Origin of the sequence: Streptococcus sp. ACS2, from assembly GCF_000525585.1 — a bacterium.
GTDB lineage: Bacteria > Bacillota > Bacilli > Lactobacillales > Streptococcaceae > Streptococcus.
Genome location: NZ_JALT01000025.1, coordinates 1 through 55,921, shown reverse-complemented (window position 1 = coordinate 55,921; position 55,921 = coordinate 1). Strand labels below are relative to the sequence as shown.

Below are 55,921 nucleotides of genomic sequence, written 5' to 3'. Positions count from 1 at the left end.
AAGTTCGCGCCATTTGTTTATATTTTGGAAGGGTAGCGAAGAGGCTAAACGCGGCGGACTGTAAATCCGCTCCTTCGGGTTCGGGGGTTCGAATCCCTCCCCTTCCATAGTTACGGGCATAGTTTAAAGGTAGAACTAAGGTCTCCAAAACCTTCAGTGTGGGTTCAATTCCTACTGCCCGTGTTAGTAAAGTGGCGAATGTGGTGAAGTGGTTAACACATCAGATTGTGGCTCTGACATTCGGGGGTTCGATTCCCCTCATTCGCCTATATTTTTGGGGTATAGCCAAGCGGTAAGGCAAGGGACTTTGACTCCCTCATGCGTTGGTTCGAATCCAGCTACCCCAGTTATACTTTGCCGGCGTGGCGGAATTGGCAGACGCGCTGGACTCAAAATCCAGTGTCCGCAAGGACGTGCCGGTTCGACCCCGGCCGCCGGTATAGTATTAAAGACAAGGTTTTCGGACCTTGTCTTTTTTTCTCTGTTTTTGTTGAGTTACCAATTTTTTCCATTTTAAAATAAATCGTCAAGTTTATTAGCCAATGTTTTCTGTTTGCTAGGGTACAAATGAGAATAAGTATCAATTGTTGTTGTAATAGATGCGTGTCCTAATCTTTCTTTGACAACAAGGTAATCCTCTCCTTGATTTATTAGTAATGATGCATGAGAGTGTCTCAAATCATGAATTCTTATTTTCTTTAAATCTTTATCCCTTTCTAGTATTTGCTTAAACTTCTTATCAATCATATTTTTTGTAATTGTTATTGGTGTGCTCTGTATTATTTGTAGTTCATCTGTTTTTTTCGTAAATTCCTCAAGTTTTTCTTTTTGTTTTACTTTCCAATCTTTTAGCATTTCTGCTAATTTCTGATTTATTGTTATATTTCTAGTTCCTGATCGTGTTTTTGTTGTATTAATGTAGCTTGTATTATTGACAAAGTATACCGTTTTGGTAACGTAAATCGTATTTGTTAAAAGATTTATATCATTCCAGTTCAATGCGAGGATTTCTCCCATTCTCATCCCAGTAAAGAAAGCAATTACGAAAAACAGGTCATAGCTTATTTCATCATCTCGAATAAGTTCTCTAAATCTCGTGAATTCTTCTATACTCCAAAATGTGATATTAGGCTTCCTAATTGGTAATTTTCTCAGATTCTCAACAGGATTTTTATCAATGAGGGATTTTCTTATACCAGTATCAAAAATTTTTTTAAGTAGAATTATAATTTTATTAATTGTATTATAACTTAATGTTTCATTTTCATTTTGTTTTTTAGGTTTTGTTTTTAGGTATTCACGAAACTCGAATATATGGTCATACGTTAATTTATTTAAATTTGTATCTTTAAAATAAGGCTTAATATGACGCTCATAATTGTTTCTTTGTGTACTTGTATAGCTTATTTTTCTGCCATTTTTCAGATCATCTTCTTCAAGTAAGTCGAATAACATATCTGTTGTCACTACAAAGTCAAATTGTTTTTCTTTCAATTCTACAACTCGAATATGTTGTTCTAGCTCTAGGGCTTCCTTTTTAGATTTTAATCCTTTCCGAATGATACGTATTCTTTTTTGTGTGACTGGGTGGAATCCATTAGAAACATCAACGGTCCATTTACCACTTTTAGTTTTACGAATAGTCATTCATTAGGCTTCTTTCTGGAGTTCAATTCCTAATAGTTCTTCTGCGACACTGGCTGGAATTGTACCAATCCGTTTGTTATCGTAGATGTTAAAACCACGATTCACTAATAGTAATTTGCCGGTATGGATAATCTTTCTTGCAGTTCCTGGAGCAAATCCAAGTTCGATAAGGTCATCTTTTGTTACAGTTTTAATCATGTGATCTCCTTTTCTAATTAGATTAAGTAAGGGGAGGATTAACTCCCCTGTATTTTACTTATTTTTGTTTTACATCTACTAAATGGATAGCATCCGCCTTGTAATACATTGTAGAACTAATCATAGTAGCTTGTAAATTGTCAAATGTAACTGGTACCTCGTCCATTGCCTGAATATAGTCATTATCGACTAAAGCTTCTGGATTGTCTACTGAGACTTGGGTTGATTTCTTTTTGAATTGTCCATCCTTGATTGTTACATTGTATTTCCAACCAATGATTTTATCGGTATTAAAACGTCTTTCGCTACCATCTCGGTTTTTGATAATTTCTCCGTTTGCATCTGCTCGGACTTCCGTTTCAAATTTTGGAATAACTTCATCCAATTCAAATTTTGTTCCAATGTTATTAAAATTCCAGTCATTTTGTGAAAGCATTTTTGCCATAGTTAATTTCTCCTTTTGATATTTTCTTTGATTGTAGGGATTAAATCTTCTCTTTTAAAGAGAATTACCCTTTCTATTAATCCACTTGCTAAATCTGGTGGATATTCCATATTGTTGAGTTCGAGATAGTTAGCTTTCTCATACTCATGCAGTAAGTTATTGTCGTATAGAAACTTATACGCTTTTAGAATAGCTCCAGAACCTTTATAGGTAAACCATTCTAATTTTTGTTCTAGTTCTGTTTTTGGTTTTGAAATAATGATAGAGACAGGTTTTGAGTGACCTAAAAACTTTTCCCAAGATCTCAAAGGTTTTGAGAAGTGACTATCACTATAGAACCTCACTTTTTCCTTGAGATATCCCTTGGTAAAGTTGAGAAGGTCTATTTCTGAATGCAACCATTCTTGAATGAAGTAGTGAGCTTTTTCTTTCCTAAGTTCTAACTCAGTTCTTATCCAATTTTCTATATACCGCTTGCTGATACCGAGTTTCTCAGCTCGTTCTAAGCGTTTATCGTAAATTCTAAGTCTTTCATCATCATTGGGCTTTCTCAAATATAAGGTCTGGCCGATTGTTTCATCTCCGTAGGTATTGTAGTAGGTGCTTTTTCCATATATAAAGCGTTTCTTCTGACAAATCTTTAGAAGCTGATTAGGAGTGAAATAGGGTGTTTCATTAAAATCATCTATTGCAATATCAATTCGTCTTACTGAAAATTGATTGTAATTGTAGTAGAGGTTGTCCAGAAACTGTATTTCGGACAGACTATTTGGATCTAATACCATATCTCTATAGAACTCGAGTGCCTGTCCTGACATGACAAGCATGTAGGACGACTCTTTCGCTCCATAGTAGATACGGATATTCCCATAATGAAGCTGGCTATCATAGTTATAGTATTTAAGGCTCCCTTTATTCTCAATAAATAGGTCATAGTCAAGAAATAGAATGTCTTCGATTATTTCTCTTGACGAAAATTCAGTCTTATCAAACTGAATTTGAATCCAGTCAAATACAGAACGTAAGTGTTCATTTTTTGCCATAAATTTTGATTCAACTTTTTGCCTAATTTTGCCACCCTTAAAATTTCTGAAACCCTTGGAAATACTGAATTCTTTCGATGGTACACCTAACTTGCAGAGGGTGGTGTTACTACACACCCTATCGGTCAAAAATGGTCCGTCCGCATCTACGCTCATTTTCGGCTTTCTGCCTCATGGCTCAGCCGAAAACTCGCTATTAGCCGAACCTATTTTTTGACCTCTTCTGAACAAACCCTAGTAAGCCGGTTTGCATCGACTCTTCAATATCTTGGATTTTCTTTTTTAGACTGGCATTCTCATTTTTTATCAGTCGTATTTCTCGCTTAAATTCCTGTTTTAAGGCGCTCAGTTCATCATAGAGCTCATCTATTACTTGGTTTAGGGATTCGTGCTCATTATCTGCTAGACTCCCAAATACGGCTTGTATAGCCTCTTTTAGACCTATTTCAAGTTTTAGGTTAGCTAACTTTTGAAATTGTCTAAGGTCTTCGTTTGTAAAGTCATAGGCAACTGTATAACTTAATTGATGAGTTCTGGGATTTCTACTGATAGGAATTTTAATTTTTTTAAATTCCTTGCCACTTATCTCTTTAATCAGTTGAATCCAATTTTTAAGAGTAGAGGTAGAGTTTAGGCCAGAAATTTGATTGACTAACTCTTTATTGGTCATCTTTTTGTGAAACCTCCGAAATTTTCTTGTGCAACTGAAGAGTTTTCTGTGGTATAATTGTTACATAATATGTTTTGATCTTGGAACGAACGGCACATTTGTTTCAAGATTTTTTTATTTTGTCGAATCTTACCTCCTTTATTAAAATTTTTTAAATCGAACTATTAGTCACATATGCTTTTACCTCCTTTTATGATATAATATTCTCAATGGAATATTTAATCTCAAAATAAATATTCCTTATGGAATAATTCTATTTTATACCGTTTAGAATATTTTGTCAAGACCAAATATACAGAATCGAATATTAAAGAGGAAACAATGTTTAATAATAATTCTTTTGGAGATCGTCTTAAGGAACTGAGAAAGGGTAAGAAATTAACTCAGGTACAAGTTTCCGAGATGATTGATGTACAACAAGGTACTTATTCTCGTTGGGAAAACGGAACTTTAGAGCCTAGTTTAGAAGCCGTTGTCAAATTAGCAAAATTATTTGATACCACGACAGATTATTTATTAGGAAAAACGATTTACAGTACTCTAGATGTTGTCCCACATCCAATCACTAGAATTGATTTGAAGAAGCTAAAAGAGTTTAATAAAACTGAACTAGATGATCTGAAATTTGCAATTGTCATGAATGGAATTAAAAACCATTCTACTCTACCTAAGTATTTGGATGAGCTAGTCTCTGAAAATAATTTAGATGAAGAAGAGCAAGAAATATTGCAGACTCTTTTTAAAGAGGTTTCTGATTATTTTAATGCAGATTGATGGTTTGTTATATTTTTAGTTTCACTTATGGAACTATGTTAGTCTAAGTTGCTAGTATTTTAAAAAGACAAGGTGCTTCATCCTTGTCTTTTTCATTTTAGTATTGCTTTTGTTTCAATGTCAATAAGTGTGTTCTTTTTGAATCAATAACTATTTCAATTTATCTATCTCGAAATATATAAAATCCCTTTGTAATACTATAAAAAATAACTAACAAAGAAATAACTATAAGACTCGGTTGCCAAAAACCCGATATATCTACTACATTTTGGCCTAAAAGTTGGCCAATAAAGCTAACTAAAATTAAAATAATTAAATTGAAAATTACTGATACTAATAAAATTAACACCGAATGTATTATTGCCTCGCCTATACGTATTTTAAAAAGTTGTGATCTTGACACTCCCAGTGTCTTTAACTGTTTAATGTCTTCAATATCTTTATTAGAAGATAAAATTGTAAGAGAAATAGAACTAGTAATAATCAGAATAATTGGAGCAGACAGATAAGCAATAAAGGAAGCTCTTGCTTCGAGTACACCGTTTGCTTTATTCATGAATGAATACATATTTTGGGTGTAAAGAATAAACCCAGAAATGAGAGTTACTCCCATGCTCATTGAAGTTTGTATACTTTTTAAATAACTAGGATTGGATAGTAGATTCCAAAAGCCTGTATTGATTACATAATTTTCAGTTGGAAATATCCTCATTAAAAATTTTATTAGAAACACTTGAATTGATGGAGATAGTGATTGAATAATAAGGATGTGAATAATTAATAAAAATAATATTATGCTTGACTGTGTTGAAATTATTTCTTTATTTCTGCTAAAACTTGCTGAAACAATCAAACCTATACATAGTAACCATAGGATTAAACGAACAGAGATGTTAACAAAACCAGTTACTGTAACTTTTCTTTTTTTCTTTTTTGGTTTTAATATTGATGATATTTTAAGTATACGACTTGAATAAAAGTAAGCCCCTATCCCGACAATTGTTGGGACTATGAAAACACTCAATAAAATTGATTGAATGTTGGCTGTAATAACTAAATCAGGTAACTCATCTCTTCCTAATAAATTTTGTAAAAATTTGTAGTAACTATCCGCCATGATAAATGAAAGTATTGTACCAATACTACTAACAATCACTGCCATTAAATAAAACTGTCCAGATACTAATAAAGATAGCTGAGTTCTGCTTGCGCCTAGGGTAGCCCATAATTGGTAATCCTTTTTAAAGATATCTATTAGCAGTCTTATATTATTTGAAATAAGGAAAAATAGAGTAGTCCCGCCAAAAACTATTAGCATTTGAAAAAGTTGTGAAGCGTTAATATTAGCAGTCTTTATTGCACTAGCAATACCAAATAAAGATGTTCCAACAATCAGGCTAGATACAAATAGTAATGGTATTGTTCCTAACCATTGTCTTTTTGAGTACTGAAATTGGTAAATGATTAATTTTAGCATAATAAATCCTCCTCAAATTAATCTTTACTAGTTTCAAGTGCTTGGTAGAGCTCATCAGCTGAAGGTTTAATAATTTGTCGAGATATTTTTCCGTCTTTTAAAATGAGTGCTCTGTCAGTTTTTGAAGCCAACTCAATATCATGAGTGACCATAAGAACACATTTTCCTTGACTCGCTAAATTACGAAGTGTTTCAAAAATAAGTTTTCTTGAGACGCTGTCCAGAGCTCCTGTTGGCTCATCAGCAAAAATAATTTTACTATCAGCTATTATTGCACGAGTAATAGCCACTTTTTGCTGTTCTCCACCTGATAAGGTAGCAACTAATGATGATAGTTCTGCTTTAAAATTCAAACTATCCAACATTTTTTTTACTTTATTGCTATCAACACTCTTTCCTGAGAGTCTCAGAGGAAGTGTAACATTTTCTAGTACAGGTAGAGCGGGTACCAGATTATAGTTTTGAAAAATAATTGCAATATCTTGCCTTCTAAATTTAGCAAGCTTCCCTTCTTTTAAGGTATATGGATTTATACCATTGATAACAACTTCGCCACTTGTTGGTTCAGATAAACTTGATAAGCAACTTAGCAAAGTAGACTTTCCAGAACCACTGACACCAAGTATTGATATAAATTCCCCATAATTGACAGATAAAGAAACATCTTTCAAAATAGAGACAGTTTTGTCTTGCCCTAACAAAAATTCTTTTGAAAGGTTTGAGACTTTAACAGCTACATTATTAACCATAATAAATCCTCCTGATTCCAGTGTCATCTTTGATTTAATTATATAAATTGGAATTCTATTAATATCAAGTAAGTAACTTATGAAACGTATTTTTAATGGATAAAATTTCTTTTTTATCTGGATCTCGAATAAAGGCCTTTAGCGAACTAAGGATTTTTTCTATTACTATAATAGTATCATAAACGAGGCTTAGTTGAAAGCGTAATCACAACTCTATTAAGAGGTACAGCTATTCTATACAAAATTTAAACATAAAACTTAGGTATACTTAATAAATGAGAATTAAAGTTAGCTATAACGAAGATAGTAGCATATGTAAAAACTTTTTGATACAATAGAGTTACCAAAAAGTTACAAAAATTTGAAAAATGAGTCTATTTTGCAAGATTCAAAAGTCCTAAAACGCTATTAAATCAAGGTTGTAAGATTTAAATAATGTAGTGATGTAACTCAAAATCCAGTGTCCGCAAGGACGTGCCGGTTCGACCCCGGCCGCCGGTATAAGTTACACTCCTTAAGGAGTGTTTTTTTGTCTATAGGAGTTTAATTTTTATGTCTGATAAATTTCAGCTTCTCTTAAAACAAATTCGTTTTCCTGAGGAACACGATGCTTTTAAAGAAATTAAAGATGGTTCTATCGAAACAGTAAAACTATTTAAATCAAAACGGCTGTGGTTTTTTGTTTTTTCTTTTCGTAGTGTTCTTTCTTATGAGTCTTTTGTGCTTTTTGATAGTTTACTTCATTCTTCCTTCAATTCTTTAGGTGCCAAAGCTTCTTTTGAGATTCGTTTACTTTCTACTTCTTGCGATGATTCTTTACTTGGAGATTATTTTTCATATGCCTTGGATAATTTAAAAGTTTCTCACTTTTCTATTTATTCTTTATTCTCAAATCTAAAGGTTGAAATTTCAAATAATAGTATTTGTGTTAAGGCTCCAGCGCATATTATTAAAGAAAACTTACAGGATAGATTTATTTCTTTGATTTCTAAATCTCTTTCTCAAGTTGGTTTATCTGACGTATCAATTTCTGTTCTTGAAGATAAGGAAGCGTCATCTTCTATAGAAGAGGCTTATGAAACAAACAAGGTTTCTTTACAAGAACAAGCTGAATCTCAGGCAAGACAGGCTCTTCAATCTATTCTTGAGAGTGCTCCAGCACCGAGTCCTGTGAATGAACCGGCCCAAAATTTTGCTGAGAAGCAAAGTCAACGTCAAGCTAGTTTTGATAAGGCAGAAATAACGCCAATGGTTGATATTAATTCTGAAGAGAATCGTGTTGTTTTTGAAGGATATATTTTTGATGTAGAGCAACGTGAAACTAAGACGGGTCGAATTATTATTAATTTCAAGGTAACTGATTATACCTCTAGTTTTGCAATGCAGCGCTGGGTTAAAGATAGTGATGAGCTTGCTAAGTTCGATATGATAAAAAAGGGGAACTGGGTAAGAGTTCGCGGTCGTATTGAGAATAATCCTTTCACTCATAGTCTGACAATGAATGTACAAGATATCAAAGAGATTTCGCACACACCTCGCAAGGATTTGATGCCTGAGGGACAAAAGCGTGTAGAATTTCATGCACATACTAACATGTCGACTATGGATGCCATGCCAACTGTGGAAGAGCTTATTGATACTGCTGCTTCTTGGGGGCATCCAGCTGTTGCTATAACTGATCACGCTAATGTTCAGAGTTTTCCTCATGGCTACCATAGGGCTAAGAAAGCTGGTATTAAAGCTATTTTTGGTCTTGAAGCCAATCTTGTTGAGGATAAAGTTCCTATTGTTTATAATTCCCAGAATTTGGAATTAAAAGAAGCTACTTATGTTGTATTTGACGTTGAGACAACGGGCTTGTCTGCTGTTCATAATGATTTGATTCAGATTGCGGCATCAAAAATGCATAAAGGTAATATTATTGAGCAATTTGATGAATTTATAGACCCTGGGCATCCTCTTTCTGCTTTTACTACTGAGTTGACAGGTATTACTGATAATCATGTAAAAGGTGCTAAACCTTTAGTCCAAGTTTTACAGGAGTTTCAAGAATTCTGTCAAGGAACTGTGCTAGTAGCCCATAATGCGACCTTTGACGTTGGGTTTATGAATGCCAATTATGAAAGACATCAGTTACCAACAATTTCACAACCAGTTATTGATACTTTAGAATTTGCACGAAATCTTTATCCTGAGTATAAGCGTCATGGTTTGGGTCCTTTGACGAAGCGGTTTGGTGTGGCTTTGGATCACCACCACATGGCCAATTATGATGCGGAAGCAACGGGCCGTTTGTTGTTTATCTTCATAAAAGATGTGTTTGATAAGCACGGTTTGACTAATTTGGAACAGTTGAACACGGATTTGGTTTCTGAAGATTCGTATAAAAAGTCTCGTGTTAAACATGCGACGCTGTATGTTCAGAATCAAACTGGCTTGAAGAATATCTTTAAGTTGGTAAGTTTATCAAATGTCTCATACTTTGAGGGGGTAGCACGTATTCCTCGTACGGTCTTAGATGAGTATCGTGAGGGAATCATTGTAGGTTCTGCTTGTGCTGATGGTGAGGTTTTTGATACGCTTCTGTCTCATGGTATTGACAAGGCAGTTGAAGTTGCTAAATATTATGACTTTATTGAAGTTATGCCACCAGCGATTTATGCACCATTGATTGCGAAGGACTTAATTAAGGATGAGGTGGCTATAGAACAACTGATTCGAGATTTGATTGAAGTCGCTAGTCGTCTGGACAAGCCTGTGCTTGCTACAGGAAATGTACATTATATCAATCCTGAGGATGCGATTTATCGTGAAATCATTGTTCGTGCTTTGGGACAAGGAGCAATGATTAATAGGCCAATCGGTAAGGGAGAAAATGCGAAACCTGCTCCTTTACCTGAAGCGCATTTTAGAACAACGAATGAGATGCTAGATGACTTTGCCTTTTTGGGAAAAGACTTAGCCTATGAAATTGTTGTAACTAATACGCAGGCTATGGCAGACCAAATTGAAGAGGTCGAGGTTGTCAAAAAAGACTTGTACACACCTTTCATTGATCGTGCGGAAGAACAGGTTGCAGAGATGACATATGCTAGAGCGTTTGAGCTCTATGGTAATCCTTTGCCTGATATTATTGATTTGCGAATTGAGAAAGAGTTGTCCTCAATTCTTGGTAATGGTTTTGCCGTAATTTACCTGGCTTCGCAGATGCTGGTTAACCGTTCAAATGAACGTGGGTACCTAGTTGGTTCGCGTGGATCTGTCGGTTCTAGTTTTGTTGCGACGATGATTGGAATTACTGAGGTTAATCCGATGCCGCCACACTATTTATGTCCTAAATGTCAACACTCAGAGTTCATTACAGATGGTTCTTATGGATCTGGCTTCGATTTGCCTGATAAGGAGTGTTCAGAATGTGGAACAGAGTATAAAAAAGATGGTCAGGATATTCCTTTCGAGACTTTCCTAGGTTTTGATGGGGATAAGGTTCCGGATATCGATTTGAACTTTTCCGGTGATGATCAACCATCAGCCCACTTGGATGTTCGTGATATTTTTGGAGAGCAATATGCTTTTCGTGCTGGAACAGTAGGTACTGTTGCAGATCGGACGGCTTATGGTTTTGTCAAAGGTTACGAACGTGACTACAATAAGTTTTACCGTGATGCCGAGGTCGATCGTCTGGCCATGGGTGCCGCTGGGGTTAAGCGAAACACAGGTCAGCACCCGGGTGGTATCGTTGTTATTCCAAATTATATGGATGTCTATGATTTCACACCTGTTCAATATCCGGCTGATGATGTAACGGCTGCCTGGCAGACGACTCACTTTAATTTCCACGATATCGATGAGAACGTATTGAAGCTTGATATTCTGGGACATGATGATCCGACTATGATTCGTAAGTTGCAGGATTTATCGGGAATTGATCCCAAAGATATTCGAGCAGATGATCCAGATGTGATGAAACTTTTTTCAGGGACTGAAATTTTGGGGGTTACACCTGAACAGATTGGGACACCAACGGGAATGTTAGGAATCCCTGAGTTTGGGACTAACTTTGTTCGTGGTATGGTCGACGAGACGCATCCGACGACCTTTGCGGAACTCTTACAGTTATCTGGTTTGTCTCATGGTACAGACGTTTGGTTGGGTAATGCACAAGATTTGATCAAGGAAGGTATTGCCACTCTGAAAACTGTTATCGGTTGTCGTGACGATATCATGGTATACCTAATGCATGCGGGATTAGATCCTAAGATGGCCTTCACCATTATGGAACGTGTGCGTAAGGGAATGTGGTTGAAAATTTCTGAAGAAGAGCGAAATGGCTATATTCAAGCCATGCGTGAAAATAATGTTCCAGACTGGTATATTGAATCTTGTGGTAAAATCAAATACATGTTCCCTAAAGCCCATGCGGCAGCCTACGTTATGATGGCCCTGCGTGTAGCTTATTTCAAAGTGCACCATCCTATTTATTACTATTGTGCCTACTTTTCAATTCGAGCTAAAGCATTCGAGCTTAAAACGATGTCTGCGGGTCTTGATGCTGTTAAAGCTCGAATGGAAGATATTAAGGAGAAGCGCCAACGAAATGAAGCGACTAATGTTGAAAATGACTTATTTACGACGCTTGAGATTGTTAATGAAATGTTAGAACGTGGCTTTACCTTTGGCCAGTTAGATCTTTATAAGAGTCAGGCAACTGAATTCCTGATTGAAGGAGATACCTTGATTCCACCGTTTATTGCACTTGAAGGTTTGGGTGAGAACGTTGCTAAGCAAGTGGTTGCTGCGCGTGAAGAAGGTGAGTTCCTTTCCAAAACAGAATTGCGTAAACGAGGAGGTCTATCATCAACCTTGGTTGAAAAATTGGATGAAATGGGAATCCTAGGAAATATGCCAGAAGATAATCAATTAAGTCTTTTTGATGATTTCTTTTAATAGCTAAAGAGAATCGTCATCAACTTTGAGAGAATGGAGTCAGTCTCCGTTCTCTTTTTGTTTAGGGGTCTGCATGTGATGCTAAAAAGCCAAAGCTGAGAAGAAACCTTTTTCTTCGTCTTATGGTATACTGATAGAAAATTATAGTTTCAAGGAGTTAATCATGGTTTTACCAAATTTTAAAGAAAATCTTGAGAAATATGCTAAATTACTGGTTGCTAATGGGATTAATGTGCAACCTGGTCACACAGTGGCCTTGAGCATTGGTGTAGAACAAGCAGAGCTAGCTCACCTCTTAGTAAAAGAAGCCTATGCTTTAGGAGCAGCTGAGGTAATCGTTCAATGGTCAGATGATATTATTAATCGCGAGCGCTTCTTGCATGCTGATATGAACCGCATCGAAGAGGTTCCTGCCTATAAAAAAGCTGAGATGGAATATTTGTTGGCCAAAAAGGCAAGTCGCTTAGGTGTTCGTTCATCAGATCCAGGTGCCCTTAATGGTGTAGCTCCTGAACGTTTATCTGCCCATGCTAAAGCTACTGGAGTGGCCTTTAAACCTATGCAGGTGGCAACTCAGTCTAATAAGGTTAGTTGGACTGTAGCTGCTGCAGCTGGTAAGGAATGGGCTAAGAAGGTCTTTCCCGATGCTTCGAGTGATGAGGAAGCTGTAGATTTACTTTGGGACCAAATTTTCAAGACCTGTCGTGTTTATGAAGAGGATCCTGTACGTGCTTGGAAGGAACATGCTGAACGTTTGGATGCTAAAGCACGCCTACTCAATGAGGCACAATTCTCAGCCTTGCATTACCAAGCACCTGGAACAGATTTGACTCTAGGATTGCCTAAAAATCACGTTTGGGAGTCTGCAGGTGCTATCAATGCGCAAGGTGAAGGCTTCCTTCCTAATATGCCAACAGAAGAAGTCTTTACGGCACCAGATTTTCGTCGTGCAGATGGCTATGTCTCAAGTACAAAGCCTCTAAGTTACAATGGCAATATTATTGAGGGAATCAAGGTAACCTTCAAAGACGGTGAAATTGTAGATATCACAGCGGACCAGGGCGATGAGGTGATGAAGAATCTCGTCTTCAACAATAATGGAGCGCGTGCTCTAGGTGAATGTGCTTTGGTTCCAGATCCAAGTCCGATTTCACAGTCAGGCATCACTTTCTTTAACACTCTTTTTGATGAGAATGCATCCAACCACCTAGCTATTGGAGCAGCCTATGCTACCAGTGTTGAGGGAGGGGCAGACATGACAGAAGAGGAGCTTAAGGAAGCTGGTCTTAATCGTTCTGATGTACACGTAGACTTTATGATTGGTTCAAATCAAATGGATATTGATGGTATCCGCCAAGATGGTAGTCGTGTACCGATCTTCCGAAATGGGGATTGGGTAATCTAAGTATGATGGAGAATTTATCATGATTGGAAGTATGATAGTTGGTTTTCTAATTGGCCTTATTGCCTCTGCTATATCAAATAGGGGTGAACATATGGGCTGTATTGGTAAGACCTTTGTTGGATGGCTAGGTGCTTTTGTTGGTCAGCTTCTTTTTGGAAATTGGGGACCGATGCTAGCAGATACTGCTATCGTTCCTTCAGTACTAGGTGCTGTTATCTTATTAGCCCTTTTTTGGAATCGTAATAGTTAGAAATGAAAGAGTTCTGAGGTATTGGTTAGATATCTAAGGACTCTTTTTTCTTATTTTTTCATTTTCATATACCACTTTTAGAAAAACTGTGGTAGAGTAATAAAAACAGCATCTATTTGGAAAGGACTAGAAATGAGTGACTTAGATAAAAACATGGCTGTAAAAAGTATGGTAGTTATGCGTAAGGCTTTTCGTACCATCGATGCCAAGGTTTCTGAGACTTTTAAAGAATTTAATTTGACACCAACTCAATTTGGAGTCATGGACGTGCTTAATGCTAAAGGACGTATGAAAATTGGCGAATTAATTGACCGCATGCTTGCCACCTCCGGGAATATGACTGTTGTCATTAAAAATATGGAGAAAAAAGGTTGGTTGACGCGAGAAGCCTGCCAAACAGATAAGCGTGCTTTCGAGGTTGATTTGACGGATGAGGGCCGTCGTATTATTCAAGCAGCAATCCCGCCACATCAGCGAGCTATTGAGGAGACTTTTTCCGTTCTGACACCTGAAGAGCAGGCACAGTTGGTAGAGCTCCTGAAAAAATTTAAGAATGTCTGAGCATATTTCTTTATATTTCTAATGGAATTATATATATTACTATGTAGTAGTAAATATTAATTATTAGAAATACAAAGGAAACGTATCATGAAAAACATTCTATTTATCGTTGGATCTCTTCGCAAGGGATCATTTAACCACCAATTAGCAGAAGAAGCTGAGAAAATGCTAGCTGGTAAAGCTAATGTTTCTTATCTTGACTATAGTCAAGTACCTGTTTTTAATCAGGATTTAGAAAGTCCAGTTCTTCCAGTTTTGGCAGAAGTTCGAGAACAGGTCTTGGCAGCAGACGCAATTTGGATTTTCTCTCCGGTTTATAATTTCTCAATTCCTGGACCAGTGAAAAATTTGCTTGACTGGTTGAGCCGTGCCCTTGACCTATCAGATCCTTCAGGGCCATCAGCTCTTCAAGATAAGATTGTAACCGTATCATCAGTTGCTAATGGTGGCCACAATCAACTTTTTGATGTCTACAAAGACCTGTTACCATTTATCCGTACCCAAGTGGTTGGCGACTTTACAGCGACACGTGTAAATGATACAGCCTGGGCGGATGGGAAATTCCTAGCAACTGAAGAAGTTCTTGAAAGCCTTCAGAATCAAGCGGAAGCTTTGATTGAAGCGATTAAATAAGAATAATGAATACCCGAGGTTTCTAGCTTCGGGTATTTTTATATGAAATAATGAAAAAAGACACCCTAAGGTGTCTTCGTATTATGAAGGCGGTAGACGGATTTGAACCGACGATCAAGCTTTTGCAGAGCCGTGCCTTACCACTTGGCTATACCGCCATAACAGATACCATTCTATCGAAAAAAAAAAGATTCGTCAAGTCTCTTTCATCAAATTGATTGGTTGATTGTTCAAACTGCCTATTTACAAGAAACATAAAGAGGTTGAAAGACATTCAACCTCTTTATATTAATTATAACTGTTGTAGATAGATTACTAACACGTAAGTGTTGATTATTGTCTAATCAAGTAATCAAAGGCTCCAATAGCAGCCGTAGCACCAGACCCCATGGAGATAATAATTTGCTTGTAGGCGCTGTCAGTACAGTCACCTGCGGCAAAAATACCAGGGATATTTGTTGAACCAAATTTATCAACGATAATTTCTTGGCGTTCATTGAGTTCAATACCACTGTCTTTGAGCCAAGCAGTACTTGGTACAAGACCAATTTGGACAAAGACACCTTCAAGATCAAGATGTTTTTCTTCGTTTGTATCACGCTCAACGTAACTCAAACCAGTCACATGATCTTGACCAAGAATTTCTTTGGTTGCAACGTTCTTAAGAATGGTTAGATTATCAGTTTTAGCAGCTCGTTCTTGTAAGACTTGATCTGCCTTTAATTCAGGCAAGAACTCTAAGACTGTAACGTGTTTAGTAATACCCGCTAAATCCAAAGCTGCTTCCAAACCTGAGTTACCACCACCGATAACAGCAACATCTTTCCCTTCAAATAGAGGACCATCGCAGTGTGGACAGTAAGTAACTCCTTTATTGCGGAATTCATCTTCACCAGGAACGTTGATATTACGCCATTTGGCTCCTAGTGCTAGGATAGCAGTTTTAGCCTGTAGAACGGCACCGTTAGCTAGTGTGACTTCAATGAGTTCTTTCTTCTCAATGCCAGTAGCTAATTGACTTTTGATGATATCAACATTGTAAGATTTTGTATGCTCTTCAACTTGGGCCATTAACTTAGGACCTTCTGTATATAGCGTACCAATCATGTTCTCAATGCCGACTGTCTCGATAACTTGTCCACCAAAGGTTTCTGCTAAAAGCCCAGTTTTAAGCCCTTTACGAGCAGCGTAAATTGCAGCACTGTTTCCAGCAGGACCACCACCAATAACCAAAACATCATAGACACCTTTATCAGCGAAAGCCTCAGCTTCAAGTGGTCCGTCCAACTTTTCTACAAGCTGTTCAATGGTTGCACGACCAGAAGTAAATTCTTCTTGGTCTTTGTAAACCGTAGGAACAGACATGATACCTTTGGCTTTGACCTCATCTTGATACATACCACCTTCAATCATGGTGTGGGTGATATTGGGGTTTAAAACAGCCATTATATTAAAGGCTTGAACAACGTCTGGACAATTGTGACAGGTTAGTGAAACATAAGTTTCTAAATCGATGGTTTTATCAATCTTCTTGATACGTTCGATAATATCCTCATCAACTTTAGGTGGACGACCAGAAACTTGCAAGAGAGCTAAAATGAAAGATGTGAATTCGTGGCCCATTGGTAAGCCTGAGAAAATAACACGACTTTTTTGCCCTTTTTGTGCAATACCAAAACTAGGTTGACGTTTTAAATGTGTTGATTCAAGACTAATGCGGTCAGACATAGCAACAATCTCGTCTAGAAATTCTTTTACTTTACGAGAATTATCATCATCCCCTAAATCTGTTTGTAATACAATATCAGATTCTAGTAAATTTAAATACTGCGCTAATTGTGTCTTGATTTCTTTATCTAAGACCATGGATACCCCCTGGTTGTTAAATTTTACCTACAAGATCTAAGCTAGGAGTAAGTGTTTCAGCTCCTTCTTTCCATTTGGCTGGACAAACTTCACCTGGATGTTGACGAATATATTGAGCAGCACGGACTTTATCAACAAGAGTACTTGCATCGCGTCCAATACCATCAGCGTTAATTTCCATCATTTGGATAACACCATCTGGATCAATAATGAATGTACCACGTTGTGCGAGACCATCTTGTCCAAGAACATCAAAACCTTGTGAGATGTGGTGTGAAGGATCCCCAATCATAGGATAAGTAATAGTTCCAACAACATCTGAGTCATCATGCCAAGCTTTGTGAACAAAGTGAGTATCGGTAGAGACAGAGTAAACCTCTACACCAAGAGATTTAAGAGCTTCATATTGTTCTTGAAGGTCGCCGAGTTCAGTTGGGCAGACAAATGAAAAATCTGCAGGATAGAAGCAGAAGACCGCCCATTTACCTTTAACATCTTCATCTGTAACAGTAATGAATTCCCCGTTGTGATAAGCCTGTGCTGAAAATTCAATAATTTCTTTTCCGACTAATGACAAAATAATGTCCTCCTCTATTTTTGATAGCCTAATTATAAACAAAATACTCATCAACCTCAAAGAAAACGATTGCAATTTTAATAAGAGGGAGATTTTTCTAATGGTCAGACTGATTTTAGAGCTTGTCAAATGTCACTTTTTTTGATAAACTACTATAGTTGCGTAAAGTGACAAATACTCATTCTAAGCCGATTGTGGTCTTGTTGCCGCAGGGTGGGACTGCAAGTCTAAAGCTTAGAAGAGGAAAAAACAATTTTTAAGGAGAAATACTCATGGCAGTAATTTCAATGAAACAACTTCTTGAGGCTGGTGTTCACTTCGGTCACCAAACTCGTCGCTGGAATCCTAAGATGGCTAAGTACATCTTCACAGAACGTAACGGAATCCACGTTATCGACTTGCAACAAACTGTAAAAATGGCTGATACAGCTTACGAATTCGTTCGTGAAGCAGCAGCTAACGATGCAGTAATCTTGTTCGTTGGTACTAAAAAACAAGCAGCTGAAGCAGTAGCTGAAGAAGCAACTCGTGCTGGTCAATACTACATCAACCACCGTTGGTTGGGTGGTACTCTTACAAACTGGGATACTATCCAAAAACGTATCGCTCGTTTGAAAGAAATCAAACAAATGGAAGCTGATGGAACTTTCGAAGTTCTTCCTAAGAAAGAAGTTGCACTTCTTAACAAACAACGTGCACGTCTTGAAAAATTCTTGGGTGGTATCGAAGATATGCCTCGCATTCCAGATGTAATCTACATCGTTGACCCACACAAAGAACAAATCGCTGTTAAAGAAGCTAAAAAACTTGGTATCCCAGTTGTAGCGATGGTTGATACAAACGCTGATCCAGATGAGATCGATGTAATCATCCCAGCTAACGATGACGCTATCCGTGCCGTTAAATTGATCACTTCAAAAATGGCTGATGCTATCATCGAAGGTAACCAAGGTGAAGATGCTTCTGCAGATTTCCAAGAAGCAGCTGCAGCTGATTCAATCGAAGAAATCGTTGAAGTTGTCGAAGGTGACAACAACTAATCTTTAAGATTGGTTTGGGCTCGATGCCCACTAAAGATACGACAAACACCTAAGGGGCGGGGCTCAGCCCTGCCCCTTAGTTTGATAAAATAAATTTGGAGAAAAACAAAATGGCAGAAATTACAGCTAAACTTGTTAAAGAATTGCGTGAAAAATCTGGTGCTGGTGTCATGGACGCTAAAAAAGCATTGGTTGAAGTTGAAGGTGATATCGAAAAAGCGATTGAATTGCTTCGCGAAAAAGGTATGGCTAAAGCAGCTAAGAAAGCTGACCGTGTTGCAGCTGAAGGTTTGACTGGTGTTTACGTTAACGGTAACGTTGCAGCAGTTGTTGAAGTTAATGCTGAAACTGACTTCGTTGCGAAGAACGCTCAATTCGTTGAGTTGGTAAACGAAACAGCTAAAGTAATTGCTGAAGGTAAACCAGCTAACAACGAAGAAGCACTTGCATTGACTATGCCTTCAGGTGAAACTCTTGAAGCTGCATACGTAACTGCTACAGCTACTATCGGTGAAAAGATTTCATTCCGTCGTTTTGCAGTTGTTGAGAAAACTGATGCACAACACTTCGGAGCTTACCAACACAACGGTGGACGTATCGGTGTTGTTTCAGTTATCGAAGGTGGAGATGACGCTCTTGCAAAACAAATCTCAATGCACATCGCAGCGATGAAACCAACTGTTCTTTCATACACTGAATTGGACGAACAATTTGTCAAAGATGAATTGGCACAACTTAACCACGCTATCGATCAAGATAACGAAAGCCGTGCTATGGTTAACAAACCAGCTCTTCCACACCTTAAATATGGTTCTAAAGCTCAATTGACTGATGCTGTTCTTGCTCAAGCTGAAGAAGATATCAAAGCTGAGTTGGCTGCTGAAGGTAAACCAGAAAAAATCTGGGATAAAATTATCCCAGGTAAAATGGACCGCTTCTTGCTTGACAACACTAAAGTTGACCAAGCATACACACTTCTTGCTCAAGTTTACATCATGGACGACAGCAAAACAGTTGAAGCTTACCTTGAATCAGTAAATGCTTCAGTAGTAGAATTCGTTCGCTTTGAAGTTGGTGAAGGTATCGAAAAAGCATCTAACGACTTTGAATCAGAAGTTGCAGCTACAATGGCAGCAGCTCTTAACAACTAATTCTAGTTGCTAGATAAAAAGAAAAGAAGTTACGTGAATGAATCGTAACTTCTTTTTTGTTGCTATTAAAAAAACGTCTGAGCATGCCCCAGACGTTGAAAAAAGTAATTAATGAGCGAAGGTATTTACACCAAGTAGAAGAGAGAGTGTTCCCATGATGATACCTGCAAGGATAACCCCAAGCATAACAGCAATAACACTGCGTTTAAAGTCCCAATCTAGGATAGATGCTGCTAGGGTACCAGTCCAAGCTCCTGTTCCTGGAAGCGGAATTCCCACAAAAAGTAGAAGGGCCCAGAAGACACCCTTATCTCCAGCAGCTTTTTCAAGTTTTTGGCCACCACTGTGACCTTTTTTAAGACACCAGGTAAAGAAGCCACCAATTAGAGGTTTATCTGCCCCCCATTCGAGGACACGGCGGGCGAAGAAGAAGATAATTGGAACTGGAATCATGTTCCCAATGACACAAAGAATTAGGGCTTGCCACCAAGGGATACCTGAGGCGATAGCAACAGGAACGGCTCCACGGAGCTCAACTAAAGGAATCATAGAGATTAAGAGTGCAATGATGTATTTCATGAGTAACCTTTCATAGGGAAATAAATAAGAGATATGAACTTATCAAGAGTGATAAGACTAATACTACTGCGAAAGTGCTAAAAAGTACTTATTGGATTAGGTGGGTCTCAGCCTGTTAAAGTGGATAGAAAATTTGAATCAAACACCTTAAGTTACCTAATATTTTAGTCTTATTTATTGTATCTTATATGGTCTCTAATGACAACTTTAAAAAGTTTTTTGAAGGTATAGTTTCCCATGTGCTGACATTTTTGGTATAATAATAGTCAGTTATAGTCAAATTAGACTGGAGGAATTAAGATGGCAAGAAATACATCAGATAGTATAGAAGAATATATTAAAGAATTGCTGGGCCAGTCTGGAATTGCTGAGATTCAACGCTCGAACTTAGCAGATACTTTTCAAGTTGTACCGAGTCAGATTAATTATGTTATTAAGACCCGCTTTACAGAAAGTCGTGGTTATATTGTTGAGAGTAAGCGTGGAGGTGGCGGTTATATTCGTATCGTCAAAGTCAGATTCTCTGATAAGCACCACATGATTAATGATTTGCTTCAGAACTTAGCGGATCAGCTCAGCGAGCAGGTATTTACAGACTTGATCCAGTTGCTTTTTGATGAAAAAATCATCACAGAACGTGAAGGAAATTTGATTTTAGCAACTGCTAGTGATGATATTTTAGGCGCAGATGCGGCTGCTATTCGTTCGCGTATTCTACGCTCGCTATTACTTAGATTGGATAGAAAAGGAAATTAGATGACGACATATTCAAGAAAAATGCAGGCCATTTTCCATCGTGCGCAGCTTGAGGCAGAGCGTTTTGGAAGTCCTTTTCTGGAGACTTGGCATGTGCTTCTGGCTATGGTTGAGGTTCCAGGATCTGTAGCCTACCTAACATTTACTGATTTTGAGGACCGTATTCGTGCGGAAGAGATTGAGACAGCCGCTGTACTAGCGATGGAGAAAAGTCCAAAAGACTTGTCTGAATCAGATATTATCGATTTACGTGCACAGTCACATGCTTTAGAGGCTATGTTGCAAGAGGCAGAGGGAATTGCTGGTGTGACTGGTGCTGTAGAGGTAGGGTCTGAACATGTATTGATGGCCTTTCTCCTTCATAAAGATTTGATGGTTTGTCGTCTCCTTGAAGTTGCTGGTTTTCAATATAAGGATGACAGCGATAAGCCTCGCATTATCGATTTACGACGTTCTTTGGAGCGTTATGCAGGTCTTAGTAAGCAAGATTTGAAGGCCATTCATGACCTTCGTAAGCCTAAAAAATCAAAGACATCAGGAAATTTTGCTAATATGATGCAGCCTCCTCAATCTTCTACTGGGGAGTTGGCAGATTATACCAAGGACTTAACGGCAGTGGCCGAGTCAGGTGCTCTTGATCCTGTTATTGGACGTGAGAAAGAGATTTCACGCATGATTCAGGTTTTGAGTCGTAAAACGAAGAATAACCCAGTTCTTGTAGGTGAAGCAGGTGTTGGTAAGACGGCACTTGCGCTTGGCTTGGCACAGCGTATTGCTTCAGGCGAAGTACCTTTTGAGTTGGCTGATATGCGTATCTTAGAGCTTGATATGATGAGTGTGGTTGCAGGAACACGTTTCCGTGGCGATTTCGAAGAGCGTATGAATCAAATCATTGATGAGATTGAAGCTGATGGAAAAATCATTCTCTTTATTGACGAATTGCATACGATTATTGGTTCTGGTTCAGGTATTGATAGTACCTTAGATGCGGCAAATATTTTGAAACCTGCTCTAGCACGTGGAACTCTTCATATGGTTGGAGCAACAACTCAAGCTGAGTACCAGAAGCATATTGAAAAAGATGCAGCTCTTTCTCGTCGTTTTGCTAAGATTACAATTGAGGAGCCAAGTGTAGCTGAGGCGATTGATATTCTAAAAGGCCTACGTTCGTCTTATGAAGACTATCATCGTGTAACGATTACTGATGAAGCGGTTGAGACAGCGGTCAAGGCGGCGCATCGTTATTTGACGAGTAAAAACTTACCTGACTCTGCCATTGACCTTTTAGATGAAGCGAGTGCAACTGTTCAAGGTCGTATTAAAAAAGAAGCCAAACGTGAGATAACGCCCTTGGATGAAGCGCTTCTATCTGGTGATATGAAGTCTGCTGTTAAACAATATAAGGCTAGCCAAAAAGCAAAATTACCAAAACCTGCCTTGGTAGATGCGGATCAGATTATGCAAACCCTTAGTCGTCTATCAGGTATCCCTGTTGAGAAGATGACTCAGGCAGATAGCAAGCGTTATTTGAATCTGGAAGCAGAGCTTCACAAACGTGTTATTGGTCAAGACGAAGCAGTTTCAGCGATTAGTCGTGCTATTCGTCGTAACCAGTCAGGTATTCGTACTGGAAAACGTCCGATCGGTTCCTTCATGTTCCTTGGGCCTACTGGTGTTGGTAAGACAGAATTGGCCAAGGCATTGGCGGAAGTTCTCTTTGATGATGAGTCAGCTTTGCTTCGCTTTGACATGTCAGAATACATGGAAAAATTTGCGGCTAGCCGACTTAACGGTGCTCCTCCAGGTTATGTTGGCTATGATGAGGGCGGTGAGTTAACAGAAAAAGTTCGTAATAAGCCTTACTCAGTTCTTCTCTTTGACGAGGTGGAAAAGGCTCACCCAGATATTTTCAATATTCTCTTACAGGTTTTGGATGACGGTGTCTTGACGGATAGTCGAGGTCGTAAAGTTGACTTCTCAAATACCATTATCATTATGACTTCGAACTTGGGAGCGACTGCTCTTCGTGATGATAAGACCGTTGGTTTTGGAGTCCAAGACATTTCTCATAATCACCAAGCTATGCAGTCACGTATCATGGAAGAACTTAAGAAGGCCTACCGCCCAGAGTTTATCAACCGTATTGATGAGAAGGTTGTTTTCCATAGTCTAGAGGAAGAGCAACTTCGTGAGATTGTCAAGATTATGGTGAAACCGTTGGTATCAGCTTTGGCTGAAAAAGGGATTGACTTGAAATTCCAACCAGCTGCCCTTAAGCATTTAGCTAAAGATGGCTATGATGTTGAGATGGGTGCTCGTCCATTACGTCGTACGATTCAAACTCAAGTGGAGGACAAGTTATCTGAGCTCTTACTAGGTGGCCAAGTGGTTAGTGGACAAACCCTTAAGATCGGCTGCTCGAAAGATAAATTAACCTTTACAGTAGTGTAAAAATCAAACAAAAAGACAGATTACAGGTGTAGTTTGTCTTTTTTGTGTCAATAGGAGTCAAGATAGAGTCAATCTTTCTGTAAAGTTGGGGTAAAAGAAAAAGCCGAGCAAAGCTCGACTGTAATGATTAGAGTTTTTCGTTGACAAAGTTGACAAAGTGATTCCACCAGACCTTGAGGAAGAAGCTTTTCTTAACTTCTTTACCAGCAACCAGTTCTATGCTAGGCATACCTTGGTCAGGTAAGTAACCTTCTCCTACAAGTGACTTATCTTCAAAGGTAGCCGTTCCAACCTTGTCACTTGAGCTGACAGGGGCTTGAACTTGATTGGTAGTGACTTTAATATGTTTACTATTGTTAGCATCTATTTTTTGGATGATATTAAAGTCAGACTTAGCAACAGCAGTGACTTGCTTAGATTTACCATCAATAACATGGGCTTGACTTTTACCGATGGCTTGTCCTTTTTTGGCAATGGTCTTGCTTTCCCAATGATAGACAACGTAGTTAAGTAGGTCATTTGTTGCAGTGAAACGGGCGTAGTCATCAGTATCGGTATTATCAGCATTCATAATGACTGTGATAATGCTCATGCCACTTTCATTTGAGTGGGCCACGAAGGAAGCACCGGCTAAATCAGTGGTTCCCGTTTTTAGGCCATCCACCCCTTTACGGTAACTAGGTTGTCCCTTAAGCATATAGTTGAAGGTTTTAAGTTTGTTGACACCATCAAAATCAGCTTCAGTTTTTTTAGTGATGTCGAGAATTTCAGGATATTCTTTCACCACGTGTTGTGCAATGATAGCAACATCTTTAGCACTCATGGTATTTTCTTCGTCTGATTTAGAGCCTGGATAGATATTGTCACCTAAGTAAGAATTATTGAGACCAGAGGCATTGACAATCTTGGCATCAGTGATACCCCAATCTTTAAGTTGGGCTTTCATCATGTCGACAAACTTACTTTCGGTTCCTCCGATTTCCTCGGCTAGAGCAATAGATGCACTGTTGGCACTGGAAATAAGAGTTGCGTCAAGAAGTTGTTTGACAGTGTATTTGCGGGCGTCTAGTGGAATATTAGATACTCCGGCACTGACAGTTAGTTCAAATGGGTAGTCAGAAATGTCAACTTTGCTGTTCCATTTGAGGTCTCCCTGGTCTACCGCTTTATAAACCATATAGGCTGTTAGAAGCTTGGTAATAGAGCCAATCCCCGTAGAGGTGGTTGCATCTTTTTCGTATAAAATTTTGCCAGTATTAGCTTCGACAGCGATGGCATGTTTGGCTGCGGCATCATATCCTTTTTTCTTATCTGCTGCAAAAGCAGGGGCTACGCTTCCCAGACAGAGTAAGAAGGTCATCATAAGCGTAATCAGTTTTTTCATGGTTTGTTCCTTCATGTGTTTTGAATATTTATTATACCACATTTTGAGAGGAACATAAGGTGTAGAGAAGGGGCGTTTACTAACAGGACTAATTTTGAAGGCAAGATAAAACTACCTTTGGATATCTAAAAGGTAGTTTTGTGTTTACTTATTTCCTGTAAAGAAATTAACGATATGGTTCCACCAAACTTTTAAGAAGAAACTTTTCTTGATAGATTGGTTGGCTGTTACCGAAATTTGAGGCGGATCAGAGATGTAACCTGTTCCTACGAGATTCTTATCATCAAAGGTTGCTGTTCCAATAGTGTCACCTTTTTTGATAGGTGCTGTTATGGTTTTTGCTTTGATTTTAACAGCATCATTTTTGCTGTTTATTTTTTGAATGACTGTAAGGTCTGACTCGAGCTTAGCAGAGATGGTTTGACGGTCTCCATCGGCTACCTTAATATCATTTTTCTTGACGATTTGTCCTTTGGTGTTGAGGGTTTTGATTTCCCAGTTTTGAGTCACATAATCTAGCAACTCATTTGTGGCTGTGAATCGAGCAGCTTCATCCTCTCCGCCATTGTCCGCATTCATAACAACTGTAATCAAACTCATGCCATTTTCATTGGAGTGGGCTACAAAGGATGCCCCTGCAAGTTCGGTTGTTCCCGTCTTGAGTCCATCAACGCCTTCACGGTAGTTGTCTTGCCCCTCCAACATGTAGTTGTGCGTCGTTAATTTGTTGTCACCTTCGAAGTCAGTTTCGGTTTGCTTGGTGATTTCAAGTACCTGAGGATAGTCTTTGATGAGGTGGTCCGCAATAATTGCAACATCTAGGGCGCTCATTGTATTCTCGTCATCTGGTTTTGAGCCAGGATAGCGGTTATCCCCAAGGTATTTATTGTTTAGGCCAGAAGCGTTAAATAATTTAGCATCTGTAATGCCCCACTCTTTAAGTTGGGCTGTCATAGTGTCAACAAATGCACTCTCTGATCCTGAGATTTTTTCAGCTAGAGCAATAGCAGCACTGTTAGCGCTAGAAATGAGGGTGGCATCTAGGAGCTGTTTAACAGTGTATTTTCGGGAATCTAGTGGGACATTTGAAACTTCTGAATCAACGGTTAAGTTGAAAGGATAGTCTGAAATATCTACTTCAGTGTCCCAGGTAATTTTTCCTTGGTCAACTGCTTTATAGACCATGTAGGCTGTTAGGATTTTAGTCATTGAAGCCACACCATCAGGAGTAGTGGCGTCCTTTTCATAGAGGACTTTCCCTGTAGTTGCTTCGATAGCAATCGCATGTTTAGCGGAAACATTGAAGTTATCTGTCTGTTCTTGTGCTAGAGCAGGTGTTGCTAGGCCTAGTAAGATTAAGGCAATCATAATGATGTGTTGTAATTTTTTCATAGTCATTCCTTTGTCTCTCATAAGTGTTTATTATATCACAAAACGACTTAAATATCTGAGAGAAAGGGAGACTTGGGTGCTAACTTATGCTGGAGCTCTGCCATTTTTGACTATATTATGGTAAAATGAAAGTTATATCAAATGAATGACATAAAGTTGACCGGTTCGTTTTTGTAAGGGCCGGTCATGGATAAAAAGAGGGATCAAACATGGCTAAACAAACTTTTGAGATGACCTTTGCAGGACGCCCGCTTGTCGTTGAAGTTGGGCAGGTAGCCAAGCAGGCTAATGGTGCTGTCGTCGTGCGTTATGGAGATACAACTGTATTATCAACAGCTGTTATGTCTAAAAAGATGGCAACGGCAGATTTCTTTCCTTTACAGGTTAATTACGAGGAAAAAATGTATGCAGCTGGCAAGTTCCCGGGGGGCTTTAACAAGCGTGAGGGTCGCCCTTCAACAGATGCCACTTTGACTGCTCGCCTCATTGATCGTCCTATTCGTCCTATGTTTGCGGAGGGCTTTCGTAACGAAGTTCAGGTCATTAACACGGTCCTCTCTTATGATGAGAATGCTAGTGCTCCGATGGCGGCTATGTTTGGGAGTTCTTTAGCCCTTTCTATCTCTGATATTCCTTTCAATGGTCCAATTGCTGGGGTTCAAGTGGCCTATGCTGCAGAAGATTTCATCATCAACCCAAGTGCAGCGGATAAGGAAGTTTCACTTTTAGATTTGACAGTGGCAGGTACCAAGGAAGCTATCAATATGGTAGAGTCAGGTGCTCAGGAATTGTCTGAGGATATTATGTTGCAAGCACTCTTGAAGGGACATGAGGCTATTCAAGAGTTGGTTGATTTCCAAAATTATATCGTTGCAGCTGTTGGTAAGGAAAAGGCTGAGGTTGAACTTCTACAAGTTGATGCTGATTTAAAAGTCGAAATCGAAACAGCTTATTATGATCAATTAGCTAAGGCTGTTCAGGTGGAAGAAAAACTGGCGCGTGAAGCAGCAACCCAGGCTGTAAAAGAAGAGGTCCTCGCCTCTTATCAAGAACGCTTTGCAGAAGATGAAGATAAGGAAACTATTCTGCGTGATGTAGCAGAAATCCTTGAGCAGATGGAACATGCTGAAGTGCGCCGTTTGATTACAGAAGACAAGGTTCGTCCAGATGGCCGTCGTGTGGATGAAATCCGTCCTTTGGACGCAGAGATTGACTTTCTTCCTAAGGTTCATGGTTCAGGTCTCTTTACACGTGGTCAAACTCAAGCCTTGTCAGTTTTGACTTTGGCACCTATGAGTGATACACAACTTGTTGATGGTTTGGATCCAGAGTATAAGAAACGTTTCCTTCACCACTATAATTTCCCTCAGTATTCAGTGGGTGAGACAGGGCGTTATGGTGCACCAGGACGACGTGAAATAGGTCACGGAGCCTTAGGTGAACGTGCCCTTGCTCAGGTTCTTCCAAGTGTTGAAGAGTTCCCTTATGCTATCCGTTTGGTAGCAGAAGTCTTGGAGTCAAATGGTTCTTCCTCACAAGCCTCTATTTGTGCAGGAACCTTGGCTCTTATGGCTGGTGGTGTACCGATTAAGGCGCCTGTTGCAGGGATAGCCATGGGGCTTATCTCAGATGGTACTAACTACACTGTCCTGACTGATATTCAAGGTTTAGAAGACCATTTTGGAGATATGGACTTTAAAGTAGCTGGTACACGTCAAGGAATTACAGCTCTTCAGATGGATATTAAGATTTCAGGCATTACACCTGCCATTCTCGAAGAGGCTTTGGCTCAAGCCAAGGTAGCTCGTTTTGAGATTCTTGACGTTATTGAGTCAGCAATCGCTGAGCCACGTCCAGAATTGGCACCAACAGCGCCTAAGATTGACAGTATTCAGATTCCTGTTGACAAGATTAAGGTTGTCATCGGTAAAGGTGGCGAAACGATTGACAAGATTATCGCTGAGACTGGTGTCACTATCGATATCGATGAAGAAGGTCTTGTTCAGATTTTCTCTAGTGATCAGGATGCCATTAACCGTGCTAAAGCTATCATCTCCGATCTTGTACGTGAAGCTAAGGTTGGAGAGGTTTACACTGTACCAGTTGTGCGTATTGAAAAGTTCGGTGCCTTTGTTCACCTCTTTAATAAGACAGATGCTCTTGTCCACATCTCAGAACTAGCTTGGGAACGCACTGAGCGTGTCGAAGATGTGGTTAAGGTTGGGGATATGGTAACTGTTAAAATTATCAAGATCGATGAAAAAGGACGTATCGATGCCTCAATCAAGACCTTGCTCCCTAAGCCTGAAAAGATTGAGGACGTGGAAAATAAAGGAGAGCATCGTCACCGCCGTCGTTCTCATCACAAACCACGCCACCATAATGAAAATGGTGAAGTACCGAAAAATCCTGATAAATCAGAAACGAAAGAACAGATAGAAGAATGACAGAAAATCAAGAATTGCAAGCTTTTGATGAAACTCTAAAAGAATTTTTAAAGGAACCAGACCACTTTTTGACCAATTTGGCTTTGGATAATCACTTACAACGTACTCCCGTCTTGGCTGCCCAAGACCTCTACGCAGTTGAAGTGGAAGGCAAGAAGGTTGTTCCTGTCTTCACTAGTGAACAGGACTTACAATCTTTCAAAGCTACTCAAGAGAGTGCTCGAGAACAGACTTGGATAGAACGTTCAAGCTTAGATATCCTAACACAACTGGTTCAGGCAGAGCTTTTTGGTATTGCTTTCAATTTAAAAGAGGATGGTGATTTCTCAAATACCACTCTGTTTGCAAGCAGTGAACTTATCCAGTTTATCAACTATTTCACTCAGACGCTCAATAACCTTTTGGGTGAGGAAAATCAAAAGGCGGATCCTGAAGATAAGATTTATCTTGTCCCAGCCTTCATTCACAAACGCGAGGAAGATGGTCAGGATGACCGTCTCTTTGCGACCATGTCGAATGCAGAGGGACAGAGTTATGTGCCTGTGTTTACGAACTTAACGAGCTTTGCAAAATGGTACGGTAACGAAACTTTTGGCCTACCTTTCCGTAAGGCTAAAGGGACGATTTTACAATGGCCACTGTCAGAAATTTACCAGCCTTCAACAGGTGAAAATGAGTTGGATAAGGTTCAAGGTATTGTCATCAATCCGTTTGATGAGCAGCCTGAGTTAGTCGACTGGTCTTATTTTGAAGGGGATAGCGAGTAGACCTAGTGTTCACAGCTCTTCACTTTAAAGAATAGTAGGGCCACAACAAACAATAATAGCAATAATGATGTAAGGAGTGACCTAAATGGGTTGGTGGAAAGAAAGTATTGATATAGTAAAGAAAAATGACCCAGCAGCTCGGACGAGTCTGGAGGTTCTTTTAACCTACCCTGGATTAAAAGCCTTGGCTGCTCATCGTATCTCACATTTTCTCTGGCGCCACCATTGTCGACTCTTAGCGCGTATGCATAGTCAGTTTTGGCGCTTCTGGACTCAAATCGAGATTCACCCAGGGGCTCAGATTGCTGAAGGTGTTTTCATTGACCATGGCTCAGGCCTTGTCATTGGTGAGACAGCTGTTGTGGAGAAGGGTGCTATGCTTTACCACGGTGTCACTTTAGGTGGTACTGGTAAAGATGTCGGAAAACGTCACCCAACCGTTCGTGAGGGTGCCTTGGTTTCAGCCCATGCTCAGGTCATAGGCCCTATTGAGATTGGAAAGAACTCTAAGGTCGGTGCGGCAGCTGTGGTTGTTGCGGATGTCCCAGAAGATGTTACAGTCGTTGGTGTTCCTGCTAAGGTTGTGCGTGTTCATGGTCAAAAGGACGAAGAAGTTATCCACGATATTGAAGAAGGACGTGAATACTATAGCGAAAAACTAGAAGACCTTCTAAAAGCAGCTAGCTTCCACTCATCACGCCTATAAGGAAAGGAAACGATGAAACTCTTTAGTTCAAAGGTGACTCGATTGACGGTCGTGGGCCCTCTTGCCCTTGTTTACATTGCTTTACATAGAGCAGACTATAGCATGGCAGCCTTGTGGTTTTGCATTGCTCTTTTATGGGGTGGTCTTGTTTTTAAGCAACGTCACAAGTAATACTTGAGTTATGAAAAATTTATTCAAAAACAATCCTTTTTTGGTCTTCTATATAGTTGGGAGTTTCCTTTCAGCTATGTCTCTCTTGGCTCAAGGTCAGCTAGTTGCGGCTATATGGATTATCATTCTTGTGATACTCTTGTGTTTATACCTAAACCATATCAAGGATAAAAAATAGTTTCCAGTTAATTGAAAGGAATCTCTAGTGATTAAAATTTATGATACGATGACGCGTTCGCTCCGTGATTTTGTACCTTTGACAGAAAATGTTGTCAATATGTATGTCTGCGGACCAACAGTTTACAATTATATTCATATCGGAAATGCCCGTTCAGCAGTAGCTTTTGATACTATTCGTCGTTATTTTGAGTATTGTGGCTACACAGTCAACTATATTTCTAACTTTACGGATGTAGATGATAAGATCATCAAGGCAGCCAATGAAGCTGGTATTTCAACTAAAGAATTGTCGGATAAGTTTATCGCAGCTTTTATGGAAGATACTGCACAGCTTGGCATTAAACCAGCGACACAAAATCCTCGTGTTATTAACTACATGGATGAAATCATTGCATTTGTGTCAACCTTGGTTGACAAAGGATTCGCCTATGTCTCTGAAGGTGATGTTTACTTCCGAGTAGCTAAGTCAAACAACTATGCTAAATTAGCTAACAAGACTTTGGAAGATCTTGAAATTGGTGCAAGCGGACGTACGGATGCTGAAACAGAACGTAAGGAGAATCCTCTGGATTTTGCCCTTTGGAAAGCTGCCAAAGAGGGAGAAGTTTCTTGGGACAGCCCGTGGGGACCTGGTCGTCCTGGTTGGCACATCGAATGTTCAGTTATGGCGACTGAAATCCTTGGAGATACCATTGACATCCATGGTGGAGGGGCAGACCTTGAGTTTCCACACCATACCAATGAAATTGCTCAATCAGAAGCCAAAACTGGCAAGACCTTCGCCAACTACTGGATGCACAACGGTTTTGTCAATGTGGACAATGAGAAAATGTCAAAATCCTTAGGTAACTTTGTAACGGTTCATGATATGCTTAAGACAGTCGATGGTCAAGTGCTTCGCTTCTTCCTAGCAACACAACAGTACCGTAAGCCAATTAACTTTACTGAAAAAGCTATTCATGATGCTGAAGTCAATCTTAAGTATTTGAAAAACACCCACAGTCTTCCCTTGACAGATCAGGTGAATCAAGATGAGTTGCAAACTTATCTTGAAGCCTTCCAAGAAGCTATGGATGATGACTTTAATACAGCGAATGGTGTGACTGTTCTGTTTGACATGGCCAAATGGATTAATTCAGGCAATTATGACCAAACCGTTAAGGATGCTTTTGAAAAAATGCTCCAAGTCTTCGGTATTGTTTTCGAAGAAGAAGTTCTTGATGAAGATATCGAAAAACTCATTGAAGAGCGTCAAGCAGCGCGGGCCAACAAAGACTTTGCGACAGCAGACCGCATTCGCGATGAATTAGTTGCTCAAGGTATCAAACTTCTTGATACCAAGGATGGTGTGAGGTGGACACGTGACTAAACACCTTGATGTCAACCTTATTAATGGTATTGCTCTCGCTTTTGAGGGAGATGCTGTTTATTCCTTGTACATTCGCCGTCACCTGATTTTTCAAGGTCAGACCAAGCCAAATCAATTGCACCGTCTAGCTACACGCTATGTGTCGGCAAAGGCGCAAGCTAGTCTCATTGAAAAAATGCTAGAGCAAGAGCTTTTGACTGAAAAAGAGCTAGATATCTATAAACGAGGTCGTAATGCGAATAGCCATACCAAGGCTAAAAATACAGATGTCATTACCTACAAAATGTCAACAGGCTTCGAAGCAGTCATGGGCTATCTTCATATGACCGAGGATATTGCTCGCTTAGAGGAACTTATTGATTGGTGTATTGACGAAGTTGAAAAAGAAATCTAAAAATTCTGCCGAGAGCAGGATTTTTTGTTATTTAAAGGCTATAAAAATTGTGACAATTAGTTGAAGCTTCAAAATTTAGATTATTTGATAATCAAAGTAATTCAGCGATTTGACAATAAAAATTAAGATGAAACTAATATTTAGTACCTTGAAAATGAGAAAGTTAAGGGATGTCTAACACGTGTAAAACCCCGATATTATAGCTTTTTTAATAAAACTAATTTGACAGAAAGTAAAAAAAAAGTCTATAATATTAATAAATGAGGCCATCTAAAAATGAGGAGGTGAATGGAAATAGCTAAGAAAAAAGTTTTCTATACAACTTTTGCTGCTTTGATTTTATCTAGCTTTACGCTTCAAACAGGTAAAGCAGATGAAGTTCAGGTAAAATCTGATGAAGCTAAAATAGATTATGTTAATAGTGAGGCACCGACTCCAGTTGCTCCTCAAGCTGATCTTTCATCGGTAGGAGCTAAGGCAGAGCCAGCGAGTCAAGTAAGTTCAGTAGTGACCTCAACGTCACTGATGGTTGTCTCTTCAAGTGAGACAGATGAGGGGCTTCTTGAGGTACATTCTCAAGTTAATATCGTGGAGACTAGCGTTTCTACGACTTCATCTCATTCAGAAGAGGCTCGTGCCCAAGCTTTTGGTGAGGATCGATCAGTAGCGGCGTCTGAACGAGGAGATGCAAACTCAACATCTGATTCTGAACAAGCAAAACCAAATATTGTGCTTACTTATGATAAGTCTCGTGAGGCTACAGCGACTGCAGAGTCTCAAGCTGTAACTTCAATGTATAAGAGTGAAAGCACACTATATACATCCGAACTTGCTGGAAATACACATGATGTTATTGAAAAATCAGAGTATTCTTCACTGGATTCTCATACGACATCTGTAAGTGCGACTCCTACTAGCCAAGCTATTGCAACTTCTGAAGTCGCTTCTGAGTCTGCAAGTACTGCAAGCTCTCTTGCATCTACGGCTCCAGAAACGAGTCAGTTAAATAATAATTCAGAAGATAGCTTAACTGTCCTCACGATTGGTTGGAAAGATTCATCATCAACTTCTGAGGTCTTTGAAACTTCTGAAGTGGTTTCTATGTTGCAAAGTGAGAGTTTGACCTATTCGTCAGAGGTAACCTTTACGGATGGACTCATTTCAGAAATCTTAGCGACTCCAATCACTTCTGAAGTTTACACCGTTGTTCCAAAACGAGACAGTACTGGAGCGCTTCTTGAAGATCAACCTGCTGTTACAGGGAATACAGACATTCTTTATTTAGCACGTGGTGAAATCTTTAACGTCAATTTTGATGTTAACAAGATGGAAGGTAAGAAGATTAAGGGGCTTAATCTAGTCCTTGATGGTAAACAAATTCATCATAGTTACTTTGTTGAAGGAACTTTGGATGAGGTCAATGCTGGTTTGAGTGCCTACCATTTGGCAGAACAAACGACTGGTATTCATAAAATGACCTTTGAGTTGATTGATACGAATAACAATATTCATTACCTGACACAGACTTTTAGCGTCTTCAATGAAGGCGAGCGTCCAGTGACACCTGATAGTTACCGTAGGAATCAGTATTCATCAACGACAACAACGACTGTACCGGTTACTTATAATACCAGTGCAAATAACTATACTGAGACCGCCAATCATATACAAGCTACGGCTGTTAATGAGTTGGCTGAGACAACTAGAGCGTTAACACAGCAATTAGCAGAACAAATTGCTGAGGTTTTGAGTGGTTGGTCTTCAGCGATTTCTGGAAATAGTTCAACAAGCACAGGTTCAATTGATATCTTCCAAGCAGCAGGTAAAACCATTACTCAAGCTGCGAGAAAGATTGCAGAATCAATCTCAGATCCAGATACAATTGGTAAGCAAGCTTTGGCTGCTGCAACTGTTGTTCTAGTTCTCCTAGTGCTTTATCTAGCAGCAATTACATTTATTTAACATGCTTTGCCCTCGTAAGAGGGCTTTTTTTATGATAGAATTAGCTTATGAAAACAACTAAAGAATCAAGTCTAGACATTGTTTATGGTGTGCACGCCGTAACAGAGAGTCTAGAAGCAAATACTGGTAATAAACTCTATATTCAAGATGATCTTCGAGGGAAAAATGTTGATGCCATTAAGGCCTTGGCAGCTGAAAAGAAGGTTTCCATCTCTTGGACACCTAAGAAAACCTTGTCTGATATGACAGGTGGGGCTGTGCATCAAGGTTTTGTTCTTCGTGTGTCAGAGTTCGCTTATTCTGAGCTCTCAGTTATTATGGATAAGGCTGAGCAAGAGGAGAATCCTCTAGTCCTCATTTTAGATGGACTTAACGACCCTCATAACTTTGGTTCTATCCTACGTACAGCTGATGCTACTCAGGTGACAGGAGTTATTATTCCTAAGCATCGTGCTGTGGGGGTAACACCTGTCGTTGCCAAGACATCAACAGGGGCCGTGGAGCATATTCCCATTGCCCGAGTGACTAATCTTAGCCAAACTCTTGATAAGCTTAAAGAAGCAGGCTTCTGGGTGTTTGGAACGGATATGGATGGGACCCCATCTCATAAATGGAATACAGCTGGAAAGGTTGGCCTTATCATTGGTAATGAAGGTAAGGGAATCTCTGCTAACATCAAGAAACAAGTGGATGAGATGATTACTATACCCATGAGTGGTCATGTGCAGAGCCTTAATGCCAGTGTGGCAGCAGCAGTTCTCATGTATGAAGTTTATCGAAACCGATTGTAACTATGAAAAAAAGAATACTTCTGGTTGATGGTTATAATATGATTGCCTTTTGGCAAGAAACCCGTCAACTCTTTAAGACCAATCAGCTTGATGAAGCTCGTGAAACATTGCTTCGTAAGCTCAATCATTATGCTAACTTTGAACATATTGATATTATCTGTGTGTTTGATGCCCAGTTTGTTCCAGGGAGTCGTCAGCGTTATGATCAGTATCGTATCAGTGTTATTTTTACTGAGGAAGATGAGACAGCAGATAGCTATATTGAGCGCGCAGCGGCTGAGATGAATACTGTTCAAAATCTAGTTGAAGTAGCAACTAGTGACTTAAATGAACAGTGGGCTATCTTTTCACAAGGAGCTTTACGTGTTTCGGCGCGTGAGTTGGAAGAGCGTGTCAATACAGTAAAGTCTGACTTAGACAAGATGTCGGCACATATTGACTTAAAGACACCAAAACTACGTCCATGGGACGATGCACAATTAGGGAAATTACAGGACCTTTTAAATGAAATAGAATAGAGGGACATATGACATTTAACATTTTGACAGATTCTACAGCAGATCTAGATGAAAAATGGGCTCAGGAGAATAAGGTAGAGCTCGTTGGTTTGACCATTACGCTTGATGATATTGCCTATGAAACCGTTGGTCCTAACCGTTTAACGAGTGACCGTCTCTTAGAACGTATGCAGGAAGGCAGTCAGCCGACTACTAGCCAAGTGAATGTTGGTCAATTTGAAGAGGTTTTTCGTCGTCACGCCAAAAATGGTGATGCCCTTCTTTATATTGCCTTTTCATCAGTGCTTTCAGGTACTTATCAAAGTGCTGTTATGGCGCGTGACATGATTTTGGATGAATACCCAGAAGCTGTCATTGAGATTGTAGATACTCTAGCAGCAGCAGGTGGAGAAGGCTATCTCTCTATTTTGGCGGCAGAAGCTCGTGACCAAGGTAAGAGCTTATCTGAAACGAAAGCCATGATTGAGGACATTCTGCCACGTTTACGGACTTATTTCTTAGTTGATGATCTCTACCATCTCATGCGTGGGGGACGTCTCTCAAAGAGCTCAGCTATTATTGGTAGTTTGATTAATATTAAACCTCTCCTTTGGTTAGATGCTTCAGGCAAGTTGGTTCCTTTGGCTAAAATCCGTGGACGTAAAAAAGCCATTAAAGAAATGGTCCTACAAGCTACTCAGGATATTGAACATAGCACAGCAATTGTCGCTTATGCCAATGATATTGAAGCTGCGGAGAATCTAAAAGAACAATTGTTAGCAGTTGACGACATTGAGCAAGTTCTCATTATGCCACTTGGGCCAGTCATCTCTACCCACGTCGGACCAGATACCTTGGCCGTCTTTACGATTGGTAAAGAAGTTAGATAGAAAAAGTGTCAGATAGGATTTCCTATCTGATTTTTGTTTTCTGAAATGATAGATTAATAGAATATAAAAAGATAATATATACAAAATGAATGATATATTTGACATAACGTAAAATAATGCTATAATGAATCTAGAAAATGGAGGAAACAAAATGAAGAAGTCAAAGAAAAAAGTAGCTAGCACGATGGATGAACGTGCTCAGTTGATCAGCGGAGAATCTTCTGCTAGAGGTTATTGGATAGCCATGCTTGGTATGTTTGTAACGATTATGGTTGCTAGTAAGACACACTCCGTCGAATTAGTGCAGTCACTATTAATCATCACTTTCTTTGGTTCTATGTGCCTAGTATTAGTTCACAGCGTATCACGTAATGGGCATCCATGGTTGCTAGACAAAAAACTTGAGAAGAAAGTATTAATATTTTCCTGGGTAATGTTGCTTGGTGGAACTTTTGTATCGTTAATATATCTACTAATTTTAGTACAGTCGTTTAGATTGGGTAAGAATCTTATAGGAAGTGTAACAGCTTTGACATCGAGTTTGATTTTATGCTATGAAGGATGGGCTATCATTAAAAGAATCAAGAAGAACCGTTTGGAAGAACTAGAAGACGAAGAATAGGATTTTTGAATGAAAAATTTAAAAATGAAGTCAGCGCGTGTAGCAAAGGATCTCACTCAACAGGGGTTGGCAGATGCTATAGGAGTCTCTCGTCAGACTATCTCAGCTATTGAAAAGGGAGACTACAACCCGACTATAAATCTGTGTATTGCTATCTGCAAAACTCTGGACAAAACTTTAGACCAGCTTTTTTGGGAATCTGAGGATTAATTTGTACCCCCTTAGAGGTTAATTAGGTATGATTTCTAGTCTTCCACCTTATAAAATTAGAGACTAAAAAAATACAAAAAATAAAAGAAAAACACCTCCAAATGACTTGCCTTGGACGTGTTTTTTTGATATTATGTTAAACGGTATTGTTTACCCCATTTGAAAGGCCCCGGAACCTTCCAAATACTTTTCGATGGGAAGGAACACCCATCACTCGTAAACAAAAATCGAACTATATATAGGAGAAATCATGAACAAAACAACATTTATGGCTAAACCAGGCCAAGTTGAACGTAAATGGTATGTCGTTGACGCAACTGATGTACCACTTGGACGTCTTTCTGCAGTAGTTGCTAGCGTACTTCGCGGAAAAAACAAACCAACTTTCACACCACACACTGATACAGGTGACTTCGTAATTGTTATCAATGCTGAAAAAGTTAAATTGACTGGTAAAAAAGCAACTGATAAGATCTACTACACTCACTCAATGTATCCAGGTGGATTGAAACAAATCTCAGCAGGTGAACTTCGTTCTAAAAATGCTGTTCGTTTGATTGAAAAATCAGTTAAAGGTATGCTTCCACACAACACTCTTGGACGCGCACAAGGTATGAAATTGAAAGTCTTCGTTGGCGGTGAGCACACTCACGCTGCACAACAACCAGAAGTACTTGATATCTCAGGACTTATCTAATTCTAAGAGGAAAGGAGCACTAATATAATGGCACAAGCACAATATGCAGGTACAGGACGCCGTAAAAACGCCGTTGCACGCGTACGTTTGGTTCCAGGTACTGGTAAAATCACAGTTAACAAAAAAGATGTAGAAGAATACATCCCACACGCAGACCTTCGTCTCGTTATCAACCAACCTTTCGCAGTTACTTCAACTGAAGGTTCATACGACGTACACGTTAACGTTGTAGGTGGTGGATACGCTGGTCAATCAGGTGCGATCCGTCACGGTATCGCTCGTGCACTTCTTCAAGTAGACCCAGACTTCCGCGATTCATTGAAACGCGCTGGACTTCTTACTCGTGATGCACGTATGGTTGAACGTAAGAAACCAGGTCTTAAGAAAGCTCGTAAAGCTAGCCAGTTCTCTAAACGTTAATTCGTTACTGGACAGCAGAGTACAAACGAAAACACTTTGCAACTTGCAAGGTGTTTTTTTGTATGAGAATTGGCGGTGCGCAATTAGGATAGCTCTAGCGACTTTAGTCGCATAGAGATATGCTATGCATAGTTGCCCCAAGAAAATAAGCGAAGCGATATTTGATTGGATGGCAACCACTGCACTCAAAACGTTAATCAATACGATTATATCAACGTTTCAAGACATTCAAGAGTTATCTCTTGGATGTCTTTTTTTATCAAAAAATCTATAGTTTCCCTGAAATTTCCCTGACCTAATTTTTAAGATTCCTAAATGCAATTTCACCAACAGTTTGATTTACTATATCTTTAGTATTAACATAAGTCTTTGTAATTTCTTTGTCACTATGAGTTAAGGCTTCAGAAATTACTTCAAGTGGAACTCCAGCTTGTTTTGCGAGTGTCGCACCAGTATGTCTTAGTTTGTGTGGGGAAGCTGGTGCTAGTTCAGAGTGCCTGCGTCTGGCTGATTTCATTCTATAATTCAGATAATCTATATGGAGTGGTAAGTTAATATTGTTTGAACGATCATTATAGGTGAAAACAAACTGTTTTTGATTTTGTCGAAGACCAAATAGCTTAAGTTCTTCTTGTTGCTTCACTTTCCAATTTGCTAATAATTCCATCAATTCAATTGGAGCCTTAAAGAGAGTTTTTTTATTACCTTTTGTTGATTTTATATTACCAAAACGGTCTAACGCCTGTTCTATGAGTATTTCTCCAGTAGAAAAATTAATGTGTTTCCATTGTAGAGCATAGCTTTCTGATTTTCTATCAGATAAAAAGAATGTCGTATAAAAGAGAGTGTAGTCTTTTAGGTCAATAAGTCCTTTCTCTAAATCTGTGTCAAAAGCTTGTAGCCATAATTTCAGCTCTTCTTTATCGAGAGAAAGATCCTCCTCTCTTTTGCTCTCTCTAAGGAGAATCTTTCTATTAGCTTTAATTCTACTGATTGTTTTTCGGAGTTTATTTGATGGAATATATTCAAGTTCCTCAGCCCAATCAAATACGGAGTTAACATAGCTTCTAATCACTTTGAAATTAGCATAGCTATTTGCTTTGGGAGTGAGTAGTGAAAGAATAAGTTGTTTATTATTATTTAGGTATTCAATGGAATATTTACCTAGAATAGGTAAGATATGTAGTCTGAATATGTTTTCTGTTTGAAAAATAGTCGCCTTTGTTGGTGGTTTAATTGTAGTTGTGGTTTGACCTGCCTTGTAAGGTTCTAACCAAATTTGTTTATAAAAGTTCTCAAAAGTGATTTCTTCCTTTTTATCAACAGGAAGATTATTTCTTGCTTTTTCTATATTCACTGCAAATTTAAGTTCAGCTTCCCTAGCCTCCCTTTTTGTTTTAAAACGCTTTTCATAATATTGTCCCAGACCCAGTTTCCCTTAAATATCAGTGGGAACATAGAGTTTTAATTGATAGGTTCCATTTTTCGTTTTCTTAATAGCCATTTTAATCTCCCTATGCGCTGATTTCTAATCTTGTCATCCACTGATTGATACTTTCCTTATTGAAACGAATAGATTTTCCAATTCGGATATAGGGTAGCCCCATTGCAATCCAAATATCAAGTGTATTATTAGAGATTCCAAGGTAGTTACAAGTCTGTTTTTTTGTTTAGAAAAGGGCTGTCAGCCCCAATATCTTCTTTAAAATGATGAATTTCGTTCTTTATTAGTGTTGCAATCATTTGCTGAATTTCTTGAGTTTGTTCTTCTGGTAATTGTACTAGCATATATTATTCTCCTTTTAAAAGTAAAAAACCAAGGTTTCATTTTACCTTGGTCGTTATTTTTTCTTTTGAACTGATAGCTGTTCTTTAAAAAGTTTATTCATTTTTTTCTGTCCCTCAGAAGAGTTGAGAGTATCTTTGTTGATTTCCCCTTTATAAATTTGTTCCATTAGAAGTAAGTATGCTTCACCTAAAGCAGTAGTGATAAGACCAGCGGTTGTACCAGAAATAGCTCCACCAACACCGGTACCAATACCTGGGAAAAATTTCAATATATTAGAGACAATAGTTTTACCGATTAATGTAGCACTACCAGATCCTAAAGTGGATGTTACGAAAGCTGTTAGGAAAGCTTTATTTATTTCGAGTCCAAATATTACAGTAATCGCACTAATCATAGCAACTTGAGTTGGCACTAGTAAAAATGCATCAGCAAAGGGGATTGGAGCGAAACCTTCTCCAAAACTTGCTGTTACCGCTGTTGCAATAGCAGCCCTAGCATGTTTTTTTTTTGCTTCTAGAGATACTTTTTGAATATTTTGTAGTGTATCTTGAAGCTCGGAAGGTAATACTTCAGACATTACATTTATTAAGGTATCCAGCCCAAAGGATTTCGCAACATATTCTTCATCAAAATCCATGTCCTGAGCAAGAATTGGTACAACCTTACAAATATCAAGGTTTTCTTGTTCTACATGATTTTTCATTTCCAAAGCTTTTTTTCTTGGAACAGATTGTGTGAGTACCACGATTATTGGGACTTTGGAGTTTTTATTTTTTTCAGAGAACTCCTTTAGCCACTCTACCTCAGAACTATCAAAGGTACGGTTTGCTCCTACATTAATGCAGTACCAAATACAGTGGATTGTTTTGTTGATGTCATTAGAGGAGTAACCTTCGCTTATTAATTTTATTACTTCATCTTTTACGTTGTCTTGTTGGTCAGAAGAAAGTTCGAAACCGGGAGTGTCATAAATGGAGAGAGGATAGTCACTCTTAACAATTTTTCTGATTTCTTGTGTTACTGGTCTACCTAGACCGGTATCAGCAAAGTCACCTCTAAACAAACTGTTAATGAGTGTACTTTTTCCTACCCCAGATTTACCAATAACTATTATGTTAAGCTGTTTTAGATTATTTATTTTATCATTAATTGCATTAATACATTGTTGAGCAATACTATCTGTATCAATCTGCATTGATTTCTTCCTTTATATACTTATTTTTTTTTGACTAGTTCATCTTCCCATGAGACACTATAGTGCTGTCGATTATTTATCTCTACTTGTTTTTTATATAAATAATTAGTGGTTTTTTTCAAGACTTTCGGTAATAACGTTGTAGAAACTATTATTGCTCCAGTTCCTATAATGTACTTCATTTTAGATTTTTTTTTAATTGGTTTCGAATTTTTCTTTGACATAATATTTCTCACTAAATTTAAGTTTTGAAGTAATTATATCATATAAAACATTAAAATTGCTACAAAATTTCAACATTATTCAACTATCTTTATTTCCCATAACATAAGTAAATTGTTTTGCTGTTTCTGCATCAAAAGTGCGGTAGCTAACGACTCCTAGGCCTTTGACGTTTGATTCAGAGATAAGGATGGAGCAATCTGATTTGACTTGTTCCACAAAGGCGATGTGGCTATAGGTTGGATCTGCTCCAGCTTGTCCTGGGCTAAAAGATAGTGCGGAGTGCTCGGTGGGGGTATTCCCAGAAAAGAGGTCTTCACAAATGGTGGTTAGGGTATCTATGCCACCACGTTCACGAACAGTGTTTAAGGTACTTAGTCCACCAGACCAGGCTTTAAAGTTGTTCAGTGAATTGATTTCGACTTTGTATTCCATAGGGATTTCCTTTCTAGTGTTCATAGTGTTTATTGGTTTTGAGGAGTCTTAAGATAGTCTCCCCACGATCGGTGATTTCACCGCTATTTTGAATCATCTTCATGTATTCTGTTCGCATGATTTTGTCTGCTTCAGAAACGAGTGCAAGAGAGTTTGCGACTTGGTAGGTTAACCAGCGAATGGTTCGTTCGATACTGTAGGGTTGTGGACTGGTTGAGAGTTTTAGGGGTTCAACCCCTCCAAATAGCCTTTGCCATTTTTCATCGGGCTTATAGGCTCCAAAACGGGTGACACCATCATAGATTTGGATTTCCTTATTCACGATACCTCGTGCAATTTCTCCCAAGTCTACACCGTTGATGTATTCCTCCACAACGCCTTGGGCTTTCTGGTCTGAAAAGCGTAGCTCGTAGCGGTTCCAGATACCAAAAATCTCCAAGGATTCTTCCAAGGAGATATTTTCCATACGGGCGATTTCGTATCGCTTTTCATAAAAGTTGAAGTAGAGCTGACTTTGTCGGCTCCCAAAGTAAAGGGAAGGACCGTGATTGGCTTCCATATCCTCGTTATCGGTGAAGGAGCATGATATTTCATGATTTTAGATCTATTTGAAGTCATGATTAATATCAAATAAACCAAGAACTAAATCTCGAAGCTCACTTGCACTAAAGACCTCATAAGCAGGCATTTCTTCTTTCTCTTTTGCTATCTGTCTGTTTCGATGGTTGAACCAGATAGGATGCCATCCAGCGTTATAACTTCCTTCGATATCGTTGATAAAGGTATCCCCAATGTATAGGCTTTCTGAAGGTAAGAAATTTAACTTTTTGGCAGTATAGTCAAAGATTTCTTGTTGAGGTTTGCTATACCCTGTGGTCTGACTAATAATGATTTTTTTCTTTTCAAAATATTGATAGGCACCAATAAGTTGGAGTTTTCGACTCTGTAAGTCAACAGGGCCATTAGTTAGAATACCGATTGGGATGTGGTTTTCATGTAGAGCCAGCAGTAGTTGATGTATCTCAGGAATCATTGTAATCTGATCGAGTTCATATTCATAGTCAGCTTGGAAGTCTAGAGCTTCTGTCCTAGATATACTATCGATGCCAAATTCTTCCATAGTCTTCTGACAGCGAAAAATTCTAAGTTCCTCAATACTGATGAGTTTTTTCGTGTATTTAGGAAAAGCAACATCAGACCAATATCTAAAACGTTTGTAAATGTTATCTATTTGTTGGATATCAATCGTTGGAAAACATTTCTCAACGCTACGTTTAAAGGGGAGTTGATGGTCATAAAGAGTGTCATCAAGGTCAAAAACAATATTTTTATAAGTCATAATTCTAGTCCGCTTTTAAAATAGTAGTGTACTGGCTAAATTCCTCTAAGTGTTGAGGGCTAATCTGGCTATCTGTAATGATGGTATCGAGTTGATCTAGATTATAGAAGTTAAAGAAATCGTATCGATCGAATTTAGTACTGTCTACTAATAAGAATTTTTCTACAGCATTGTTTAGGGCAAGTTGTTGAATCACACCTTCCTTGTCACTATATGTAGCAATAGAATTATGGGTAACAGCATTTGCACTAACAAAAGCTTTGGCAAATCTCATTGCTTTTAAATTTGTCGAAGCCATTGAACCTACAAAAGCTCCAGTTACTTCTCTATATTCACCGCCAAGAAGCAATAAATCAATGGTTTCGCTATCATTTAGAATCAAGAACACAGGGAGACTATTTGTAATGACACGAATTTTATAACCTTTACGACCTTTCAATTCTAATGCCAGTTGTTCAAGTGTAGTTCCGGGTCCAATAAAAATAGTATCGCCATCTTTGATTAAAGAGCAGGCTTTTTTAGCAATGTCAATTTTTTCTTTTGTATTTAGACTTTTCTTCTCGATATGTGTCTTTTCAAGTGGCTTTTTAGAGGAAAGCAATTGTGCACCACCATGAGTACGTGTTAAAAGTCCATCAGCTTCTAGAGCATCAAGGTCTCTACGGGCTGTCATATCGGAAATATCTAGTTCATCTATTATTTCTTTTATGGTTATGGTCCCGTCAATCTTTAACATATCTAAAATTTTTTCTAATCGTCGTTTTTTGTTCATATGAGGACTCTTCTTTCATAAAGTAATTTTTTTTCAAAGATAATTCTCTTTTAATTGTATCATAAAAGACAATATTTTCAAGGCAAAACAAACAATTTCAAACAAAAAACAAACATTAGATGATGAAATAAGAACAGAGGGTTGACGTATATTAACTTAGGTCAGATTTTGTATAAGACGAAAATAAGGTAGGACCTCTTAATCAGTAAATTATAGAAAGTAAAAGACTTTTGTAATACTTGAATAGATATTTCACGTCCATTTTGTGATGGTTTAAATGAACAATAATTTAACGGTGTTATCTACTTTTAAAAAAGCAAACAAAAAAATAAACAAAAAATAAACAAAAAGTGTTGCTTTTTGTTTAGGTGTTTGGTATTATATAAACAAAGAAATGATGAAAACGTTATTTCGAACATTTTGCAAAATATTTTCTACTTCTACGTAGCATTTCTTTCTAAAATTTAGGAGGTAGTCAAAATGGCTATTGTTGTTGGTGCGGATCTCAAAGGTACGAGATTAAAAGATGTTGTGAAAAATTTTCTTGTAGAAGAAGGTTTTGAGGTAATTGATGTGACTAAGGACGGACAAGATTTTGTTGATGTTACCTTGGCAGTTGCCTCTGAAGTAAATAAAGATGAGCAAAACTTAGGTATTGTAATTGATGCTTATGGAGCTGGTCCATTCATGGTAGCAACTAAAATTAAAGGTATGGTTGCAGCAGAAGTTTCAGATGAACGCTCAGCTTATATGACACGTGGACATAACAATTCACGAATGATTACGGTTGGCGCTGAAATCGTCGGTGATGAGCTTGCTAAAAACATCGCTAAAGGTTTCGTCAATGGTAAATATGATGGCGGACGTCATCAAATCCGAGTAGATATGCTTAACAAGATGTGTTAAGAAAAGGAGTTAAGGAATGAGAATCGCAATTGGATGTGACCACATTGTCACAGATGAAAAAATGGCAGTATCAGAATTCTTGAAATCAAAAGGACATGAGGTCCTTGATTTCGGGACATATGACCACGTACGTACTCACTACCCTATCTATGGTAAAAAAGTCGGTGAAGCAGTAGTAAGTGGTCAAGCAGACTTGGGAGTATGTATCTGTGGTACAGGTGTCGGCATTAACAATGCAGTCAATAAAGTTCCAGGTGTTCGCTCAGCGTTGGTTCGTGATATGACATCAGCTATATATGCAAAAGAAGAGTTAAATGCGAATGTTATCGGTTTCGGTGGAATGATTACTGGTGGTCTTCTTATGAATGACATCATTGAAGCTTTCATTGAAGCAGAGTACAAGCCAACAGAAGAAAATAAAAAATTGATTGCAAAAATCGAACACGTTGAAACTCATAATGCACATCAAGCAGATGAAGATTTCTTTACAGAATTCCTTGAAAAATGGGACCGTGGTGAGTATCACGACTAGATAATAGATCTATAAATCTCATAATCAGATAAAATAATTAGTTGAAAATTTTTACGTATAAACTAGAGAAATTCATCTTGTAAAAGAACTTAGTAAGAAAAGTATAAAAGAGGTATTTAAAAAATGGTACTTACAGAACAGAAACGCAAGTATTTGGAAAAACTTTCAGACGAAAATGGTATTATCTCAGCTTTGGCATTTGACCAACGTGGTGCTTTGAAACGTTTGATGGCACAATATCAAGATGCAGAGCCAACTGTAGCTCAAATGGAAGAACTGAAGGTTTTGGTTGCTGATGAACTTACAAAATATGCATCATCAATGTTGCTTGATCCTGAATACGGACTTCCAGCAACAAAAGCATTGGATAAAGAAGCTGGTCTTCTTCTTGCCTATGAAAAAACAGGTTATGATACATCAAGTACAAAACGTTTGCCTGACTGCTTGGATGTTTGGTCTGCAAAACGTATCAAAGAGCAAGGCGCTGATGCCGTTAAGTTCTTGCTTTACTATGATGTAGACAGCTCAGATGAACTTAACCAACAAAAACAAGCTTATATTGAACGTGTTGGTTCTGAATGTGTCGCTGAAGATATTCCTTTCTTCTTGGAAATCCTTGCTTATGATGAAGAAATCTCAGATGCAGGTTCTGTTGAATATGCAAAAGTGAAACCTCGCAAAGTCATTGAAGCGATGAAAGTTTTCTCTGATCCACGCTTTAACATTGATGTTCTTAAAGTAGAAGTACCAGTTAACGTTAAATATGTTGAAGGTTTTGCTGATGGTGAAGTGGTTTACAGTAAAGCTGAAGCTGCTGACTTCTTTAAAGCACAAGAAGAAGCAACTAACCTTCCATACATCTATCTAAGTGCAGGTGTGTCTGCTAAATTGTTCCAAGAAACATTGCAATTTGCTCACGACTCAGGTGCCAAGTTTAATGGTGTGCTTTGTGGACGTGCTACTTGGGCAGGATCTGTAGAACCTTACATCAAAGAAGGTGAAAAAGCAGCACGTGAGTGGTTGCGTACTACTGGATTCGAAAATATTGATGAACTTAACAAAGTTCTTGTTAAAACAGCTAGTCCATGGACTGATAAAGTATAGTAAAAACATAAAACGGAGGATATTGTTATGAACAGAGAAGAGATGACTCTTTTAGGGTTTGAAATTGTTGCCTACGCTGGCGACGCTCGCTCTAAACTTTTGGAAGCGCTTAAAGCAGCTGAAAATGGTGACTTCGCTAAGGCAGATAATCTTGTAGTAGAAGCAGGAACTTGCATTGCAGAGGCTCACAATTCTCAGACAGCTATGTTGGCTCGAGAAGCTTCTGGGGAAGAACTTCCATACAGTGTTACTATGATGCATGGTCAGGATCACTTGATGACTACGGTCTTGTTAAAAGATGTGATTTATCACCTTATCGAACTTTATAAAAGAGGAGCAAAATAATGCATAAACTCATTGAACTTATTGAGAAGGGGAAACCATTCTTTGAGAAAATCTCTCGAAACATCTATCTCCGTGCTATTCGTGATGGATTTATCGCTGGTATGCCAGTCATCCTTTTCTCATCAATCTTTATCTTGATTGCCTATGTGCCAAATGCTTGGGGCTTTCACTGGTCTAAAGGTGTTGAAACTTTCTTGATGACTCCTTATAGCTATTCAATGGGTATCCTAGCATTCTTTGTTGGTGGTACTACCGCTAAAGCTTTGACGGACTCGATGAACCGTGACCTACCTGCGACTAATCAAATTAACTTCTTGTCTACAATGCTAGCGTCTATGGTTGGTTTCCTTTTGATGGCAGCTGAACCTGCTAAAGAAGGAGGCTTCTTGACAGCCTTCATGGGTACAAAAGGTCTCTTGACAGCATTTATCGCAGCCTTTGTGACAGTTAATGTTTATAAAGTCTGTGTAAAAAATAATGTTACCATTCGTATGCCTGAAGAGGTTCCACCAAATATCTCTCAAGTATTTAAGGACTTGATTCCGTTCACTGTCTCAGTTGTTCTCCTATATGGACTTGAACTCCTTGTTAAGGGAACTCTTGGTGTAACTGTTGCAGAATCAATTGGTACCCTTCTTGCTCCTCTTTTCTCAGCTGCAGATGGTTACCTTGGAATTACTCTTATCTTTGGTGCTTATGCCTTCTTCTGGTTTGTTGGTATCCACGGTCCTTCAATTGTCGAACCAGCAATCGCTGCTATCACTTATGCCAATATCGATGCCAACTTGCATCTTATCCAAGCTGGACAACATGCAGATAAAGTTATCACTTCTGGTACTCAAATGTTTATTGTTACCATGGGTGGTACAGGAGCGACATTGATTGTTCCATTCTTGTTCATGTGGATTTGTAAATCAGAACGTAACCGTGCCATCGGACGTGCTTCAGTTGTTCCAACATTCTTTGGGGTTAACGAGCCAATCTTATTTGGTGCACCAATCGTATTGAATCCGATTTTCTTTGTACCGTTCATTTTAGCTCCGATTGTCAACGTTTGGATCTTTAAATTCTTTGTTGACACATTGAACATGAACTCATTCTCTGCCAACCTTCCATGGGTTACTCCTGGTCCGTTGGGAATTGTACTCGGTACTAACTTCCAAGTTCTATCATTTATCTTAGCCGGACTCTTGGTAGTTGTTGATACTATCATTTATTACCCATTTGTTAAGGTATACGATGAACAAATTCTTGAAGAAGAACGTTCTGGTAAAACAAACGATGCTCTTAAAGAAAAAGTAGCTGCAAACTTCAATACTGCTAAAGCAGATGCCGTTCTTGGAAAAGCAGGCGTTGCTAAAGAAGATGTAGCAGCAAACAATAATATCACAAAAGAAACTAATGTCCTTGTTCTTTGTGCAGGTGGAGGTACAAGTGGCTTGCTTGCCAATGCCTTGAACAAAGCAGCAGCAGAATACAATGTTCCAGTCAAAGCGGCAGCGGGTGGTTACGGTGCTCACCGTGAAATGTTGCCAGAGTTTGACTTGGTAATCTTGGCTCCACAGGTCGCTTCAAACTTCGATGATATGAAGGCTGAAACAGATAAATTGGGCATTAAACTTGCAAAAACTGAAGGAGCTCAATATATCAAATTGACACGTGACGGACAAGGTGCTCTTGCATTTGTTCAACAACAGTTTGATTAATAAATTTGTAAAAGTTATTTGAGACGAGATCACTCATTCCATTTCCTCAACACAGTGTTAACCATATCATTTCATTTCCTTGGTTTTCAGAACACAGAATCTCGTCTCAAATGCTTTTTTTGAAAGGACTTACACTTATGACTAAAACACTTCCTAAAGATTTTATTTTTGGTGGTGCTACAGCTGCTTATCAAGCAGAAGGTTCAACTCACACAGATGGTAAGGGCCCAGTAGCATGGGATAAGTATCTTGAAGATAATTATTGGTATACAGCAGAGCCTGCAAGTGATTTTTACCATAAATACCCAGTTGATTTAGAATTAGCTGAAGAATATGGTGTTAATGGTATTCGTATTTCTATTGCCTGGTCTCGTATTTTCCCAACGGGCTACGGCGAAGTAAACGAAAAAGGTGTTGAATTCTACCATAAACTATTTGCTGAATGCCACAAGCGTCATGTTGAACCATTTGTGACTTTGCATCATTTTGACACACCAGAAGCTCTTCATTCAAATGGAGATTTCTTAAACCGCGAAAATATAGAACACTTTGTAGATTATGCCGCTTTCTGTTTTGAAGAGTTTCCAGAAGTAAACTACTGGACAACTTTCAATGAAATTGGCCCAATTGGTGATGGTCAATACTTGGTTGGTAAATTCCCTCCAGGCATTCAATATGATCTTGCCAAAGTCTTCCAATCACACCACAACATGATGGTCTCTCATGCACGTGCTGTAAAATTGTATAAGGATAAAGGTTATAAAGGTGAAATTGGTGTTGTTCATGCTTTACCAACTAAATACCCTTATGATCCGGAAAATCCAGCAGATGTTCGTGCTGCTGAACTTGAAGACATCATCCATAACAAATTTATCTTGGATGCAACATATCTTGGGCACTATTCAGATAAAACGATGGAAGGTGTCAACCATATCCTAGCTGAGAATGGTGGAGAACTTGATCTTCGTGATGAAGACTTCCAAGCACTTGAAGCAGCTAAAGATTTGAATGATTTCCTTGGTATCAACTATTACATGAGTGATTGGATGCAAGCTTTTGATGGTGAGACTGAAATCATTCACAATGGTAAGGGTGAAAAAGGAAGCTCTAAGTACCAAATTAAGGGTGTTGGTCGTCGAGTAGCTCCTGACTATGTTCCACGCACAGACTGGGATTGGATTATTTATCCTGAAGGCTTGTATGACCAAATCATGCGAGTGAAAAATGATTATCCGAATTACAAGAAGATTTACATCACTGAAAACGGTCTCGGATACAAAGATGAGTTTGTAGATAATACTGTTTATGATGATGGTCGTATTGATTACGTGAAGCAACACTTGGAAGTTTTATCAGACGCGATTGCGGATGGTGCAAATGTTAAAGGTTACTTCATTTGGTCACTTATGGACGTTTTCTCATGGTCAAATGGTTATGAAAAACGTTATGGATTGTTCTATGTAGACTTTGATACGCAAGAACGCTATCCTAAGAAATCAGCACATTGGTATAAGAAAGTAGCAGAAACTCAAGTGATAGAGTAATATCACCTGAGAATGTAATAATTTGTTATCCGATTTTTAGATCAGGCTTTGAAAAGGTATATATTATTAATTTCGAAGATTGTCCTATAATTCCTGAGCTTGAAGCTACCTCACTACTAAAATGTAGTAACTGGTGTGTTTCACCTGGAAAAGAGTGGATTTGCCATTCTGATTTAGCATTATCCGAATTTGAATGGGAAGTTTTACAATTACTCGATGTAGCAATATGTGAGACTGTTCACTTCGAGGTAGATTATTTGCCTTTCCAATAACAAAAAGAAAGGAATTGACTGTGACTATCGAATTAAAAAACGAGTATCTTACGGTTCAGTTTAAAACACTTGGTGGTCAACTGACTTCGATTAAAGACAAAGATGGGTTAGAATATCTCTGGCAAGCTGATCCAGAGTATTGGAATGGACAGGCACCAATTCTATTTCCTATCTGTGGTAGTTTACGTAATGATTGGGCTATTTATAGACCTCAAGAAAGACCCTTTTTTACAGGTCTAATTCGTAGACATGGTTTTGTTCGAAAAGAAGAATTTACTCTTGAAGAAGTTAATGAAAATAGCGTGACTTTCAGTATTAAACCAAATGCTGAGATGCTTGATAATTACCTTTATCGGTTTGAACTAAGAGTTGTTTATACCTTAAATGGGAAATCCATTAGAACCGAGTTTCAGGTAACGAACTTGGAAACTGAAAAAACGATGCCTTACTTCATTGGAGCCCATCCAGCATTCAATTGTCCTTTAGTAGAAGGCGAAAAGTATGAGGACTATTCTCTTGAATTTAGTGAGGTTGAGTCTTGTTCGATACCAAAGAGTTTCCCTGAGACAGGGTTATTAGATTTACAAGATCGGACGCCATTTTTGGAAAACCAAAAGTCTCTTGATTTGGATTACTCACTTTTTTCTCATGACGCCATTACACTTGACCGACTGAAATCTCGCAGCGTGACACTTCGCTCGAGAAAGTCTGGTAAAGGTCTTCGAGTTGATTTTGATGATTTTCCAAACTTGATTCTGTGGTCTACAGCTAATAAAAGTCCATTCATTGCTTTGGAACCTTGGAGTGGTCTCTCCACTTCACTTGAAGAAGGTAATTTCTTAGAAGATAAAAGACAGGTAACGAAAATTTCACCTCAAGAAACTTCTAGAAAAACCTATGATATTACTATCCTTAATTAAAATTTGTTATTATTTGAGTCTTCAATAAGATTTGAATACTCTTACCTTGTGATGATAGAATGGTCTTCTCCGTGCCAGTCTTACATCGCAAGGTTTTTAAGTTTTTTGTGGGTCTATGTCAACTGTAGTTGGTGACGAAAAGCTAATATCTAAAGACAGTCTGGTAGTAAAAAAATAAGATTATTTACTACTTCTTGATTTAAAATAATAGTGAAGCCATTAATTTGTGGCAAATTTAATTTAATATTTTGCCTCAAATTAGCCACACTTTTTATAGAACTAAGAGGAATAATGAAGTTCTCTTCCTATTAATATTAGTAAATGTTAAGGATAAGTATTCTTTTTATTTTTTTGCGAATGTCGGCTTTTTTGCCACAAATGAGTATCAACATCTTTCGAATGGAATAGTTGACAACTGTTTTTAAGAATTATACTATTGAATTGAATAGATAAGGAGTTGATTTTATGCAAGAGACAATGATTGATTACAAACAAAATATTTACCAAGAGCTATCTCGCTTAACAAAGGGGCTAGGAAGTGAGAAGCGTCTTGATATTTTAAATATATTATCACAGGGACCAAAGACAGTTGAGGGAATTGCGCATGCGACGGGTCTCTCTGTTGCCAATACTTCGCGCCACCTTCAGGTTTTAAAAGAAAGTCACTTGGTGGTGACGAGTCGAAATGGTAATTTTATCCGTTATAGCTTGGCTTCTGAAAAGGTTGTCCAGTTAGTCCTTCTGTTATTTGCCGTCGGTGAAGAACAGTTAGCAGAAGTCAGAGCGATTGAGTCAGACTATGATGAGGCAGCTGGTGTTCCTCAGATTGAGCTCGCTAATGCAATTGAATTAGCAGCTAAGACAGATGCTCTCCTACTTGATTTAAGGCCTGTTGAGGAGTATGAGGCAGGGCACTTGCCAAAAGCTCTTAATTTACCAATCGATGAGTTTGATCAAAAAAAAGCTCAGCTTCCCAAAGAGAAGACCATCATTGTTTATTGTCGCGGGCGCCAATGTGGCTATGCTAACCTAGCAGCACAGGATTTACAGAGTTTAGGCTACAGTATCTATAGTCTCAATCGCAGTTTTGCTGATTGGAAGTGGGGTGCATCCTCTCGTTCAGAACTTGACTAAGGTGTATTCCTTAGTCTTTTCTTATAACCGGAGACTCGTGAGCAAAATCATTGCAAAATAGATTTAGTGTGCTATAATTCAATTATTCAATAAAAAAGTTGAATTTCTTTTTTACTCAATCTATTCAACAATTTCATTGAATTGTATCTTTGAAATACTTCTTATTTAGTATCTCAAAGGAACTAAGTGATACAAATTGGATTTTTAGAAGGGTTAAGTTAACCTTTTTGAAATTCATTCTTTTATTCTTATGATATTCAATTATATGATTGAATAGAAGCGATTTATTTTAGATAGGAGTTTTTTATGACGACACAACTAACAACCGAAACATTTGCGAAATCTATCCAAAATGGGGTAAGTTTTATCGATTTTGGGGCGCAGTGGTGCCCACCTTGTCGGATGATGGAGCCGGTAGTGGAAGAACTTTCACAGGACTTTGACGGAAAAGTAACGATTGCTCAGGTGGATGTGGACCAATCACAAGATCTGGCCAATCTCTTTGGCATTCGTTCTATCCCAACAATGGTGATTTTTAAAGATGGCAAACCCGTTGATGCTCTTGTTGGTGTTCATCCTAAACAAACATTGATAGAAAAAATCCAAGCACAGTTATCATGAGGTGATTTATGTATGATGCAATTATTGTAGGTTCAGGACCTGCAGGGTACACAGCTGGCATTTATTTAAGTCGAGCTGGTTTGAAAAATCGATTGATCACAGGCTATTCTGAGGGTGGTCAATTAACCACCACAACCCTCGTAGAAAATTATCCAGGTTTTGAAAACGGGATTGATGGCAATGAATTAGTCCAAACAATGCGCCGCCAAGCAGAACAGTTTGGCACCGAAATGACCTTTGGATTTGTTCAAAAAATTGAAGGCGAATCGTCTCCTTTCGAGGTACATCTGGATAATGGTGAAATCATTGATACCAAGGCCGTTATTATCGCAACAGGCTCTAGCGCTAAATACCTAGGGATTGAAGGCGAAGAAGAGGCTATCGGAAAAGGTGTCAGCGCTTGTGCGACCTGTGATGCTTTCTTCTATAAAGAGCGTGAAATCCTTGTAGTTGGCGGGGGTGATGTCGCTATGGAAGAAGCCCTCTATTTGACACGCTTTGCATCGAAAGTGACCGTTGTCCACCGTCGCAATGAGTTACGCGCATCTGATATTATGGCCAAACGGGCTCAGGCAAATGCTAAAATTCATTGGATGTTAAATTACACGCCTGTCAAAGTTGCATCTAATCTGATGGGAATGACTGGTTTGGATGTTCGTAATAATGAAACAGGTGATATTGAGCACATTCAGGCTGACGGTCTCTTTGTGGCCATTGGTCATCAGCCAAACACCGATTTTCTTGATGGAAAATTAGCATTGGATGATAAAGGCTATATTCAAACACAGGCAGGAACAGCAAAGACCTCTGTTGCAGGTATTTTTGCAGCTGGTGATGTGCAAGATCCAAAATACCAACAAGCCATTACTGCAGCAGGTAGCGGTGCCATTGCTGCCCTAGATACATTGGCCTATATTGATAACCTACGATGAAATCAGTCACGTCTAGTATCGAATTAGAAGAACTGTTAGCCAAACATCAAAATTTAGCTCTTCTTGTTTCAGGAAATCAATGCAGTCTATCGTCTCTTGGGCAAAAAGAACTCATAGACATGGCTGAACGAGAGCATTTGGTGCTTTACCAAGCAGATATTTTTCAAGTGCCCCGTCTTATTTCTTTATTTGGCATTCAGCCTACCCTGACGAGTTTATTAGTCTTTAAAAAGGGTCAATTGGTTGATAAGAAAGAGGTTTAAATGGCAAGAAAAGCTTTGATACAAAGGAAAAAGAAGGCCTATCCGGTTCAAGAATACTCACGCTGTTTGGCATGCGGCCGCCCGCATTCGGTTTACCGCAAGTTTAAACTTTGTCGGATTTGTTTACGCCAGCAAGTTTACCAAGGTGTCATTCCTGGGTTGAAAAAAGCTTCTTGGTAGTGGAAAGAAAGGAAGAAATATGGAAATTAGTTACTGGTCAGATATTGCCTGTCCATTTTGTTACATTGGTGCTAGTCGGATGAAGCGTGCTATGGCAGCTGTTGGTTTAAACCCGGAAGATTTGACAATGAAAGCTTACCAGCTAAATCCCAATGCGCCTTTAGAGACAAGTGAAACCATGCTCACAGAGTTTGCTGCCAGTCACGGTATGACCACTGAGCAAGCTAAAGCTCAGTTTGCGCACATGGAAAGCATGGGAAATGAAGAAGGGCTTCGTATTGATATGGCGGGGATTATCCCAACCAACACCTTTTCAGCTCACCGTCTTATTAAATGGTCGCAGAAGTATTTAGATAAAAAAGATCATCAAAATTTCATTATGGCCTTGTACTATCTTTACTTTGAAGAACATGTCAATATTGCAGATCATTCTGTGTTACTAGCTGTTATCAGTGAGTTCGCTCTACCACAAGAAGAGGCAGCGCAGGTTCTTGCTGGCGATGCGTTTGCTGACGAGGTCAAACGCGATATCTTAGAAGCCAATCAATCAGGCGTTCAAGGTGCACCTTTCTTTGTTCTGAACAATAAATATGGCATTTCAGGTGCTCAGCCTTATGAATACATGTTAGCGGTATTAAAACAAATTCAAGCAGAGGAAGGAGCACAATAAAATGATAGATACCCCTTTTCAACTACTAGACAGCAATTCAGAAGAGACAGGTTTAGTTTGTGGGATTGATGGCTGCAGCATAGAGTCCTCGACACAGCCGTTAGAAACTCACTCTCAGCCATTAGAAAAAAGCGAAAAAGCAGTCATTAGGAGGGCAGAATGGAAAAACAAAGGGTAGAAGCCTTGTCAGATGCTATATTGGCCATTATTGTCACAATTATGGCCTTGGAGTTACAGTTACCTGAGGAATTGACCGTAGTAGGACTTAGAAGCATGCTACCCATGCTTTTTATCTACATTACTAGTTTTTTGCAAATCATGGCAGTCTGGCTATATTATCATGAACTCTACAAATTAGTAGATCATGTCAGCTTTCGTTTATTTGGAGCCAATAGTTTTTGGCTTTTAACAGCTAGTTTTGTTCCCTTAGCGACTCGAGGGATTGGACAGCATTCCGCTAATTTTGCCTTTCTCCTGTTTTACCTCATCGTTCTTGCCCTTTGGGATGTAGCTTGGATAATCATGACAGCAATGGTGATCAAGACGAGTCAAAGACCGTTATCAGCTGAAGAAAAAAAGATACCTTATCGGTGGGCACTATTATATGGATTGCAGCTAGTGATCATATTATTAGTTGGTTATCTTTTTCCAAATCTCATTTCTCTTGCCCCGCTACTGATGATTGTTAATGTTATCTATGGTTTTTTAAGCAACAAATCTTGAGAAAGACTAAAAATAATGGCTAAATAGCATCGGTTATAAAAACCAGGTCTTAAGAAAGCTCGTAAAGTTTTACAATTCTCTAAACGTTAATTGTTACTAGACAGCAAATTATAATCGAAAGCGCTTTGCAACTTGCAAGGTGTTTTTTGTATGAGAATTGGCGGTGCGCAATTAGGATAGCTCTAGCGACTTTAGTCGC

54 protein-coding genes, 6 tRNA genes and 4 pseudogenes are annotated in these 55,921 nt (G+C 38.7%); 43 read left to right on the top strand and 21 right to left on the bottom strand.

All coding sequences use genetic code 11. The features are described from left to right. Positions 1 to 26 precede the first annotated feature (26 nt). The 5 genes from HMPREF1517_RS05085 (at position 27) to HMPREF1517_RS05065 (ending at position 440) form a co-directional block, all read left to right on the top strand. Positions 27 to 107 (top strand) — tRNA-Tyr (locus HMPREF1517_RS05085). Positions 108 to 112: 5 nt separating this feature from the next. Continuing rightward, positions 113 to 183 (top strand) — tRNA-Trp (locus tag HMPREF1517_RS05080). Positions 184 to 194: 11 nt separating this feature from the next. Continuing rightward, positions 195 to 267 (top strand) — tRNA-His (locus HMPREF1517_RS05075). A gap of 8 nt (positions 268 to 275) precedes the next feature. Beyond that, a tRNA-Gln gene (locus tag HMPREF1517_RS05070) sits at positions 276 to 347 on the top strand. A 9-nt stretch (positions 348 to 356) separates the two neighbouring features. After that, positions 357 to 440, top strand: a tRNA-Leu gene (locus HMPREF1517_RS05065). Positions 441 to 513: 73 nt separating this feature from the next. Here the strand turns inward: HMPREF1517_RS05065 and HMPREF1517_RS05060 are convergent. Genes HMPREF1517_RS05060 through HMPREF1517_RS05040 form a run of 5 tightly spaced genes read right to left on the bottom strand, consistent with a single transcriptional unit; the run spans position 514 to position 4,003 of the window. Then, positions 514 to 1,647: a tyrosine-type recombinase/integrase gene (locus tag HMPREF1517_RS05060; protein WP_037599781.1), complete on the bottom strand. Its 1,134-nt coding sequence runs from the start codon at positions 1,645 to 1,647 to the stop codon at positions 514 to 516. Between the two features lie 3 nt (positions 1,648 to 1,650). Further along, the gene (locus HMPREF1517_RS05055; protein WP_000598356.1) at positions 1,651 to 1,845 is read right to left on the bottom strand and encodes a DUF3173 domain-containing protein; all 195 of its coding nucleotides are present in this window, start codon (positions 1,843 to 1,845) and stop codon (positions 1,651 to 1,653) included. Between the two features lie 58 nt (positions 1,846 to 1,903). Then, positions 1,904 to 2,290, bottom strand: coding sequence for a hypothetical protein (locus tag HMPREF1517_RS05050; RefSeq protein WP_006595173.1), 387 nt, complete (start codon positions 2,288 to 2,290; stop codon positions 1,904 to 1,906). 2 nt (positions 2,291 to 2,292) lie between these two features. Further along, positions 2,293 to 3,489 carry a replication initiation factor domain-containing protein gene (locus HMPREF1517_RS05045; RefSeq protein WP_037599778.1) on the bottom strand — a complete coding sequence of 399 codons (1,197 nt, stop codon included), beginning with the start codon at positions 3,487 to 3,489 and terminating at the stop codon, positions 2,293 to 2,295. 40 nt (positions 3,490 to 3,529) lie between these two features. After that, the gene (locus HMPREF1517_RS05040; RefSeq protein ID WP_037599776.1) at positions 3,530 to 4,003 is read right to left on the bottom strand and encodes a hypothetical protein; all 474 of its coding nucleotides are present in this window, start codon (positions 4,001 to 4,003) and stop codon (positions 3,530 to 3,532) included. Positions 4,004 to 4,324: 321 nt separating this feature from the next. On the opposite strand from HMPREF1517_RS05040, the gene HMPREF1517_RS05035 reads away from it, so the two are divergent. Then, positions 4,325 to 4,777 (top strand): helix-turn-helix domain-containing protein, encoded by a 453-nt coding sequence (locus HMPREF1517_RS05035; protein ID WP_037599774.1) that lies wholly within the window; start codon positions 4,325 to 4,327, stop codon positions 4,775 to 4,777. Positions 4,778 to 4,937: 160 nt separating this feature from the next. On the opposite strand, the gene HMPREF1517_RS05030 is transcribed toward HMPREF1517_RS05035, so the two are convergent. Together HMPREF1517_RS05030 and HMPREF1517_RS05025 are read right to left on the bottom strand one after the other, a co-directional pair. After that, positions 4,938 to 6,254, bottom strand: coding sequence for an FtsX-like permease family protein (locus HMPREF1517_RS05030; RefSeq protein ID WP_037599772.1), 1,317 nt, complete (start codon positions 6,252 to 6,254; stop codon positions 4,938 to 4,940). 17 nt (positions 6,255 to 6,271) lie between these two features. After that, positions 6,272 to 7,003 carry an ABC transporter ATP-binding protein gene (locus HMPREF1517_RS05025; protein ID WP_037599769.1) on the bottom strand — a complete coding sequence of 244 codons (732 nt, stop codon included), beginning with the start codon at positions 7,001 to 7,003 and terminating at the stop codon, positions 6,272 to 6,274. 552 nt (positions 7,004 to 7,555) lie between these two features. Here HMPREF1517_RS05025 and HMPREF1517_RS05020 point away from each other — a divergent pair. The 5 genes from HMPREF1517_RS05020 (at position 7,556) to HMPREF1517_RS05000 (ending at position 14,799) form a co-directional block, all read left to right on the top strand. Further along, the gene (locus HMPREF1517_RS05020; protein ID WP_037599767.1) at positions 7,556 to 11,950 is read left to right on the top strand and encodes a PolC-type DNA polymerase III; all 4,395 of its coding nucleotides are present in this window, start codon (positions 7,556 to 7,558) and stop codon (positions 11,948 to 11,950) included. A gap of 163 nt (positions 11,951 to 12,113) precedes the next feature. Beyond that, the gene (locus HMPREF1517_RS05015) at positions 12,114 to 13,355 is read left to right on the top strand and encodes an aminopeptidase (protein WP_037599765.1); all 1,242 of its coding nucleotides are present in this window, start codon (positions 12,114 to 12,116) and stop codon (positions 13,353 to 13,355) included. A gap of 19 nt (positions 13,356 to 13,374) precedes the next feature. Next, positions 13,375 to 13,605: a GlsB/YeaQ/YmgE family stress response membrane protein gene (locus tag HMPREF1517_RS05010; protein ID WP_002886331.1), complete on the top strand. Its 231-nt coding sequence runs from the start codon at positions 13,375 to 13,377 to the stop codon at positions 13,603 to 13,605. 132 nt (positions 13,606 to 13,737) lie between these two features. After that, entirely contained in the window at positions 13,738 to 14,166 is a 429-nt protein-coding gene (locus HMPREF1517_RS05005; protein WP_002886332.1) for a MarR family winged helix-turn-helix transcriptional regulator, read from the top strand. An 87-nt stretch (positions 14,167 to 14,253) separates the two neighbouring features. Then, on the top strand, positions 14,254 to 14,799 hold the full coding sequence (locus HMPREF1517_RS05000) for an NAD(P)H-dependent oxidoreductase (protein ID WP_037599762.1): 546 nt from the start codon (positions 14,254 to 14,256) through the stop codon (positions 14,797 to 14,799). An 87-nt stretch (positions 14,800 to 14,886) separates the two neighbouring features. Here the strand turns inward: HMPREF1517_RS05000 and HMPREF1517_RS04995 are convergent. From HMPREF1517_RS04995 to ahpC, 3 genes are all read right to left on the bottom strand, one after another. Beyond that, positions 14,887 to 14,957, bottom strand: a tRNA-Cys gene (locus HMPREF1517_RS04995). Between the two features lie 175 nt (positions 14,958 to 15,132). Next, positions 15,133 to 16,665 (bottom strand): alkyl hydroperoxide reductase subunit F, encoded by a 1,533-nt coding sequence (gene ahpF / locus HMPREF1517_RS04990; RefSeq protein WP_037599760.1) that lies wholly within the window; start codon positions 16,663 to 16,665, stop codon positions 15,133 to 15,135. Positions 16,666 to 16,681: 16 nt separating this feature from the next. Continuing rightward, entirely contained in the window at positions 16,682 to 17,242 is a 561-nt protein-coding gene (gene ahpC, locus HMPREF1517_RS04985) for an alkyl hydroperoxide reductase subunit C (RefSeq protein WP_037599758.1), read from the bottom strand. 272 nt (positions 17,243 to 17,514) lie between these two features. On the opposite strand from ahpC, the gene rpsB reads away from it, so the two are divergent. Next, entirely contained in the window at positions 17,515 to 18,282 is a 768-nt protein-coding gene (gene rpsB, locus HMPREF1517_RS04980; protein WP_002886342.1) for a 30S ribosomal protein S2, read from the top strand. Between the two features lie 110 nt (positions 18,283 to 18,392). Then, positions 18,393 to 19,433, top strand: a complete 1,041-nt coding sequence (gene tsf / locus HMPREF1517_RS04975) for a translation elongation factor Ts (protein WP_002886343.1) — start codon at positions 18,393 to 18,395, stop codon at positions 19,431 to 19,433. 108 nt (positions 19,434 to 19,541) lie between these two features. On the opposite strand, the gene HMPREF1517_RS04970 is transcribed toward tsf, so the two are convergent. Then, positions 19,542 to 20,012: a COG2426 family protein gene (locus HMPREF1517_RS04970; protein ID WP_004182164.1), complete on the bottom strand. Its 471-nt coding sequence runs from the start codon at positions 20,010 to 20,012 to the stop codon at positions 19,542 to 19,544. A 300-nt stretch (positions 20,013 to 20,312) separates the two neighbouring features. Here HMPREF1517_RS04970 and HMPREF1517_RS04965 point away from each other — a divergent pair, with 300 nt between their 5' ends. Continuing rightward, positions 20,313 to 20,768, top strand: coding sequence for a CtsR family transcriptional regulator (locus tag HMPREF1517_RS04965; RefSeq protein WP_002889615.1), 456 nt, complete (start codon positions 20,313 to 20,315; stop codon positions 20,766 to 20,768). Beyond that, a complete protein-coding gene (locus tag HMPREF1517_RS04960) occupies positions 20,769 to 23,219 on the top strand; it encodes an ATP-dependent Clp protease ATP-binding subunit (RefSeq protein WP_037599755.1) in 2,451 nt (816 codons plus the stop codon). Between the two features lie 127 nt (positions 23,220 to 23,346). Here HMPREF1517_RS04960 and pbp3 (HMPREF1517_RS04955) read toward each other — a convergent pair whose 3' ends face one another. Together pbp3 (HMPREF1517_RS04955) and pbp3 (HMPREF1517_RS04950) are read right to left on the bottom strand one after the other, a co-directional pair. Further along, entirely contained in the window at positions 23,347 to 24,603 is a 1,257-nt protein-coding gene (pbp3, locus tag HMPREF1517_RS04955) for a D-alanyl-D-alanine carboxypeptidase PBP3 (protein WP_037599754.1), read from the bottom strand. Positions 24,604 to 24,747: 144 nt separating this feature from the next. Beyond that, positions 24,748 to 25,995: a D-alanyl-D-alanine carboxypeptidase PBP3 gene (gene pbp3, locus HMPREF1517_RS04950; RefSeq protein WP_037599752.1), complete on the bottom strand. Its 1,248-nt coding sequence runs from the start codon at positions 25,993 to 25,995 to the stop codon at positions 24,748 to 24,750. 209 nt (positions 25,996 to 26,204) lie between these two features. Between pbp3 (HMPREF1517_RS04950) and pnp the strand changes: the two genes are divergently transcribed. The 13 genes from pnp (at position 26,205) to rpsI (ending at position 38,118) form a co-directional block, all read left to right on the top strand. Further along, positions 26,205 to 28,442: a polyribonucleotide nucleotidyltransferase gene (pnp, locus tag HMPREF1517_RS04945; protein ID WP_037599750.1), complete on the top strand. Its 2,238-nt coding sequence runs from the start codon at positions 26,205 to 26,207 to the stop codon at positions 28,440 to 28,442. Beyond that, on the top strand, positions 28,439 to 29,209 hold the full coding sequence (locus tag HMPREF1517_RS04940; RefSeq protein WP_037599748.1) for an SseB family protein: 771 nt from the start codon (positions 28,439 to 28,441) through the stop codon (positions 29,207 to 29,209). Before pnp ends, HMPREF1517_RS04940 begins: the two co-directional genes overlap by 4 nt. Positions 29,210 to 29,294: 85 nt before the next feature. Next, the gene (gene cysE / locus HMPREF1517_RS04935; protein WP_014633706.1) at positions 29,295 to 29,915 is read left to right on the top strand and encodes a serine O-acetyltransferase; all 621 of its coding nucleotides are present in this window, start codon (positions 29,295 to 29,297) and stop codon (positions 29,913 to 29,915) included. Positions 29,916 to 30,291: 376 nt separating this feature from the next. Beyond that, positions 30,292 to 31,635 (top strand): cysteine--tRNA ligase, encoded by a 1,344-nt coding sequence (gene cysS, locus HMPREF1517_RS04930; protein ID WP_037599745.1) that lies wholly within the window; start codon positions 30,292 to 30,294, stop codon positions 31,633 to 31,635. Continuing rightward, entirely contained in the window at positions 31,628 to 32,029 is a 402-nt protein-coding gene (locus tag HMPREF1517_RS04925; protein ID WP_037599742.1) for a Mini-ribonuclease 3, read from the top strand. The genes cysS and HMPREF1517_RS04925 overlap by 8 nt, the downstream gene beginning before the upstream one ends. Positions 32,030 to 32,317: 288 nt before the next feature. Next, a complete protein-coding gene (locus HMPREF1517_RS04920; RefSeq protein WP_037599739.1) occupies positions 32,318 to 33,991 on the top strand; it encodes a hypothetical protein in 1,674 nt (557 codons plus the stop codon). A 47-nt stretch (positions 33,992 to 34,038) separates the two neighbouring features. Further along, positions 34,039 to 34,782, top strand: coding sequence for a 23S rRNA (guanosine(2251)-2'-O)-methyltransferase RlmB (gene rlmB / locus HMPREF1517_RS04915; RefSeq protein WP_037599736.1), 744 nt, complete (start codon positions 34,039 to 34,041; stop codon positions 34,780 to 34,782). A gap of 2 nt (positions 34,783 to 34,784) precedes the next feature. Then, positions 34,785 to 35,300 carry an NYN domain-containing protein gene (locus HMPREF1517_RS04910; RefSeq protein ID WP_002889631.1) on the top strand — a complete coding sequence of 172 codons (516 nt, stop codon included), beginning with the start codon at positions 34,785 to 34,787 and terminating at the stop codon, positions 35,298 to 35,300. An 8-nt stretch (positions 35,301 to 35,308) separates the two neighbouring features. Beyond that, positions 35,309 to 36,169 carry a DegV family protein gene (locus tag HMPREF1517_RS04905; RefSeq protein WP_037599733.1) on the top strand — a complete coding sequence of 287 codons (861 nt, stop codon included), beginning with the start codon at positions 35,309 to 35,311 and terminating at the stop codon, positions 36,167 to 36,169. Between the two features lie 151 nt (positions 36,170 to 36,320). After that, positions 36,321 to 36,791 (top strand): hypothetical protein, encoded by a 471-nt coding sequence (locus tag HMPREF1517_RS04900; RefSeq protein WP_037599730.1) that lies wholly within the window; start codon positions 36,321 to 36,323, stop codon positions 36,789 to 36,791. A gap of 9 nt (positions 36,792 to 36,800) precedes the next feature. Then, on the top strand, positions 36,801 to 37,001 hold the full coding sequence (locus HMPREF1517_RS04895) for a helix-turn-helix transcriptional regulator (protein ID WP_002886373.1): 201 nt from the start codon (positions 36,801 to 36,803) through the stop codon (positions 36,999 to 37,001). A 250-nt stretch (positions 37,002 to 37,251) separates the two neighbouring features. Beyond that, entirely contained in the window at positions 37,252 to 37,698 is a 447-nt protein-coding gene (gene rplM / locus HMPREF1517_RS04890) for a 50S ribosomal protein L13 (RefSeq protein WP_002886374.1), read from the top strand. Positions 37,699 to 37,725: 27 nt separating this feature from the next. Continuing rightward, positions 37,726 to 38,118 (top strand): 30S ribosomal protein S9, encoded by a 393-nt coding sequence (gene rpsI, locus HMPREF1517_RS04885; RefSeq protein ID WP_002888293.1) that lies wholly within the window; start codon positions 37,726 to 37,728, stop codon positions 38,116 to 38,118. A 295-nt stretch (positions 38,119 to 38,413) separates the two neighbouring features. Here rpsI and HMPREF1517_RS04880 read toward each other — a convergent pair. The 8 genes and pseudogenes from HMPREF1517_RS04880 to HMPREF1517_RS04845 all read right to left on the bottom strand — a co-directional run bounded on the left by HMPREF1517_RS04880 (position 38,414) and on the right by HMPREF1517_RS04845 (position 43,870). Further along, positions 38,414 to 39,622, bottom strand: a pseudogene (locus HMPREF1517_RS04880) (tyrosine-type recombinase/integrase). A gap of 10 nt (positions 39,623 to 39,632) precedes the next feature. After that, positions 39,633 to 39,906 (bottom strand): annotated as a pseudogene (locus HMPREF1517_RS04875) (helix-turn-helix domain-containing protein). Positions 39,907 to 39,959: 53 nt separating this feature from the next. Further along, positions 39,960 to 41,102, bottom strand: coding sequence for a YcjF family protein (locus HMPREF1517_RS04870; protein WP_002889646.1), 1,143 nt, complete (start codon positions 41,100 to 41,102; stop codon positions 39,960 to 39,962). A gap of 20 nt (positions 41,103 to 41,122) precedes the next feature. Then, the gene (locus tag HMPREF1517_RS04865; protein ID WP_037599726.1) at positions 41,123 to 41,326 is read right to left on the bottom strand and encodes a hypothetical protein; all 204 of its coding nucleotides are present in this window, start codon (positions 41,324 to 41,326) and stop codon (positions 41,123 to 41,125) included. A 79-nt stretch (positions 41,327 to 41,405) separates the two neighbouring features. Beyond that, positions 41,406 to 41,624: pseudogene (locus tag HMPREF1517_RS10560) on the bottom strand (CHAP domain-containing protein); the annotation flags it as partial. Positions 41,625 to 41,772: 148 nt separating this feature from the next. Further along, positions 41,773 to 42,339: pseudogene (locus HMPREF1517_RS04855) on the bottom strand (replication initiation factor domain-containing protein); the annotation flags it as partial. Between the two features lie 24 nt (positions 42,340 to 42,363). Continuing rightward, positions 42,364 to 43,098 carry an HAD family hydrolase gene (locus HMPREF1517_RS04850; protein ID WP_037599723.1) on the bottom strand — a complete coding sequence of 245 codons (735 nt, stop codon included), beginning with the start codon at positions 43,096 to 43,098 and terminating at the stop codon, positions 42,364 to 42,366. Between the two features lie 4 nt (positions 43,099 to 43,102). Continuing rightward, positions 43,103 to 43,870 (bottom strand): DeoR/GlpR family DNA-binding transcription regulator, encoded by a 768-nt coding sequence (locus HMPREF1517_RS04845; protein ID WP_002889651.1) that lies wholly within the window; start codon positions 43,868 to 43,870, stop codon positions 43,103 to 43,105. A gap of 480 nt (positions 43,871 to 44,350) precedes the next feature. Between HMPREF1517_RS04845 and lacA the strand changes: the two genes are divergently transcribed. From lacA to HMPREF1517_RS04775, 15 genes are all read left to right on the top strand, one after another. After that, complete coding sequence (gene lacA / locus HMPREF1517_RS04840; RefSeq protein WP_002290555.1) at positions 44,351 to 44,776, top strand: galactose-6-phosphate isomerase subunit LacA; 426 nt, start codon at positions 44,351 to 44,353, stop codon at positions 44,774 to 44,776. A 16-nt stretch (positions 44,777 to 44,792) separates the two neighbouring features. After that, positions 44,793 to 45,308 (top strand): galactose-6-phosphate isomerase subunit LacB, encoded by a 516-nt coding sequence (gene lacB / locus HMPREF1517_RS04835; protein ID WP_002889666.1) that lies wholly within the window; start codon positions 44,793 to 44,795, stop codon positions 45,306 to 45,308. A 123-nt stretch (positions 45,309 to 45,431) separates the two neighbouring features. Further along, positions 45,432 to 46,412, top strand: coding sequence for a tagatose-bisphosphate aldolase (gene lacD, locus HMPREF1517_RS04830; RefSeq protein ID WP_002889668.1), 981 nt, complete (start codon positions 45,432 to 45,434; stop codon positions 46,410 to 46,412). Positions 46,413 to 46,439: 27 nt separating this feature from the next. Next, positions 46,440 to 46,757 (top strand): PTS lactose/cellobiose transporter subunit IIA, encoded by a 318-nt coding sequence (locus tag HMPREF1517_RS04825; RefSeq protein ID WP_002889669.1) that lies wholly within the window; start codon positions 46,440 to 46,442, stop codon positions 46,755 to 46,757. Next, entirely contained in the window at positions 46,757 to 48,463 is a 1,707-nt protein-coding gene (locus HMPREF1517_RS04820; protein WP_037599720.1) for a lactose-specific PTS transporter subunit EIIC, read from the top strand. The genes HMPREF1517_RS04825 and HMPREF1517_RS04820 overlap by 1 nt, the downstream gene beginning before the upstream one ends. Before the next feature lie 137 nt (positions 48,464 to 48,600). After that, positions 48,601 to 50,007, top strand: coding sequence for a 6-phospho-beta-galactosidase (gene lacG / locus HMPREF1517_RS04815; protein WP_037599718.1), 1,407 nt, complete (start codon positions 48,601 to 48,603; stop codon positions 50,005 to 50,007). Next, complete coding sequence (locus HMPREF1517_RS10250) at positions 50,007 to 50,279, top strand: DUF3884 family protein (protein WP_073686143.1); 273 nt, start codon at positions 50,007 to 50,009, stop codon at positions 50,277 to 50,279. Before lacG ends, HMPREF1517_RS10250 begins: the two co-directional genes overlap by 1 nt. A 20-nt stretch (positions 50,280 to 50,299) precedes the next feature. Continuing rightward, the gene (locus HMPREF1517_RS04810) at positions 50,300 to 51,199 is read left to right on the top strand and encodes an aldose 1-epimerase family protein (RefSeq protein WP_002889672.1); all 900 of its coding nucleotides are present in this window, start codon (positions 50,300 to 50,302) and stop codon (positions 51,197 to 51,199) included. Between the two features lie 465 nt (positions 51,200 to 51,664). After that, entirely contained in the window at positions 51,665 to 52,333 is a 669-nt protein-coding gene (locus HMPREF1517_RS04805) for an ArsR/SmtB family transcription factor (RefSeq protein WP_014677709.1), read from the top strand. Positions 52,334 to 52,639: 306 nt separating this feature from the next. Then, complete coding sequence (gene trxA, locus HMPREF1517_RS04800) at positions 52,640 to 52,954, top strand: thioredoxin (protein ID WP_002889674.1); 315 nt, start codon at positions 52,640 to 52,642, stop codon at positions 52,952 to 52,954. Positions 52,955 to 52,962: 8 nt separating this feature from the next. After that, positions 52,963 to 53,886: a thioredoxin-disulfide reductase gene (gene trxB, locus HMPREF1517_RS04795; RefSeq protein ID WP_002889675.1), complete on the top strand. Its 924-nt coding sequence runs from the start codon at positions 52,963 to 52,965 to the stop codon at positions 53,884 to 53,886. Further along, entirely contained in the window at positions 53,883 to 54,149 is a 267-nt protein-coding gene (locus HMPREF1517_RS04790) for a hypothetical protein (protein WP_002889677.1), read from the top strand. Before trxB ends, HMPREF1517_RS04790 begins: the two co-directional genes overlap by 4 nt. Next, positions 54,150 to 54,329 (top strand): type Z 30S ribosomal protein S14, encoded by a 180-nt coding sequence (locus HMPREF1517_RS04785; RefSeq protein WP_014677714.1) that lies wholly within the window; start codon positions 54,150 to 54,152, stop codon positions 54,327 to 54,329. It begins immediately after the preceding gene. Positions 54,330 to 54,348: 19 nt separating this feature from the next. Then, positions 54,349 to 54,999, top strand: a complete 651-nt coding sequence (locus HMPREF1517_RS04780) for a DsbA family oxidoreductase (protein WP_037599715.1) — start codon at positions 54,349 to 54,351, stop codon at positions 54,997 to 54,999. A 159-nt stretch (positions 55,000 to 55,158) separates the two neighbouring features. After that, positions 55,159 to 55,722, top strand: coding sequence for a TMEM175 family protein (locus tag HMPREF1517_RS04775; protein WP_037599713.1), 564 nt, complete (start codon positions 55,159 to 55,161; stop codon positions 55,720 to 55,722). The last annotated feature ends 199 nt before the right edge of the window (positions 55,723 to 55,921 follow it).

Coding starts and splice junctions, on each gene's coding strand:
- HMPREF1517_RS04805 (WP_014677709.1), top strand. CDS start 51,665: ATGCAAGAGACAATGATTGATTACAAACAAAATATTTACCAAGAGCTA.
- HMPREF1517_RS05005 (WP_002886332.1), top strand. CDS start 13,738: ATGAGTGACTTAGATAAAAACATGGCTGTAAAAAGTATGGTAGTTATG.
- lacA (WP_002290555.1), top strand. CDS start 44,351: ATGGCTATTGTTGTTGGTGCGGATCTCAAAGGTACGAGATTAAAAGAT.
- lacD (WP_002889668.1), top strand. CDS start 45,432: ATGGTACTTACAGAACAGAAACGCAAGTATTTGGAAAAACTTTCAGAC.
- HMPREF1517_RS04965 (WP_002889615.1), top strand. CDS start 20,313: ATGGCAAGAAATACATCAGATAGTATAGAAGAATATATTAAAGAATTG.
- cysE (WP_014633706.1), top strand. CDS start 29,295: ATGGGTTGGTGGAAAGAAAGTATTGATATAGTAAAGAAAAATGACCCA.
- HMPREF1517_RS04790 (WP_002889677.1), top strand. CDS start 53,883: ATGAAATCAGTCACGTCTAGTATCGAATTAGAAGAACTGTTAGCCAAA.
- lacB (WP_002889666.1), top strand. CDS start 44,793: ATGAGAATCGCAATTGGATGTGACCACATTGTCACAGATGAAAAAATG.
- rpsB (WP_002886342.1), top strand. CDS start 17,515: ATGGCAGTAATTTCAATGAAACAACTTCTTGAGGCTGGTGTTCACTTC.
- HMPREF1517_RS05040 (WP_037599776.1), bottom strand. CDS start 4,003: ATGACCAATAAAGAGTTAGTCAATCAAATTTCTGGCCTAAACTCTACC.
- HMPREF1517_RS05015 (WP_037599765.1), top strand. CDS start 12,114: ATGGTTTTACCAAATTTTAAAGAAAATCTTGAGAAATATGCTAAATTA.
- HMPREF1517_RS04895 (WP_002886373.1), top strand. CDS start 36,801: ATGAAAAATTTAAAAATGAAGTCAGCGCGTGTAGCAAAGGATCTCACT.
- ahpF (WP_037599760.1), bottom strand. CDS start 16,665: ATGGTCTTAGATAAAGAAATCAAGACACAATTAGCGCAGTATTTAAAT.
- HMPREF1517_RS05000 (WP_037599762.1), top strand. CDS start 14,254: ATGAAAAACATTCTATTTATCGTTGGATCTCTTCGCAAGGGATCATTT.
- HMPREF1517_RS04870 (WP_002889646.1), bottom strand. CDS start 41,102: ATGCAGATTGATACAGATAGTATTGCTCAACAATGTATTAATGCAATT.
- HMPREF1517_RS05030 (WP_037599772.1), bottom strand. CDS start 6,254: ATGCTAAAATTAATCATTTACCAATTTCAGTACTCAAAAAGACAATGG.
- HMPREF1517_RS05060 (WP_037599781.1), bottom strand. CDS start 1,647: ATGACTATTCGTAAAACTAAAAGTGGTAAATGGACCGTTGATGTTTCT.
- HMPREF1517_RS04905 (WP_037599733.1), top strand. CDS start 35,309: ATGACATTTAACATTTTGACAGATTCTACAGCAGATCTAGATGAAAAA.
- HMPREF1517_RS05050 (WP_006595173.1), bottom strand. CDS start 2,290: ATGGCAAAAATGCTTTCACAAAATGACTGGAATTTTAATAACATTGGA.
- pbp3 (WP_037599754.1), bottom strand. CDS start 24,603: ATGAAAAAACTGATTACGCTTATGATGACCTTCTTACTCTGTCTGGGA.
- rplM (WP_002886374.1), top strand. CDS start 37,252: ATGAACAAAACAACATTTATGGCTAAACCAGGCCAAGTTGAACGTAAA.
- HMPREF1517_RS04920 (WP_037599739.1), top strand. CDS start 32,318: ATGGAAATAGCTAAGAAAAAAGTTTTCTATACAACTTTTGCTGCTTTG.
- HMPREF1517_RS04940 (WP_037599748.1), top strand. CDS start 28,439: ATGACAGAAAATCAAGAATTGCAAGCTTTTGATGAAACTCTAAAAGAA.
- HMPREF1517_RS04850 (WP_037599723.1), bottom strand. CDS start 43,098: ATGACTTATAAAAATATTGTTTTTGACCTTGATGACACTCTTTATGAC.
- lacG (WP_037599718.1), top strand. CDS start 48,601: ATGACTAAAACACTTCCTAAAGATTTTATTTTTGGTGGTGCTACAGCT.
- HMPREF1517_RS04970 (WP_004182164.1), bottom strand. CDS start 20,012: ATGAAATACATCATTGCACTCTTAATCTCTATGATTCCTTTAGTTGAG.
- HMPREF1517_RS05020 (WP_037599767.1), top strand. CDS start 7,556: ATGTCTGATAAATTTCAGCTTCTCTTAAAACAAATTCGTTTTCCTGAG.
- HMPREF1517_RS04820 (WP_037599720.1), top strand. CDS start 46,757: ATGCATAAACTCATTGAACTTATTGAGAAGGGGAAACCATTCTTTGAG.
- HMPREF1517_RS05010 (WP_002886331.1), top strand. CDS start 13,375: ATGATTGGAAGTATGATAGTTGGTTTTCTAATTGGCCTTATTGCCTCT.
- HMPREF1517_RS04780 (WP_037599715.1), top strand. CDS start 54,349: ATGGAAATTAGTTACTGGTCAGATATTGCCTGTCCATTTTGTTACATT.
- HMPREF1517_RS04900 (WP_037599730.1), top strand. CDS start 36,321: ATGAAGAAGTCAAAGAAAAAAGTAGCTAGCACGATGGATGAACGTGCT.
- HMPREF1517_RS04845 (WP_002889651.1), bottom strand. CDS start 43,870: ATGAACAAAAAACGACGATTAGAAAAAATTTTAGATATGTTAAAGATT.
- pnp (WP_037599750.1), top strand. CDS start 26,205: ATGGCTAAACAAACTTTTGAGATGACCTTTGCAGGACGCCCGCTTGTC.
- HMPREF1517_RS04775 (WP_037599713.1), top strand. CDS start 55,159: ATGGAAAAACAAAGGGTAGAAGCCTTGTCAGATGCTATATTGGCCATT.
- trxB (WP_002889675.1), top strand. CDS start 52,963: ATGTATGATGCAATTATTGTAGGTTCAGGACCTGCAGGGTACACAGCT.
- HMPREF1517_RS05055 (WP_000598356.1), bottom strand. CDS start 1,845: ATGATTAAAACTGTAACAAAAGATGACCTTATCGAACTTGGATTTGCT.
- tsf (WP_002886343.1), top strand. CDS start 18,393: ATGGCAGAAATTACAGCTAAACTTGTTAAAGAATTGCGTGAAAAATCT.
- HMPREF1517_RS04785 (WP_014677714.1), top strand. CDS start 54,150: ATGGCAAGAAAAGCTTTGATACAAAGGAAAAAGAAGGCCTATCCGGTT.
- rlmB (WP_037599736.1), top strand. CDS start 34,039: ATGAAAACAACTAAAGAATCAAGTCTAGACATTGTTTATGGTGTGCAC.
- HMPREF1517_RS05045 (WP_037599778.1), bottom strand. CDS start 3,489: ATGAGCGTAGATGCGGACGGACCATTTTTGACCGATAGGGTGTGTAGT.
- trxA (WP_002889674.1), top strand. CDS start 52,640: ATGACGACACAACTAACAACCGAAACATTTGCGAAATCTATCCAAAAT.
- HMPREF1517_RS04825 (WP_002889669.1), top strand. CDS start 46,440: ATGAACAGAGAAGAGATGACTCTTTTAGGGTTTGAAATTGTTGCCTAC.
- rpsI (WP_002888293.1), top strand. CDS start 37,726: ATGGCACAAGCACAATATGCAGGTACAGGACGCCGTAAAAACGCCGTT.
- HMPREF1517_RS04865 (WP_037599726.1), bottom strand. CDS start 41,326: ATGTCAAAGAAAAATTCGAAACCAATTAAAAAAAAATCTAAAATGAAG.
- pbp3 (WP_037599752.1), bottom strand. CDS start 25,995: ATGAAAAAATTACAACACATCATTATGATTGCCTTAATCTTACTAGGC.
- HMPREF1517_RS05025 (WP_037599769.1), bottom strand. CDS start 7,003: ATGGTTAATAATGTAGCTGTTAAAGTCTCAAACCTTTCAAAAGAATTT.
- HMPREF1517_RS05035 (WP_037599774.1), top strand. CDS start 4,325: ATGTTTAATAATAATTCTTTTGGAGATCGTCTTAAGGAACTGAGAAAG.
- HMPREF1517_RS04960 (WP_037599755.1), top strand. CDS start 20,769: ATGACGACATATTCAAGAAAAATGCAGGCCATTTTCCATCGTGCGCAG.
- HMPREF1517_RS04910 (WP_002889631.1), top strand. CDS start 34,785: ATGAAAAAAAGAATACTTCTGGTTGATGGTTATAATATGATTGCCTTT.